The 54,259-nt window shown below is 74.4% G+C and carries 58 protein-coding genes; 31 read left to right on the forward strand and 27 right to left on the reverse strand.

Annotated features, from left to right (window positions below):
• Positions 1–76 precede the first annotated feature (76 nt).
• Positions 77–571, forward strand: a complete 495-nt coding sequence (locus ACZ63H_RS26960; RefSeq protein ID WP_469869259.1) for a universal stress protein — start codon at positions 77–79, stop codon at positions 569–571.
• A gap of 53 nt (positions 572–624) precedes the next feature.
• Here the strand turns inward: ACZ63H_RS26960 and ACZ63H_RS26965 are convergent, their stop codons facing one another.
• The gene (locus tag ACZ63H_RS26965) at positions 625–1,593 is read right to left on the reverse strand and encodes an aldo/keto reductase (RefSeq protein WP_469869261.1); all 969 of its coding nucleotides are present in this window, start codon (positions 1,591–1,593) and stop codon (positions 625–627) included.
• Positions 1,594–1,733: 140 nt separating this feature from the next.
• On the opposite strand from ACZ63H_RS26965, the gene ACZ63H_RS26970 reads away from it, so the two are divergent.
• Positions 1,734–2,585: an endo alpha-1,4 polygalactosaminidase gene (locus ACZ63H_RS26970; protein WP_469869263.1), complete on the forward strand. Its 852-nt coding sequence runs from the start codon at positions 1,734–1,736 to the stop codon at positions 2,583–2,585.
• A 50-nt stretch (positions 2,586–2,635) separates the two neighbouring features.
• Here ACZ63H_RS26970 and ACZ63H_RS26975 read toward each other — a convergent pair whose 3' ends face one another.
• Positions 2,636–2,836, reverse strand: a complete 201-nt coding sequence (locus ACZ63H_RS26975; protein WP_467932412.1) for a ferredoxin — start codon at positions 2,834–2,836, stop codon at positions 2,636–2,638.
• A gap of 18 nt (positions 2,837–2,854) precedes the next feature.
• Positions 2,855–4,084: a cytochrome P450 gene (locus ACZ63H_RS26980; protein ID WP_469869265.1), complete on the reverse strand. Its 1,230-nt coding sequence runs from the start codon at positions 4,082–4,084 to the stop codon at positions 2,855–2,857.
• Positions 4,085–4,344: 260 nt separating this feature from the next.
• On the opposite strand from ACZ63H_RS26980, the gene ACZ63H_RS26985 reads away from it, so the two are divergent.
• Positions 4,345–4,809 (forward strand): nitroreductase family deazaflavin-dependent oxidoreductase, encoded by a 465-nt coding sequence (locus tag ACZ63H_RS26985; protein ID WP_469869267.1) that lies wholly within the window; start codon positions 4,345–4,347, stop codon positions 4,807–4,809.
• Between the two features lie 80 nt (positions 4,810–4,889).
• On the opposite strand, the gene ACZ63H_RS26990 is transcribed toward ACZ63H_RS26985, so the two are convergent.
• Entirely contained in the window at positions 4,890–6,137 is a 1,248-nt protein-coding gene (locus tag ACZ63H_RS26990) for a cation diffusion facilitator family transporter (RefSeq protein ID WP_469869269.1), read from the reverse strand.
• Positions 6,138–6,254: 117 nt separating this feature from the next.
• Here ACZ63H_RS26990 and ACZ63H_RS26995 point away from each other — a divergent pair, with 117 nt between their 5' ends.
• Both ACZ63H_RS26995 and ACZ63H_RS27000 read left to right on the forward strand, forming a co-directional pair.
• Positions 6,255–7,271: a glutathione S-transferase family protein gene (locus ACZ63H_RS26995; RefSeq protein ID WP_469869271.1), complete on the forward strand. Its 1,017-nt coding sequence runs from the start codon at positions 6,255–6,257 to the stop codon at positions 7,269–7,271.
• Positions 7,272–7,299: 28 nt separating this feature from the next.
• A complete protein-coding gene (locus ACZ63H_RS27000) occupies positions 7,300–7,611 on the forward strand; it encodes a DUF4235 domain-containing protein (RefSeq protein ID WP_469869273.1) in 312 nt (103 codons plus the stop codon).
• A 724-nt stretch (positions 7,612–8,335) separates the two neighbouring features.
• Here the strand turns inward: ACZ63H_RS27000 and ACZ63H_RS27005 are convergent.
• Together ACZ63H_RS27005 and ACZ63H_RS27010 are read right to left on the reverse strand one after the other, a co-directional pair.
• Positions 8,336–8,806, reverse strand: a complete 471-nt coding sequence (locus tag ACZ63H_RS27005; RefSeq protein WP_469869275.1) for a pyridoxamine 5'-phosphate oxidase family protein — start codon at positions 8,804–8,806, stop codon at positions 8,336–8,338.
• Positions 8,807–8,898: 92 nt separating this feature from the next.
• A complete protein-coding gene (locus ACZ63H_RS27010; RefSeq protein WP_469869277.1) occupies positions 8,899–9,750 on the reverse strand; it encodes a hypothetical protein in 852 nt (283 codons plus the stop codon).
• Between the two features lie 206 nt (positions 9,751–9,956).
• On the opposite strand from ACZ63H_RS27010, the gene ACZ63H_RS27015 reads away from it, so the two are divergent.
• Positions 9,957–10,343, forward strand: a complete 387-nt coding sequence (locus ACZ63H_RS27015; RefSeq protein WP_469869279.1) for an anti-sigma factor antagonist — start codon at positions 9,957–9,959, stop codon at positions 10,341–10,343.
• A gap of 49 nt (positions 10,344–10,392) precedes the next feature.
• Here ACZ63H_RS27015 and ACZ63H_RS27020 read toward each other — a convergent pair whose 3' ends face one another.
• From ACZ63H_RS27020 to ACZ63H_RS27045, 6 genes are read right to left on the reverse strand one after another with little or no spacing between them, the layout of a single operon-like run.
• Positions 10,393–12,156, reverse strand: a complete 1,764-nt coding sequence (locus ACZ63H_RS27020; protein ID WP_469869281.1) for a complex I subunit 5 family protein — start codon at positions 12,154–12,156, stop codon at positions 10,393–10,395.
• Positions 12,156–12,503, reverse strand: coding sequence for a sodium:proton antiporter (locus ACZ63H_RS27025; RefSeq protein ID WP_469869283.1), 348 nt, complete (start codon positions 12,501–12,503; stop codon positions 12,156–12,158). The genes ACZ63H_RS27020 and ACZ63H_RS27025 overlap by 1 nt, the downstream gene beginning before the upstream one ends.
• A 31-nt stretch (positions 12,504–12,534) precedes the next feature.
• The gene (locus tag ACZ63H_RS27030) at positions 12,535–13,272 is read right to left on the reverse strand and encodes an MnhB domain-containing protein (protein ID WP_469869285.1); all 738 of its coding nucleotides are present in this window, start codon (positions 13,270–13,272) and stop codon (positions 12,535–12,537) included.
• Entirely contained in the window at positions 13,269–13,529 is a 261-nt protein-coding gene (locus tag ACZ63H_RS27035) for a Na(+)/H(+) antiporter subunit B (RefSeq protein ID WP_469869287.1), read from the reverse strand. The genes ACZ63H_RS27030 and ACZ63H_RS27035 overlap by 4 nt, the downstream gene beginning before the upstream one ends.
• Complete coding sequence (locus tag ACZ63H_RS27040; RefSeq protein ID WP_469869289.1) at positions 13,522–13,977, reverse strand: MrpF/PhaF family protein; 456 nt, start codon at positions 13,975–13,977, stop codon at positions 13,522–13,524. The genes ACZ63H_RS27035 and ACZ63H_RS27040 overlap by 8 nt, the downstream gene beginning before the upstream one ends.
• A complete protein-coding gene (locus ACZ63H_RS27045; RefSeq protein WP_469869291.1) occupies positions 13,974–14,168 on the reverse strand; it encodes a hypothetical protein in 195 nt (64 codons plus the stop codon). The genes ACZ63H_RS27040 and ACZ63H_RS27045 overlap by 4 nt, the downstream gene beginning before the upstream one ends.
• A 316-nt stretch (positions 14,169–14,484) precedes the next feature.
• Between ACZ63H_RS27045 and ACZ63H_RS27050 the strand changes: the two genes are divergently transcribed.
• Positions 14,485–15,717, forward strand: a complete 1,233-nt coding sequence (locus ACZ63H_RS27050) for a ricin-type beta-trefoil lectin domain protein (RefSeq protein ID WP_469869293.1) — start codon at positions 14,485–14,487, stop codon at positions 15,715–15,717.
• Positions 15,718–15,726: 9 nt separating this feature from the next.
• Here the strand turns inward: ACZ63H_RS27050 and ACZ63H_RS27055 are convergent, their stop codons facing one another.
• Together ACZ63H_RS27055 and ACZ63H_RS27060 are read right to left on the reverse strand one after the other, a co-directional pair.
• Positions 15,727–15,972 (reverse strand): hypothetical protein, encoded by a 246-nt coding sequence (locus tag ACZ63H_RS27055; protein ID WP_469869295.1) that lies wholly within the window; start codon positions 15,970–15,972, stop codon positions 15,727–15,729.
• A gap of 93 nt (positions 15,973–16,065) precedes the next feature.
• Positions 16,066–16,854, reverse strand: a complete 789-nt coding sequence (locus ACZ63H_RS27060; protein ID WP_469869297.1) for an SDR family oxidoreductase — start codon at positions 16,852–16,854, stop codon at positions 16,066–16,068.
• Positions 16,855–17,011: 157 nt separating this feature from the next.
• On the opposite strand from ACZ63H_RS27060, the gene ACZ63H_RS27065 reads away from it, so the two are divergent.
• Both ACZ63H_RS27065 and ACZ63H_RS27070 read left to right on the forward strand, forming a co-directional pair.
• On the forward strand, positions 17,012–18,049 hold the full coding sequence (locus tag ACZ63H_RS27065; protein WP_469869299.1) for a PHP domain-containing protein: 1,038 nt from the start codon (positions 17,012–17,014) through the stop codon (positions 18,047–18,049).
• A 51-nt stretch (positions 18,050–18,100) separates the two neighbouring features.
• Positions 18,101–18,757, forward strand: a complete 657-nt coding sequence (locus ACZ63H_RS27070; protein WP_469869301.1) for an HAD family hydrolase — start codon at positions 18,101–18,103, stop codon at positions 18,755–18,757.
• A gap of 281 nt (positions 18,758–19,038) precedes the next feature.
• On the opposite strand, the gene ACZ63H_RS27075 is transcribed toward ACZ63H_RS27070, so the two are convergent.
• A complete protein-coding gene (locus ACZ63H_RS27075) occupies positions 19,039–19,623 on the reverse strand; it encodes a helix-turn-helix domain-containing protein (protein WP_469869303.1) in 585 nt (194 codons plus the stop codon).
• A gap of 274 nt (positions 19,624–19,897) precedes the next feature.
• On the opposite strand from ACZ63H_RS27075, the gene ACZ63H_RS27080 reads away from it, so the two are divergent.
• The 5 genes from ACZ63H_RS27080 (at position 19,898) to ACZ63H_RS27100 (ending at position 23,640) form a co-directional block, all read left to right on the forward strand.
• Positions 19,898–20,545, forward strand: a complete 648-nt coding sequence (locus tag ACZ63H_RS27080) for an FMN-binding negative transcriptional regulator (RefSeq protein ID WP_469869305.1) — start codon at positions 19,898–19,900, stop codon at positions 20,543–20,545.
• A gap of 58 nt (positions 20,546–20,603) precedes the next feature.
• Entirely contained in the window at positions 20,604–21,317 is a 714-nt protein-coding gene (locus ACZ63H_RS27085; RefSeq protein ID WP_469869307.1) for a B3/B4 domain-containing protein, read from the forward strand.
• Positions 21,318–21,539: 222 nt separating this feature from the next.
• Entirely contained in the window at positions 21,540–22,550 is a 1,011-nt protein-coding gene (locus ACZ63H_RS27090; RefSeq protein ID WP_469869309.1) for a sporulation protein, read from the forward strand.
• A gap of 249 nt (positions 22,551–22,799) precedes the next feature.
• Entirely contained in the window at positions 22,800–23,375 is a 576-nt protein-coding gene (locus ACZ63H_RS27095) for a TerD family protein (RefSeq protein WP_469869311.1), read from the forward strand.
• Positions 23,376–23,388: 13 nt separating this feature from the next.
• On the forward strand, positions 23,389–23,640 hold the full coding sequence (locus tag ACZ63H_RS27100; RefSeq protein WP_469869409.1) for a twin-arginine translocase TatA/TatE family subunit: 252 nt from the start codon (positions 23,389–23,391) through the stop codon (positions 23,638–23,640).
• Positions 23,641–23,828: 188 nt separating this feature from the next.
• Here ACZ63H_RS27100 and ACZ63H_RS27105 read toward each other — a convergent pair whose 3' ends face one another.
• The gene (locus ACZ63H_RS27105; RefSeq protein WP_469869313.1) at positions 23,829–24,188 is read right to left on the reverse strand and encodes an ArsR/SmtB family transcription factor; all 360 of its coding nucleotides are present in this window, start codon (positions 24,186–24,188) and stop codon (positions 23,829–23,831) included.
• A gap of 137 nt (positions 24,189–24,325) precedes the next feature.
• On the opposite strand from ACZ63H_RS27105, the gene ACZ63H_RS27110 reads away from it, so the two are divergent.
• The 6 genes from ACZ63H_RS27110 (at position 24,326) to ACZ63H_RS27135 (ending at position 29,576) form a co-directional block, all read left to right on the forward strand.
• Positions 24,326–25,660, forward strand: coding sequence for an MFS transporter (locus ACZ63H_RS27110; RefSeq protein WP_469869411.1), 1,335 nt, complete (start codon positions 24,326–24,328; stop codon positions 25,658–25,660).
• A 145-nt stretch (positions 25,661–25,805) separates the two neighbouring features.
• The gene (locus tag ACZ63H_RS27115) at positions 25,806–26,390 is read left to right on the forward strand and encodes a carbonic anhydrase (protein WP_469869315.1); all 585 of its coding nucleotides are present in this window, start codon (positions 25,806–25,808) and stop codon (positions 26,388–26,390) included.
• Between the two features lie 73 nt (positions 26,391–26,463).
• Entirely contained in the window at positions 26,464–26,934 is a 471-nt protein-coding gene (gene cynS, locus ACZ63H_RS27120) for a cyanase (RefSeq protein WP_469869317.1), read from the forward strand.
• Between the two features lie 90 nt (positions 26,935–27,024).
• On the forward strand, positions 27,025–27,525 hold the full coding sequence (locus tag ACZ63H_RS27125; protein WP_469869319.1) for a nucleoside deaminase: 501 nt from the start codon (positions 27,025–27,027) through the stop codon (positions 27,523–27,525).
• 52 nt (positions 27,526–27,577) lie between these two features.
• Complete coding sequence (gene cynR / locus ACZ63H_RS27130; protein WP_469869321.1) at positions 27,578–28,486, forward strand: transcriptional regulator CynR; 909 nt, start codon at positions 27,578–27,580, stop codon at positions 28,484–28,486.
• 262 nt (positions 28,487–28,748) lie between these two features.
• On the forward strand, positions 28,749–29,576 hold the full coding sequence (locus tag ACZ63H_RS27135) for a lysophospholipid acyltransferase family protein (RefSeq protein WP_469869323.1): 828 nt from the start codon (positions 28,749–28,751) through the stop codon (positions 29,574–29,576).
• A gap of 61 nt (positions 29,577–29,637) precedes the next feature.
• Here the strand turns inward: ACZ63H_RS27135 and ACZ63H_RS27140 are convergent, their stop codons facing one another.
• The 3 genes from ACZ63H_RS27140 to lpxA are packed head-to-tail and all read right to left on the reverse strand — an operon-like array spanning position 29,638 to position 32,254.
• Positions 29,638–30,426, reverse strand: a complete 789-nt coding sequence (locus ACZ63H_RS27140) for a UDP-3-O-acyl-N-acetylglucosamine deacetylase (RefSeq protein ID WP_469869325.1) — start codon at positions 30,424–30,426, stop codon at positions 29,638–29,640.
• A complete protein-coding gene (locus ACZ63H_RS27145; protein WP_469869327.1) occupies positions 30,423–31,475 on the reverse strand; it encodes a UDP-3-O-(3-hydroxymyristoyl)glucosamine N-acyltransferase in 1,053 nt (350 codons plus the stop codon). Before ACZ63H_RS27145 ends, ACZ63H_RS27140 begins: the two co-directional genes overlap by 4 nt.
• Positions 31,472–32,254, reverse strand: a complete 783-nt coding sequence (lpxA, locus tag ACZ63H_RS27150; RefSeq protein WP_469869329.1) for an acyl-ACP--UDP-N-acetylglucosamine O-acyltransferase — start codon at positions 32,252–32,254, stop codon at positions 31,472–31,474. Before lpxA ends, ACZ63H_RS27145 begins: the two co-directional genes overlap by 4 nt.
• Positions 32,255–32,443: 189 nt before the next feature.
• Between lpxA and ACZ63H_RS27155 the strand changes: the two genes are divergently transcribed.
• From ACZ63H_RS27155 to ACZ63H_RS27180, 6 genes are all read left to right on the forward strand, one after another.
• On the forward strand, positions 32,444–33,097 hold the full coding sequence (locus tag ACZ63H_RS27155; protein WP_469869331.1) for a YdcF family protein: 654 nt from the start codon (positions 32,444–32,446) through the stop codon (positions 33,095–33,097).
• A gap of 135 nt (positions 33,098–33,232) precedes the next feature.
• Positions 33,233–34,054, forward strand: coding sequence for a VOC family protein (locus ACZ63H_RS27160; RefSeq protein WP_469869413.1), 822 nt, complete (start codon positions 33,233–33,235; stop codon positions 34,052–34,054).
• Between the two features lie 96 nt (positions 34,055–34,150).
• A complete protein-coding gene (gene dnaK, locus ACZ63H_RS27165) occupies positions 34,151–36,043 on the forward strand; it encodes a molecular chaperone DnaK (RefSeq protein ID WP_469869333.1) in 1,893 nt (630 codons plus the stop codon).
• Positions 36,040–36,627, forward strand: coding sequence for a nucleotide exchange factor GrpE (gene grpE, locus ACZ63H_RS27170; RefSeq protein WP_469869335.1), 588 nt, complete (start codon positions 36,040–36,042; stop codon positions 36,625–36,627). The genes dnaK and grpE overlap by 4 nt, the downstream gene beginning before the upstream one ends.
• A 171-nt stretch (positions 36,628–36,798) precedes the next feature.
• Positions 36,799–37,830: an SDR family oxidoreductase gene (locus tag ACZ63H_RS27175; protein ID WP_469869337.1), complete on the forward strand. Its 1,032-nt coding sequence runs from the start codon at positions 36,799–36,801 to the stop codon at positions 37,828–37,830.
• Positions 37,831–37,866: 36 nt separating this feature from the next.
• Positions 37,867–38,124, forward strand: a complete 258-nt coding sequence (locus ACZ63H_RS27180; RefSeq protein WP_469869339.1) for a hypothetical protein — start codon at positions 37,867–37,869, stop codon at positions 38,122–38,124.
• 117 nt (positions 38,125–38,241) lie between these two features.
• On the opposite strand, the gene ACZ63H_RS27185 is transcribed toward ACZ63H_RS27180, so the two are convergent.
• Complete coding sequence (locus ACZ63H_RS27185) at positions 38,242–39,531, reverse strand: ROK family protein (RefSeq protein ID WP_469869341.1); 1,290 nt, start codon at positions 39,529–39,531, stop codon at positions 38,242–38,244.
• A gap of 212 nt (positions 39,532–39,743) precedes the next feature.
• On the reverse strand, positions 39,744–42,959 hold the full coding sequence (locus ACZ63H_RS27190; RefSeq protein ID WP_469869343.1) for a bifunctional cytochrome P450/NADPH--P450 reductase: 3,216 nt from the start codon (positions 42,957–42,959) through the stop codon (positions 39,744–39,746).
• A 263-nt stretch (positions 42,960–43,222) separates the two neighbouring features.
• Here ACZ63H_RS27190 and ACZ63H_RS27195 point away from each other — a divergent pair, with 263 nt between their 5' ends.
• The 4 genes from ACZ63H_RS27195 (at position 43,223) to ACZ63H_RS27210 (ending at position 47,137) form a co-directional block, all read left to right on the forward strand.
• Positions 43,223–43,870 (forward strand): response regulator transcription factor, encoded by a 648-nt coding sequence (locus ACZ63H_RS27195; protein WP_469869345.1) that lies wholly within the window; start codon positions 43,223–43,225, stop codon positions 43,868–43,870.
• A gap of 97 nt (positions 43,871–43,967) precedes the next feature.
• Positions 43,968–44,456: an FBP domain-containing protein gene (locus tag ACZ63H_RS27200; protein WP_469869347.1), complete on the forward strand. Its 489-nt coding sequence runs from the start codon at positions 43,968–43,970 to the stop codon at positions 44,454–44,456.
• 150 nt (positions 44,457–44,606) lie between these two features.
• Positions 44,607–45,818, forward strand: coding sequence for an FUSC family protein (locus ACZ63H_RS27205; protein ID WP_469869415.1), 1,212 nt, complete (start codon positions 44,607–44,609; stop codon positions 45,816–45,818).
• 101 nt (positions 45,819–45,919) lie between these two features.
• Positions 45,920–47,137, forward strand: coding sequence for a lactonase family protein (locus ACZ63H_RS27210; protein ID WP_469869349.1), 1,218 nt, complete (start codon positions 45,920–45,922; stop codon positions 47,135–47,137).
• On the opposite strand, the gene ACZ63H_RS27215 is transcribed toward ACZ63H_RS27210, so the two are convergent.
• Together ACZ63H_RS27215 and ACZ63H_RS27220 are read right to left on the reverse strand one after the other, a co-directional pair.
• Positions 47,105–47,830 (reverse strand): DUF2470 domain-containing protein, encoded by a 726-nt coding sequence (locus tag ACZ63H_RS27215; RefSeq protein WP_469869351.1) that lies wholly within the window; start codon positions 47,828–47,830, stop codon positions 47,105–47,107. The genes ACZ63H_RS27210 and ACZ63H_RS27215 overlap by 33 nt on opposite strands.
• A 91-nt stretch (positions 47,831–47,921) precedes the next feature.
• Entirely contained in the window at positions 47,922–48,530 is a 609-nt protein-coding gene (locus ACZ63H_RS27220) for a TetR/AcrR family transcriptional regulator (RefSeq protein ID WP_469869353.1), read from the reverse strand.
• A gap of 117 nt (positions 48,531–48,647) precedes the next feature.
• Between ACZ63H_RS27220 and ACZ63H_RS27225 the strand changes: the two genes are divergently transcribed.
• Positions 48,648–50,252: a cytochrome P450 gene (locus ACZ63H_RS27225; RefSeq protein ID WP_469869355.1), complete on the forward strand. Its 1,605-nt coding sequence runs from the start codon at positions 48,648–48,650 to the stop codon at positions 50,250–50,252.
• On the opposite strand, the gene ACZ63H_RS27230 is transcribed toward ACZ63H_RS27225, so the two are convergent.
• The 4 genes from ACZ63H_RS27230 to ACZ63H_RS27245 form a co-directional block, all read right to left on the reverse strand.
• A complete protein-coding gene (locus tag ACZ63H_RS27230; protein ID WP_469869357.1) occupies positions 50,214–51,062 on the reverse strand; it encodes a pentapeptide repeat-containing protein in 849 nt (282 codons plus the stop codon). The genes ACZ63H_RS27225 and ACZ63H_RS27230 overlap by 39 nt on opposite strands.
• A 57-nt stretch (positions 51,063–51,119) precedes the next feature.
• Positions 51,120–52,418 carry an alpha/beta fold hydrolase gene (locus ACZ63H_RS27235; RefSeq protein ID WP_469869359.1) on the reverse strand — a complete coding sequence of 433 codons (1,299 nt, stop codon included), beginning with the start codon at positions 52,416–52,418 and terminating at the stop codon, positions 51,120–51,122.
• 100 nt (positions 52,419–52,518) lie between these two features.
• Positions 52,519–53,538, reverse strand: a complete 1,020-nt coding sequence (locus tag ACZ63H_RS27240; RefSeq protein WP_469869361.1) for a LacI family DNA-binding transcriptional regulator — start codon at positions 53,536–53,538, stop codon at positions 52,519–52,521.
• 305 nt (positions 53,539–53,843) lie between these two features.
• A complete protein-coding gene (locus ACZ63H_RS27245; RefSeq protein ID WP_469869363.1) occupies positions 53,844–54,164 on the reverse strand; it encodes an L-rhamnose mutarotase in 321 nt (106 codons plus the stop codon).
• Positions 54,165–54,259: the final 95 nt, after the last annotated feature.

The following is a 54,259-nucleotide window of genomic DNA, read 5'->3' on the forward strand; positions in this document are numbered from 1 at the left end:
CTGGAGGGTCCGCGCCCGCCCCCGCAAAGGCGCGCGGGGGCGGGGGTTGCGGCGGGGGGGGGTCTCCGCCTCGTGGGTGAAGGACCCCTGCCCGCCCTGCGTGGACGCGGTGCGCGTCCACGCGCCGGAGGACGCCGAGGTGGTACTGCTCCACGTGAGCGAACCCGAGGTGCCCGTGGTGGCGCACGGGGCCTTCGACGGGCTGCTCGGCCGCGCCCACCGGGCGGGGCACGGGCCGGCCGAGGGCTGGGCACGGGATCCCGGGGACCGGCTGGAGGCGCTGGGCGGCACGTCGGCGTCGGCGCTGCTGGACGCGGCGGCCCGGCGGCTGGGCCGGCCGTGCGTGCGCGAGGAGCGGTCCGGCCGGGCCGAGCGGGAGGTGGTGGCCGCCGCCGAGGGGGCGGGGCTGCTGGTGCTGGCCCGGGACGGGGACCGGTCCCGGCTCGGCCCGAGGAGCCTCGGCCCCGCGGCCCGGTTCACCGTCGACCACGCCCCCTGCCCGGTCCTGCTGGTATGGCCGCGGCCGGCCCCGCCCCTGACCACGCTCCCGCCGCCGCCCCACCACCCGTGACCCACCACCCGTGACCCGCCGGGCCGCGCCCCGCGACACCGGCCCCGCGGCGATCAGTGGCCGCTGACCGCGCGCGGGGTGTACGGCCGGCGGAGTTCCTCGATCTCCTGGTCGGTCAGCCGCAGTTCGACCGCGGCCACCGCGTCCTCCAGGTGCCGCGGCTTGGCCGCGCCCACGATCGGTGCCGTCACGGTGTCCTGGTGCAGCAGCCAGGCGAGGGCCACCTGGGCGCGCGGCACGCCCCGCCCGGCCGCGATCCGGGTGACCGCCTCGACGATCGCGCGGTCGCTCTCCAGGTACAGCCGGCTGCCGAAGTCGTCGGTGGCGCTGCGTCCGGTGACCGTGCCCCAGTCGCGGGTGAGCCGGCCCCGGGCGAGCGGGCTCCACGGCAGCACGCCGACGCCCTGGTCCGCGCACAGGGGCAGCATCTCCCGCTCCTCCTCGCGGTAGAGCAGGTTGTAGTGGTTCTGCATGGACACGAACTTCGTCCAGCCGTGCCGCTCGGCGGTGTACTGCGCCTTGGCGAACTCCCACGCGTACATCGAACTGGCCCCGATGTAGCGGACCTTGCCCGCCTTGACCAGGTCGTGCAGCGCCTCCATCGTCTCCTCGACGGGGGTGGCGTGGTCGTAGCGGTGGATCTGGTAGAGGTCGACGTAGTCGGTGCCGAGGCGGCGCAGGCTGTGGTCGATCTCGGTCATGACGACCTTGCGGGACAGGCCGGCGCCGTTGGGGCCGGGCCGCATCCGGCCGTGCACCTTCGTGGCCAGCACGATCTCGTCGCGCCGGGCGAAGTCCCGCAGCGCCTTGCCGACGATCTCCTCGCTGGTGCCGTCGGAGTAGACGTTGGCGGTGTCGAAGAAATTGACGCCCGCCTCCAGCGCCTGCCGGATCAGCGGACGCGACGCCTCCTCGTCGAGGGTCCACTCGTGCGTACCGCGGTCCGGCACGCCGTACGTCATGCAGCCCAGACAGATCCGCGACACGTCCAGGCCCGTCGAACCGAGCTTCACGTACTGCATCGTTGCTGCTCCTGCCGTCGAGACGATGATCCTCGGCGAGCCTACGACGTGGTCCGGGAGCCGACTTGACGCCGGGAGCGCACGGGCGATTTGATCCTGGGACGTGCCGCGCCGCCCGGCGTGGGCAGGATGGAGCGGACTTGTCCCCCACGGGTGTTCCCCGCGCCCCGAGGTCGCGTACGGCCCTGGGCGCCTTGGCGGCGGCCCTGGCCGTCACGGTGTCGGCGCTGGCCGGCTGCGCGTCCGGCGAGCGGGACGCGGACGGTTCCGGCAGGCCCGCCGCCGTGCGGCTGCCCCCGAGGGGCGCCGGTTTCGACTACCAGATCGGCGGCGCCTACCCCCCGCCCGAGGGCGTGCGCGTGGTCAGCCGCGACCGGTCCGACTCCCCCGCCCGGGGCCTGTACAACATCTGCTACGTCAACGCCTTCCAGGCCCAGCCCGCCGAGCGCTCCTCCTGGCCGGCCGATCTGCTGCTGCGCGACGCGCGCGGCAAGCCGGTCGTCGACGAGGACTGGGACGAGCCGTTGCTGGACATCCGCACCCCGGCCAAGCGGGACCGGGTGGCGAAACGGGTGAACGGCTGGATCGACGACTGCGCGGACAAGGGCTTCGACGCCGTCGAGCCCGACAACTACGACAGTTACACCCGCTCCGACGGACTGCTCGACACGGCCGACGCGACCGCGTTCATGGCCCTGCTGTCCCGGCACGCGCACGCCCGGAACCTGGCCATCGCACAGAAGAACACCGCGGAACTGGCCGGGCAGCGCCGGCGGGCCGGGCTGGACTTCGCGGTGGCGGAGGAGTGCGGTCAGTACGACGAGTGCGGGGTGTACGCCAAGGCGTTCGACGACCGGGTGGTGGACATCGAGTACACCGATCGCGGCCTGGAGGCGGCCCGGGCCCGCTGGGACGGACGGCTCAGCATCGTCCGGCGGGACCGGGACGTGTCCACCCCGGGCAGCGCGGCCTACGTCCGCGCCGTGCGGTAGCGGCGCCGCCACGGCGGTACGGCGCCCGGGTCGCCGTACCGCCGTGCCCGTCAGGCGGTGCGCTCGCGCACGGTGATCGCGCTGACCGGGCAGGCGCGGGCGGCCTCCCGGACCATCGGGTCGTTGACGCCGTCCTCCTGACCGGGCAGCAGGGTGCTGTAGCCGTCGTCGTCCTGGGTGAAGACGCCCGGCGCCGCCAGCGCGCACTGCCCGGCGCCGATGCAGACGTCCTTGTCGATGTCGATGTCGATGTGCATGAGCGAAGCCTCTTACCAGGTCACGGGGAGTTCCAGCATCCCCTGGATCGTGTCGCCCGGTTTGAAGGGAATCTCCTCCGCCGGGGCGGCGAGACGCAGCCCGGGCAGCCGGGTGAAGAGGCTGCCGAGGGCGATCTCCAGTTCCGCGCGGGCCAGGTTCTGGCCCAGGCACTGGTGGATGCCGAAGCCGAACGCCACGTGGTGGCGGTCGGCGCGGTGGAAGTCCAGGCCGTCGGGGTCGTCGAAGACGGCCGTGTCCCGGTTGATGACCGAGGTCGCGAACAGCACGCCGTCGCCGGCCCGGATGGTGGTGCCGTCGATCTCGATGTCCTCCAGCGCGACCCGCTGCAGCCCCTCGGCGATGGACAGCATCCGCAGCAGCTCCTCCACGACGGCGGGCAGCAGCGTGGGATCGGCGCGCAGCTCGGCCAGCCGGTCGGGGTGCCGGAGCAGGGTGTAGGTGCCCAGGGAGATCATGTTGGCGGTCGTCTCGTGCCCCGCGACCAGCAGGATCACGGCGAGCGACACCACGTCCTCCCGCTCCAATTCGCCCTGGAGCAGCCGGTGGTGGACGAGGTCGTCGAGGATGCCCTCGCCGGGCTCGGCCTGCTTGGCCTTGGCGTCGATCAGCTCGCCGAGGTAGCCCTCCAGCCGGTCCCGGGCGTCCGTGGTGTCGGCGCCGGTCGGGCCGCGCAGCAGCCGGCGGGACTGCTCCTCGAAGAACTCGTGGTCGGCGTAGGGCACGCCGAGCAGTTCGCAGATGACCATGGACGGCACGGGCAGCGCGAAGGCGGAGACCAGGTCGGCGGTCGGACCCCGCTCGATCATCGCGTCCAGCAGTCCGTCCACGATCCGCTGGATCCAGGGGCGCTGCGCGGTGGCGCGCTTGACGGTGAACGACGGGATCAGCATCCGGCGCTGCTGCTGGTGCTCGGGGTCGTCCAGCCCGAGCAGGGCCAGTTTGCGGTAGCGGCCGGCCTCGAAGCGGGGCGTGGGCACGGGGAAGCCGTCGCGGCGGCGGTCGGTGGACAGCCGGGGGTCGGCGAGCAGGGCGCGGGCGGTGGCCTGCGCGGTGACCATCCACACCTCGCGGCCGTCGTAGAGGGTGACGCGGGACAGGGGTCGCCCGTCGCGCAGCGGGTCGTATCCGGTGGGGGGGTGGTAGGGACAGGTGCGGTCCTGGGGGAATGCGACGGGTTCGGCCGGGGCAGCCGGGCCGGTGGTGTCCGTCAGTTCCGTCATGGAAAGACCTCGCAGACGAATGAGTGCGTCGTGCCGATCTTCATTAGATGCCCCAGGCATCTATAGGTCGACGGGAAGTTCGGCCACATCGGTGGCCTTCGCGATCTGGCCGAAGTACCCCGCCCCGACGGATGGGAACCGGCCACCGCCCCGGAGATCATGTGAGGTAATGGCCGTACGCGGTACGGATGTTTCCGGCGGCCACGGCTGTTGTCGACCGCGACGATGTTCGTCGGACGGATGAAGGGAAGCGCGAGATCATGCCTCTTGAGGGCGAGTACGAGCCCAGCCCGGAACAGTGGGTACGCGAGCAGGTCGAGCTGTACGAGAGCTCGGGCGGGACGCAGGGCACGACCCTGCTCGACACCGGGCTGCCGGTGATCGTGCTGACCACCCGGGGTGCCAAGAGCGGCAAGCTCCGCAAGACGCCGTTGATGCGGGTGGAGCACGAGGGCCGGTACGCGGTGGTCGCCTCCGTCGGAGGTGCTCCCAAGCACCCGGTCTGGTACTTCAACGTCAAGGCCGACCCGCACGTCGAGTTGCAGGACGGCCCGGTGAAGCGGGACATGCGGGCCCGTGAGGTCACCGGGGCGGAGAAGGCCGAGTGGTGGGAGCGGGCGGTGGCCGCGTTCCCGCCGTACGCCGAGTACCAGGAGAAGACCTCCCGGGAGATCCCCGTCTTCGTGCTGGAACCGTCCGACGGGGACTCCCCCGGCGAGCACTGATTTCCGGCCGGGAACCGCTGCGTTTCAGAAAAATCTGTTTCCGGAACGTGTGAAGCGGTTCGGCGCCGGGCATTCGTCGGTCAGGCCCCGCCGCGTTCCCCCGTCGCGGCGGGGCTTTCCTGTGCCCCGCCCGCCCGCCGGTCGGTGACGTCGAGAAAGATCTGGCCGGCGTCGGGGAACGTCCGGGCGAGGGACCGCTTGATGCGGTCGGCGACCTCCTCCACGCGTTCGCTGTCCAGCCCCGGCACGAGGTCGACGCGGGCCGCGACGAGCGTGGAGTCAAGACCCAGCTTCATGGTGAACAGCGCCTCCACGCTGTCGATCTCCGGCTGGGCCCGCAGCAGCGCCCGGATCCTGCCGCTCAGCTCCGGTTCGGCGGCCTCCCCGATGAGCTGGTCGCGGGCGTCGCGGCCGAGCCGGTAGGCGACGTAGACCAGCAGGACCCCGATCGCCAGCGAGGCGGACGCCTCCCAGACGACCTGCCCGGTCACCATGTGCAGGGCCATGCCGATCAGGGCGAGGGTCACGCCGAGGACCGCGGTGCCGTCCTCGGCGACCACCGTGCGCAGCGCGGGGTCGCGCAGCCCGCCGAGGCCGCCGCCCTGCCGGCGCACCTGGTGCAGGGCCCGCAGCAGCGAGCCGGCCTCGGCGGCCAGCGCCACGCCCAGCACGATCAGGCCCGCCACATAGCCGCTCAGCTCCTCCTCGGCGCCGCCGCGCAGCGCCTCGAAGCCCTGGAAGAAGGAGAAGCAGCCGCCCATGACGAAGATGCCCACGGCGGCGAGCAGGGACCAGAAGAAGCGCTCCTTGCCGTAGCCGAACGGGTGCCGGCTGTCGGCCGGGCGGCGGCTGCGGCGCAGGGCGGCCAGCAGGAAGACCTCGTTGAGGCTGTCGGCGACCGAGTGCGCGGCCTCGGACAGCAGCGCGGGCGAGCCGGCGAGCACCCCGCCGGCCCCCTTCGCGACGGCGATCACCAGATTGGCCGCGAGCGCGACGAGGACGGTGATCCTGGTGGACCGGTCGGCCTCGGCCGCAGGGCCGGCACCGGGGGCGGTGTCGCCGCCGGGGGCCGGGCCGGCGGGCCGGGCGGCGCCGCGGTCCGTGCGCGCGCCGGTGCCGGCGTCGGCGTGGTGGGGTTCCGGGGGGCCGTCGTGGTGCTCGGGGTGACGGGGTCCCGGGTGGCCGCCCGCCCTGTCGCGGCGATCCGGCGGACCGCCGTGGCCGGAGGGGGCCCGTGGCGCGTCCGGCGGGGCGCCGGGGGTCGGGTGGTGGGCGCTGCTCCCGGCCGTACGGGCGGCCGTCTCCCGGTTCGAGGGTGTTCCGCTCACCCTTCGCCGACTGCCCCCGACCGCGCCGCTCACACCGTGCGGGCCGCACGAAACGGGGAACACGGGGCCGGACGGGGAACGCGGGTGCCGGGAGCAACCGGCCGGTGAGGAGGAGACATGGGCGGCCACGGCAACAGCCCCTACGGACACCGGACGTTCACCAGGTCCCGGAGCCACTTCGCCGACCGGATCACCGCCGACGGCCGGGACGGCTGGCCGGTGGCGGCGGACCGCTACCGGCTGGTGGTCTCCCGCGCCTGTCCGTGGGCGAGCCGGGCGGTCATCTCACGCCGGCTGCTGGGGCTGGAGGACGCGCTCTCGCTGGCGGTGGCCGATCCCGTCCAGGACGACCGCAGCTGGCGGTTCACGCTGGACCCGGACGGCCGCGACCCGGTGCTCGGCATCCGGTTCCTGAGCGAGGCCTACGACCGGCGCGAGCCCGGCCACCCGGGCGGGGTCAGCGTGCCCGCGATCGTGGACGTCCCCAGCGGGCGGCTGGTCACCAACGACTACCAGCGCATCACCCTGGACCTGGCCACCGAGTGGACCGCCCTGCACCGCCCCGGCGCGCCGGACCTGTACCCGGCCGCCCGGCGCGAGGAGATCGACCAGGTGATGGCCGAGGTGTACGAGGACGTGAACAACGGGGTGTACCGGGCCGGGTTCGCCACGCACCAGCGGGAGTACGAGGAGGCGTGCGCGGGGGTGTTCCGCCGGCTGGAAACGCTCGGTGAGCGGCTGTCCCGGCAGCGGTATCTGGTCGGCGACACTCTTACGGAAGCGGACATCCGGTTGTTCACCACCCTCGTCCGGTTCGACGCCGTCTACCACGGCCACTTCAAGTGCAACCGCTGGAAGCTGGCGGAGCATCCGGTGCTGTGGGCGTACGCCCGGGACCTGTTCCAGACGCCCGGCTTCGGGGACACGGTCGACTTCGACCACATCAAGCGGCACTACTACCAGGTCCACACCGGCATCAACCCCACCGGGATCGTGCCGCTCGGGCCGGATCTCGGCGGCTGGCTGACCGGACACGACCGGGAGGAACTGGGCGGGCGGCCGTTCGGTGACGGCACGCCGCCGGGACCGGTGCCCCAGGGCGAACGGGTGGCCCCCCGGGGACGGCCCGCATGAGGGGCGTCCGACGAGGAAGGAGTCACACATGGCCAAGAAAGACAAGCACAAGAAGAACAAGCTCCCGCTCGTCTACCAGCCGTTCGGCTTCGCGCTCAGCTGGGCGGGCGGCGCGCTGGCCGGAATGGCGTTCCGCAAGGCGTGGAAGGTGATCCGGCACGAGGACGACGCGCCCGACGCGCTGGACCCGGACCGCGGCTGGGGCGAGATCCTGCTGGCCGCGGCGGTACAGGGGGCGATCTTCGCGGTGGTCCGCAGCGCGGTGGACCGCACCGGTGCGAAGGCCATCGCCCGCTCGACGGGGGTATGGCCGTCGACGGACAAGAACGGCCGTGACTGACCACCGACCGCCGAGCGGGGTCGACCGACACCCGACGCGACACGAGCGGGACTGACCCACGCCCGACGAGATCCGGCCTGGACCGACCGACGCCCGACGCGACACGAGCGGGACCGGCCCACGGCCGGAAAAGAGCCGACCGGGGTCGCCCCGGACCGACTACGGACGGTCCGGGCCACCGGCGGCGGATGGCGGACGGCGGTCGGGAACGGCCGGGCTCGCCCCGGACCGACGACGGACGGTCCGAATCGCCGGCGGCCCGCAACGGACAGTCCGGATCACCGGCAGTCCACGACGGACGGCCCGGGCCACCGGCGGTGAACGGCGGACGGCGGACGGCGGTCGGGAACGGCCGGGCTCGTCGACCGGGGTCGCCCCGGACCGACGACGGACGGTCCGAGCCGTCGGCGGCCCGCAACGGACAGTCCGGATCACCGGCAGTCCACGACGGACGGCCCGGGCCACCGGCGGCGAGCGGCGGACGGCGGTCGGGAACGGCCGGGCCCGGGTCTGACCGGCGAGCGGGCCCGAGCCAGAGCGGCGCGCGTCGGCGGCCGGGCCGGTCCACCCGGCGAGACGGCGGCCGGGCCCGGACCGGCCCGGCCGCCCGGCCGGCCCCGTGACAGGGCTCGGTGCGGGCCGCCCCGCCGCCTCCCCGACCGCGCCCGCCACACGCCGTCGCCAGCCGAACGCACCCGCCCCCACCCGCGCCCCACCCCACCGCTCAGACCGCGTCCAGCCACCGGCCGTCGCGCATCAGGTCGCGGTCGCGCAGTTCGTTCTCCTCCCGCCAGGCCTGGACCCGCTGCGGGATCACCCTGAAGTACAGGTAGGGGGCGGCCAGCCGGCGGGGGTCGAAGCCCGTCTTGCCGGCGAAGACCTCGGCGTCCTCCTCGGGCAGGTCCTCGGGGGTCACCGCCCGCGCGGTGCCTTCGATCAGCACGACGTCCCGCGTGGGCCCGACGCCGAGCCGGGCCCTCCCGGTGGCCGCGAGGTTGCGGCCGGTGGGGCTGTCGGCCGCCGTGGCGATCAGCAGCGAGGTGCCGTCCCAGACGAATGACAGCGGCACGAGATACGGGGCCGCGCCGTCGGGTCCGGCGGTGGCGACCCAGGCGTCGACGTCGTTGTCCAGCCGGTGGAGGGTGTCCTTCTTGCGCCGCGCGGCGGAGCGGGCGGGCGGCGGGGGCGGGGTCATGGCGTACGGCCTCCTCTTTCCGGTGATCGTCTGGTTCAGTGTGGCCGTGCCCGGCGAGAAGACCGCGTCGCGCCACGGCTTCGGCGGCCGGGTCAGTCGCAGCCGAAGCCGTCCTTCACACGGGGCCACGCCTCCACGCCGCCGGGTGTGTGGACGTAGGCGGTCTGCCGGTCGCCGGTCAGCCACAGCCGGCTGCCCCGGTGGTGGTAGCCGGTGTCGCGGGCGTCGGCGGGCATGCGGACGTGCGCCCGGTACGGGGCGCGGAGCAGGTCGTACCCGGCGAGCACGCCGTCGGGGTCGCGGGCGTACGTGCGGCCGTCCAGGGCCAGCAGGCGGGCGGACTGCCAGCCGCAGTGCTCCGGCCCCGTGGTGCTGTGCAGCCTGGACACCGGGACCCTGCGGCCCGCGCGGTCGGTCCAGATCTCCCAGTCCGTGGTGGCCGTGAAGCTCTCGGGGAGTTCGGCCGGGTCGCAGGAGGCGCTGGTCTCCGGGCCCCAGCCGGGCCGCCCCGCCTGGTCCCTGGCCACGACGACGGCCACCTTCGTCCGGCCCGCCACGTCGTAGGAGTACAGCACCCGGTCGGGTTCCCGGCGCTCCACGCGGTAGCCGTGGTCGGGGAGGTCGGGCCGCACCATGTCGAAGTAGAGGCCCAGTCCCTCCTCGGGGGTGGTGCCGCCGTCCGCCCTGCTCCACCCGTCGGGGCCGAGGCCGTCGAAGATCTCCCCGTCGCACTCCAGTGCCCGGCCGGCCGCTCCGGCGGCCAGGCGCAGCGCACGGGGGCCGCTCTCGTCGAGTTCCCTGGTGGGCACGGAGAGCGGGCCGCCGTAGGGGGTGGCCGGCGGCGTTCCCCGGACCACCAGGTCCGGGCGGGGGCCGTCGTCGCAGCCCGCCGCCGCCAGGGCGGTCACCGCCGCCAGCACCACCGCTGTGAGCCCTCTGCGCATTCCCGCCCCTGTTCTCCCGGCCGTCCGTGTGGTTCCGGGTCCTGTGACGCCGGCGGGGGCGGAAACGTTCAGCGGGCGAGCGGACCGTACCGGCGGTACGCCGCAAAGCCGAAGACATATGTCAATCGAACATGCTCAAATTCCCTGCAACGACGGTAACTTGGCGGTCGGAATCGACCGGCGCACGGGTGGGAGGTGGTGCCGAGGTGCGACACGAACCCGTATCCCTCACCCGGCAGTTGGGCGTGTACGCCTACCGCGGGCACACCGTGCTGGAGTTCCGGGGCGAGATCGACCTCGTCGCCGCGGAGGAGATCGGCCCGATCCTCGACCGGGTCACCGGCCGGGCGGGCGTCCGGGCCGTGCTGGACCTGCGGCCGGTGGAGTTCTTCGACTGCTCGGGGCTGCGGCTGCTGTACCGGGCGCGCTCGCGGGTGCTGGAGCGCGGCGGGCAACTGCACCTGGTGTGCACGCACCCGCTGACGCTGCGGGTCATCCGGGCCACCGGCCTGGCCCGCCTGCTGCCCCCGCAGCCGGGCCTGGACGCGGCCCTGGACCGCCCGCCGGCCGGCGGACCGGACCGGACGGCGTGAGGAGGCCGGGCACGGCGGCGCGGTCCCGCCGGGCCGGGCCCGCGGGGCGTCAGGGGCCCGGCACCCCGGGCAGCGCCAGTGCCCCCAGCACGGTCGCGCCCACCAGCAGCCAGGCCACGTAGTCGCCGACGTGCCCGGACTGCAGGCGCCTGAGGGGCGCGGCCCAGCGGGGGGCGGCCGTCCAGGCCGGGCGGGCGACGGCGAGGCCGGCGAGCGCCACGGCCGCCACGGTGGAGGCCACGCCCAGCAGCACGCCGTGCGCGGTCCAGTGCGCGGTCGCGTGCGCCCCGCCCGAGCGGGCCGCGGCGACGGACCGGGCCATCACGGCACCGGAACCGGGCACGGCGCCGACCGCGAGGGCGGCGGCGAGCAGCACGGCGGGCACGGTCGTCATGGTGTCCGGGATCCGGCGGAGCAGACCGCCGGTCTCGGGTTCCTCGTCCGAGCCGCTGGTCTCGTACTCGGCGTCCCCGGGACGCGGCCCGAGGCCGAGGAACACCCGGGCGGTGACCCGCAGCACCGCGCCCGCGGTGATCGCGGAGGCGGCCACGTACACCACGGTGAGCGGGCCGCCGACCGCCTCCTCGGTGATCGCCTTGCCGAGCGCCGTGCCGAACGGCGGCAGGCCGGCCAGGCCGAGGGCGCCGACGGCGAACATCACCGCGGTGGCGCGCAGCGGCCGGCCCCGGCCGTGCAGGGCGTGTTCGTCGACGCTGCCGAACCGGTCCAGCAGGGCGCCCGCGCAGGCGAACAGCGCGGCCTTCACGCCGGCGTGGCCGAGGAGGTAGAGGGCGACGCCGACGTCCCCCTCGGGGGTGAGCACGCCGAGCCCGGCGAGGAACAGGCCGGTGTGGGAGACGGTGGAGTAGGCGAGGAGCCGTTTGATGTGCCGCTGGTACCAGCACATGACGGCGCCGGTCACGGCGGTGAGGGCACCGAGCGTCACCAGGGCGCGGGTCAGGCCGGCGGCCGGGATGCCGCCGGGCCCGGCGAAGACGGTGCCGTACACGCGCCACACGCCGTACGCGCCGAGTTCGACCATGACGCCGGACAGCAGCATGCACACCGGGGTGGGGGCGACGGCGTGCGCGTCGGGGAGCCAGAAGTGCAGGGGCACGGCGGCCGCCTTGACCAGCAGTCCGGTGAGCACCAGCACGAAGGAGGCCAGGACCAGCGCGTCCGGTCCGCCGGGCGCGGCCGTGTCGAGGCCGTGCCCGATCCTCGCCATGGCCAGTTGGCCGGTACGGGCGTACAGCAGGGCGATGCCCATCAGCAGGGCGTAGGCGCCGAGGGAATTGACGACCCCGAAGGTGAGGGCTCCCTGGACGGCCTTGGCCTCGTCGATGCGGTAGCCGGTCAGGGCGTACGCCACCACGCTCATCAGCTCGAAGAACACGAACGCGTTGAACAGGTCGCCGGCGAGGGCGAATCCGCACATGGCGCCCTGGAAGACCAGCATCAGCGCGGTGAAGGCGCCGGTGTGGCCGTGCGGGGGCGCGTCGAAGTAGCGCCAGGAGTAGGCGAGGGCGGCGAGGGTGAGCAGCGAGGCGAGCGTGGCCATGCCGAGGGCCGGGCCGTCGCCGACGACGAGGATGCCGACGCTGTCCTCGCCGGCGGGCGGCCAGGCGCCGACCCATTCGGTCAGCGGCGGGGCCGAGTTCGTCAGCAGGACGAGGGCGAGGGCGGCGGTGCCGCCGCAGACCGCGAAGCCGGTGATCTCGACGGCGATCCGGGGCAGACGGCGGCCGGTGGCCACGAGCAGGGCGGCGCCGAGCAGCGGCAGGGCGACGAGCAGCGGGAGCAGACGGTGCATCAGCCGCGCAGCTCCCGCAGCTCGTCGGGGTCGACCGTGCCGTGCCGTTTGGCGATCTGCAGCACGAGGGCGAGCAGCAGCGCGGTGACGGTGGCGCCCACGACGACGTCGGTGAGGGTGAGGGCCTGCACCACCGGGTCGACCACCGGTCGGGAGCCGGGCCGGATGTCGGAGAAGACGGGCGCGGTGCCGCCGTCGCGGTAGCCGACCGCGAGCAGCAGGACGTAGGTGGCGGACTGGCACACCGCGAGGCAGCCCACGGCGTGGATCAGGTTGCGGCTGGTGGCGAGGCCGTAGCAGCCGGTCAGGAAGAGGTAGACGGCCACCAGGTAGGGCAGGGTGTTCACGGTGCGCGCCTCCCGGGTCCTTCCGCGGTGTTCACCTGCCGTGCTCCTCCTCGATCTCGACGGCCTGGTCGAGGAAGTGGGCGAGCAGGACGACGGCCGCGCTCGCCACCTCCACGCCGATGGCCGCGTTCAGCAACGGGACGGCGCCACCGGAGGACAGCGTGTTGAACGTGCCGTACGGCAGCAGGGTGTTGGCCAGGAAGGCGGTGCCGGCCAGGACCGGGGCGAGGCCCAGGAGGAGGTAGGCGCAGACGGCGAGCGCGTCGGTGGTCTCGTGGACGCCGAGCGGGCGGACGCGTTCCAGCGCGCCGTAGTCGGCACCGAGGTAGAGCAGGTGCAGGGCGGTGGCGGCGACGACCCCGCCCTGGAAGCCGCCGCCGGGGCTGAGCTGGCCATGGGCGATGACGTAGAGGCCGGTGACCAGGGCGACGGGCAGCACGAGCAGGGCGTAGCGGCGGACCGGGCGGGCCACCTCGGCGGGTTCGGGCGGGGCCCTGCGCTCGTCGCGGGCCTGGCGCAGCAGCACCACGCAGCCGAGGACGGCGGCGAACAGGATGCTCATCTCGCCGAGGGTGTCGTAGGCGCGCTGGTCGAAGTTGACGGAGGCGACGGTGTTGGCGGTGTGCCGCAGGAGGGAGGCGTGCACGGCCCGGTCGCCGTAGGGGTGGCGTTCGCCGCCGAAGCGGGGCAGGTCGAGGCAGGCGGCGACGAGCAGGGCGGCGAGGCCGGCGCCGCCCGCGGCCAGCAGCCACAGCCGCAGCCGGTTCACTCGGTGTCCTCGTCCGCGCGGCCCCGCCGTCTGACCTTGCGCACCGACAGCATGATCAGCAGCGGGGTGAGGGCCGAGCCGACGGCGAGCTGGGACAGGGCGACGTCCGGGGCCTGGAGCACGGTGAACAGCGCCGCCAGCAGCACCCCCATGAAGGACAGCACCAGGGCCTGGCGGGCGGGGTCGCGCTGGGCCACGGCCGCGGTGGCGGAGGCGGCGACGAGCAGCAGGACGACGACGAGCAGCGCGTCAGCCACCCCGCACCCCCCTGAATCCGCCGGCGGCCAGGGCGCGCGAGGCGATGACGTTGCCGCCGGTCAGCAGGGCGCCGGTCACCAGCAGCTTCACCAGGGCGCGGCCCGGTCCGGCGGCCACGCCGAGCGCGATCACGACGGCCGCGCCGACCGCCGCCGCCGTCCAGGTCAGCGCACGGGCGCCCGGGCGCTCTTCGGCCGGGTCGTCGCAGAGCAGCCGGGCGAACACCAGGGTGCCGACCGGTCCCAGCAGGGCGAGCAGCAGGGCGAGGTCGACGTAGGCGGGGCGGCCGTAGCCCTGGGCGAGGAGCAGCAGGGCCGGGCACACGGCGGAGGTGGTCAGGTTCTGCGCGATCACCCGGCGGACCGGCGGGCCGGTGGTCACGCCCCAGAGCGTGGCCGCCCCTCCCCCGCCCAGCAGGGCGGCCGCCGCGAGGTTCCAGCCGTTCACCGCCACCCCACCGCCCGCCGGCCGGCCCGGGCGAGCACCGCGCCCACGGCGGCGCAGCTCGCGCCGACGACGCGTTCCAGGGTGTCGACGGTCGTGATCAGCACCAGCCACAGCAGGGCCAGCGCCGCCCACCAGGCGAGGAGTTCACCGGCGGCCACGAGGACCGCGCGGGGGGCGGTACGGCGGTTCACGCGGCACCTCCTCGGTCCGTCGCGCGGGAAGTCGCGGCGATGTGTCCGCGATGGCCGCTGGGGGCATCCAAGCACCGCCGGGCCCGCGCGGGAGCGACGGCACGCGGGTCGGCACCCGGAGCGCCCCGGAGGTGGGAACGGAAAGCCGGGGCAACCGGTGTGCGGTGCGGGGAAGTTGCCGCCGGGCGGGTGTCGGGGCCCGTACCGGCGGGCGCGGCAACCGGTCCGTACCAGAGTATTGACGCCCTCTTATCTCACTCCTTAAATCAAGGGGCGCATTCTTGCCGCGCGACGACCCCCACGAGAACGGAGAGCCATGGCCTCCCCACGCCTGCTCCGCAGATGTCTGCTCGCCGCCCTGTCCGCCGTGCTGATCGGCTCGGCCGCCGTCGGTCCGGCACGGGCCGACGGCGCCGCCCCGGCGGCCGCGGCCGTCACCACCTTCTCCGACACCTTCGACGGGCCCGCGGGCGCGGCGGTCGACGGGTCGAAGTGGACGCTGGAGACCGGCGACAACGTCAACAACCACGAACGGCAGTACTACACCTCGGGGACGAAGAACGCGGCCCTGGACGGCCAGGGCCACCTGGTGATCACGGCCCGCAAGGAGAACCCGGCCGGCTACCAGTGCTGGTACGGCAGTTGCCAGTACACCTCGGCCCGGCTGAACACCGCCGGGAAGTTCACCGCCCAGTACGGCCACGTCGAGGCGCGCATGAAGATCCCGCGCGGGCAGGGCATGTGGCCGGCGTTCTGGATGCTCGGCACCCCCGTCAACTGGCCGGACTCGGGCGAGATCGACGTGATGGAGAACGTCGGTTTCGAACCGTCGGCCGTGCACGGCACCATCCACGGCCCCGGTTACTCCGGCTCGGGCGGCATAGGCGCGGGCTACACCCTGCCGAACGGGCAGGCCTTCGCGGACGCCTTCCACACCTTCGCCGTCGACTGGGCGCCCGACTCGATCACCTGGTCGGTGGACGGCAACGTCTACCAGCGCCGCACCCCCGCCGATCTGGGCGGCAGGACGTGGGTGTTCAACAAGCCGTTCTTCCTGATCCTGAACCTGGCGGTCGGCGGCTACTGGCCCGGCGACCCGGACGGTTCGACGCAGTTCCCGCAGACGCTGGTGGTGGACTCGGTGTCGGTGACGACCGGCGGCGGCGCCGCCGGGGCGCCGATCCGGGGCCTGGCGGGCAAGTGCGTGGACGTGGCCGGCGCGAACCCCGCGAACGGCACCCCGGTCCAGCTCTACGATTGCAACGGGACGAACGCACAGGCGTGGACCGTCGGCTCGGACGGCACGCTGCGGGCGCTCGGCAAGTGCCTGGACGTCAGCGGCGGCGGCACCGCCGACGGCACCCCCGTCCAGCTGTGGGACTGCAACGGCAGCCCCGCCCAGCAATGGGCCCTCCCGGCGGCCCGCGACATCGTCAACCCCCAGGCGAACAAGTGCCTCGACGTCGCCGGCAACAACTCGGCCAACGGGACGCGGCTGCAGATCTGGACCTGCACGGGCGGCGCCAACCAGAAGTGGACGGTCGGCTGAGCGGTCCGCTCAGCGCGGCCGCCAGGTGTACTTGTCCCCGCCCACGAACCGGATCACGTCCGGATCGTCCAGATCGTGAATGGTGATGCCGTAGGAGGCCGCCGCCTCCAGGACCTCGGTGACGTTCCGGGCCTCACCGACCACCTGACCGTCGATCTCCATGATCCGGAACGGCGGCTCGCCCGGCTTGCCCGGGCACACGCCGAGGACCAGGATCCGCGGGCGGGATATGTGGGGAGCTGCTTGTTCGGTCATGTAATAGAGCCTAGAACGCCCGGCTCGCCGGCGGGCGGTCCAGCGGGGCGGCCGGTCCCGGGCGCACGGGGACCGGCCGCCCCGGCCCGTGGTTCAGGGGCGGCGCCAGTCGTCGCCGGTCAGATGGGACCCGGCCTGCGGGCCCATGCGCAGCATGCCGCCGTCCACGCTCCAGGAGGCGCCGGTGACGTACGAGGCGTCGGGGCCCGCCAGGAACGCGATCACGGCGGCGACCTCGCGTGCGTCGCCGGGGCGGCCGAGCGGCACGCCGGGGCGGCGCACGGTGTGCACGTCGATGTCCTCCTGGCCGGTCATCGGGGTGGCGATCTCACCGGGCGCGACCGCGTTCACCGTGATGCCGTACTCGGCCAGCTCCAGGGCCATCACCTGGGTGAGCAGGCCGAGGCCGCCCTTGGCCGCGCAGTAGGGGGCCGCGCCGACCCGGGGCTGGTGCTCGTGCACCGAGGTGACGTTGACGATCCGGCCGCCCTCGCCCTGCTCGATCATCCGGCGGGCGGCCCGCTGGCCGAGCAGGAAGGGGCCGACGAGGTCGACGTCCAGGACCCGGCGCACGTCCGCCAGGGTGAGATCGAGGTAGGGCGTCATGGTGCCCGTGCCGGCGTTGTTGACCAGGACGTCGAGCCGCCCCAGTTCCCCGGCCAGCTCGTCCACGGTGTCGGCGGCCTCGGGCAGCCGGGTCAGGTCCAGCCGGGTCACGACGGCGCGGCGGCCGTGCGCGCGGACCCGTTCGGCCGTCTCCTCGGCGCCCTTGTCGTCGGTGTGCCAGGTGATCCCGACGTCCAGGCCCGCCTCGGCCAGGCGTACGGCGGTGGCGCGGCCGATGCCGGAGTCCGCGCCGGTGACGATCGCTGCGCTGGGCATGACCAGCCTCCTGCTTCCGTGAGCGTGGGGTTCCCGCACTACCCGGGGGCGGGGCGGGCAAACGGATCGCGCCACCGGGGCGGGGGCGCGTGGTGGTGCGCGGCGGGTCCGGTGGTTCCGCGCGCCCCGGTGGGGCGCCCGGTGTGAACCTGGGGGCATGGAACCCGTCGCCGCTCTCGACCGGATCGCCTTCCTGCTGGAGCGGGCGCTCGCGCCCGCCTACCGGGTACGGGCCTTCCGTACCGCCGCGCGGACGCTGGCCGCACTGCCCGGGGACGAGGTGGCCGGGCGGGCCGCCACCGGGACGCTGGAGTCGCTGAAGGGGATCGGGCCGAAGACCGCGCAGGTGGTGCGGGAGGCGCTGGCCGGGGAGGTGCCCGGGTACCTGCGCCGGCTGGAGGAGGAGGCCGGGGCGCCGCCGGAGGGCCCCGGGGCCGGGCTGCGGGCGCTGGTCCGCGGGGACTGTCACACCCATTCGGACTGGTCCGACGGGGGCAGCCCGATCGAGGAGATGGGGCGGACGGCGGCCGCGCTGGGGCACGCGTGGGTGGCGCTGACCGACCACTCGCCCCGGCTGACCGTGGCCCGGGGCCTGTCGGCCGAACGGCTGCGGGAGCAGCTGGCCGTGGTGGCGGAGCTGAACGCCCGCTGGGCGCCGTTCAGGCTGCTCACCGGCATCGAGTGCGACATCCTGGAGGACGGCTCGCTGGACCAGGAGCCGGAGCTGCTCCGGCTCCTGGACGTGGTCGTGGTGTCGGTGCACTCCAAGCTGCGGATGGACGCCCGGTCCATGACCCGGCGCATGGTGGCCGCCGTGCGCGATCCGCACGCCGATGTCCTCGGGCACTGCACCGGGCGCCTGGTGACCGGCCGGGGCCGGCCGGAGTCGCAGTTCGACGCGGACGAGGTGTTCGCCGCGTGCGCCGAGTCGGGGACGGCCGTGGAGATCAACAGCCGCCCGGAGCGACTGGACCCGCCGCGGCGGCTGCTGCGCCGGGCGGTCGAGGCGGGTGTGCTGTTCGCCGTCGACACCGACGCGCACGCGCCGGGCCAGCTGGACTGGCAGATCCTCGGCTGTGCCCGGGCCGAGGAGTGCGGGGTGCCGCCCGAGCGGGTGGTGACCACCTGGCCGGCCGAGGACCTGCTGGCCTGGACCCGTGAGGGCCGCCTCCCGGACCGGGTGGCGGGTTCCTGATCCGCCCGGCGTGGTACCCGTCCCCCAGCGAGCACCGGAAAGGAACCCCGCATGGAACGAGCCGCCGTCTTCGACGTGGACGGAACCCTCGTCGACACCAATCATCTGCATGTCGTCACCTGGTGGGAGGCGTTCCGCCAGGCGGGACACGAGGTGCCCATGCACGCCGTGCACCGGGCCGTCGGCCTGGGCTCCTCGGACCTGATCGCCCACCTGCTCGGCGACGGCCGCGACCGGGAGCGGGACGACGAGCTGAGCGCCGCGCACACGGCGCTGTACGGCCAGTACTTCGACCGGCTGCCCGCCCTGCCGGGCGCCGGGGACCTGCTGCGGCGGCTGCACCGGGACGGCTGGGCGGTGGTCCTCGCCACCTCGGCGAGCGGCGCGGAGCTGGGCGCGCTGCGCCGGGCGATCGACGCGGACGACGCCATCAAGGCGACGGCCAGCTCCGACGACGTCCAGGAGGGCAAGCCGGCCCCCGAGCCGGTGGAGCACGCCCTGGAGCTGGCCGGGGTCCCGGCCTCGCGGGCGGTGTTCGTCGGGGACACGGTGTGGGACATGCGGGCGGGCAGCAAGGCGGGGGTGCGCTGCGTCGGGGTCCTGTGCGGCGGGATTCCCCGGGCGGACCTGGAGGAGGCCGGGGCGGAGGCGGTGTACGCCGACCCGGCGGACCTGCTGGCGCGGCTGACGGGGAGCGCGCTGGGGTGAGCGGCGGCACCCCCGCGGACCGGTGACGCGGGTCACGCGGGGCGACGGAACACCGTGGGGCTGCCGCCCGTTGAACAGGCCGTGGGTGCGGACGGGACAGTGTCCCCGGGCCTCACCATTCGCCCACAGGGAAGATCGTTCGGCTGAAGCCCTGTGGAGCCCCTCGCCGCGAGGCGACCGCCGTCCGCGCCCACCACCGACCGCCCCGGCCGTGAAACCCCCGTCACGGCCGGGGCTTTCGCGTATCCGCTCCCTCGGCGCGCGTGCCCGGCCGGCGCGGGTCAGCCCGCGGAGCCGGGGCCGGGCGGGAGGTGAACGGTCATGACCAGGTGGCAGGTCCCGGTGCCCGCGCCGCGGTAGGTGTGGGGGGCGTCGCCGTCGAAGGCGGCGGTCTCGCCGGCCGCCACGGGGTGCTCGGCGCCGTCCACGACCAGCGTCATCCGCCCGGAGGTGACACTGACGGTCTCCACGACACCGGCCTGGTGGGGGTGGCTCGGGTACTCCTCGCCCGGTTCCAGCGTCCAGCGCCAGACCTCGACCGGGGCCGGCCCGGGGGTGGTCAGCATGAGCCGGGCCTCGCCGCCCTGCGGCCCGGTCCACAGCGGGGCCAGGTCACCGGCGGCCACGACGCGTACGCGCCCTTCGGTCCGGCCCTCCAGCAGGGCGGAGACGGAGACGCCGAGGGTGTCGGCCAGCCGCACCAGGGTGGCGAAGTTCGGGTTCCCCTGGGCCTTCTCCAGCGCGACCAGGGCCCCCTTGCTCACCTGGGCCCGCCGGCCGAGTTCGTCCAGCGACAGGCCGGCGCGGGTGCGGGCCGCCCGGACGTTGCGCGCGAGGGTCCGTAGTGCCGCCTCGGTCTCTGCCATCCGATCACATCCTCAATGGGCCACTGCACTGCACCGATCGGTCGTTCGATTGACACGCCCCGGTCGGTACGTTGTACGGTTCAGTCGTTCCATTGATAGTAAGGGATCATCTCGTGCTCGCTCCGCCGCCGACCCTGGGCAGCTCCCTCGCCCACGGACGCGCCGGCTTCCCCGGCGGCCCCGGCGCCCGCAGGGCCCATGTCCCGCGCACCGTCCCGGTCGCCGCCCCGGCCTCACCCGACCCGCACCCCCTCACCCCCGCAGGAAGCACCGCATGTTCATCCAGCCCTGGGACGCCTGCCTGGACGACGCCGAATGGCGGACCTGGATCGCCGAGGGCCACGACTTCGGCCAGCTCGCCGTCAACGGCGCACCGGGCGGGCCGCCCGTCGTCGTCCCCACCCACTTCGCCCCCGAAGAGGACCGCCTGCTGATCCACCTGGCCCGCCCCAACCCGGTCTGGCAGGCGATCGAGCGGGACCCGGACGTCGTCTTCACCGTCATCGGCGACTACGCCTTCGTCCCCGGCCCCTGGCGCGCCAAGCCGGGCACCCCGCCCACGGAGGGCGTCCCCACCAGCTACTACGCGGCCGTCCAGTTCACCTGCCGCGCCCACATCGTCGACGATCCCGAGGCCAAGGCCGACCTGCTGCGCCGCCAGCTGGCACACTTCCAGCCCGACGGCGACCACGCCCCCGTCGCCCCCGGGCGGCCCCCCTACGGCCGGATGCTCCCCGGCATCCGGGGCCTGCGCCTGGACGTGCTCGACGTGCGGGCCAAGTTCAAGTACGACGACCACAAGGACGTCGGGCACCGCGCCGCCGTGGCCGACCGCCTCACGCGGCGCGGGCAGGGCCTCGACCTGCCCACCGCCCGCCGGCAACTGCGCCGGCTGGGCCGCGTCGGCCCCTGGACCCCCTGACCCCGCCACTGGCACCGGCACCGGCACCGGCACCCGCCCGCAACGACAGGACCCCGCCATGACCGCCTTCCGCATCAGCCCCGCCGTCGCCGACGCGTTCCCCGACACGCTCATCGCCCTGGTCACCGCGACCGGACTGCGCGGCCGCGAGCCCTGGCCCGCCACCGACACCGCCCTGGCGGACCTGGAGGGGCGACTCGCCGCGGGCACCTGGCAGCCGGCCGACGAGAGCGACCCGCGCATCGAGGCGTGGCACGCCGCCTACCGCTCCTTCGGCACCAATCCCCGCCGCGTCCGCCCCAGCGTGGACGCCCTCGGCCGCCGCATGGCCAAGAAGGGCGGCCTGCCGCGCATCAACCCGGCCGTCGACTCCTACAACGCCGTCTCCGTCCGCCACGGCCTGCCCGCCGGCGCCTTCGACCTCGACCACGTCACCGGCGACGTCGACATCCGGCCCGCCGACGGCAGCGAGGAGTTCACCCCGCTCGGCGAGCCCGGCACGGTGGAGAACCCCAAGCCCGGCGAGATCGTCTACGCCGACGCCACGGGCGTCCTCACCCGCCACTGGAACCACCGCGACGCCCACCGCACCCGCGTCACCGAGGACTCCGCACGCGTCGCCTTCGTCCTGGAGACCCTGCACGCCGCCCGGGACGGCCACCTCCTCAAGACGGCGGCGGAGGAACTGCGGACCCTGCTCCTCCCCCACACCGGACACGTCACGGTCCACTGCCTCGGCGCCGCGCGTCCGCACATCGCCCTCGCCCCGTGAGGCGGTAGCCCGGCCCCGTCGAACGCCCCGGCCGGCCCCGCCGAACGGGCATCCGCGGCAGGCGGCCTTCCCCTTTCGGGTCTTGTCGCGCCGCGGTCCCGCGCACTGCCGCCACGGTGCCCGCGGCGACCCTATGCTTCTACATGCTTGTAGAGAACGACCGGCCCCCGGTGGTTCTCACGGACATCGCAGACATACGCACATGAAGGAGTGGACGCCGCGATGGTGTTCAAACGGCTGCTCGGCTCGCTCGGCATCGGCGGACCCTCGGTGGACACGGTCCTCGACCCCGGCCCCGCCCTGCCGGGCCACGGCCTGACCGGTCAGGTCCATCTCCAGGGCGGGGACGCGGACTTCGACATCGACCACATCACGCTCGAACTCGTGGCGCGCGTCGAGGCCGAGCACGACGGCGGTGAGAGCGAGGGCGTCGTCGCCTTCGACCGGTTCACGGTCGGCGGCGGCTTCCGGCTCGCGGCGGGCGAGCGGCGCAGCGTCCCGTTCGCCGTGACGCTGCCCTGGGAGACGCCGGTCACCGAGCTGTACGGTCAGCCGCTGGGCATCGTGCTCGGCGTGCGTACCGAACTGGGCGTGGCCGGGGCCAAGGACAAGGGGGACCTCGACCAGCTGACCGTCGGGCCGCTGCCCGCCCAGGAGGCGATCCTGGAGGCCCTGGGACAGCTCGGCTTCGGCTTCAGGTCCGCCGACCTGGAGTACGGTCACATCGGCGGTACGGGCCAGCAGTTGCCCTTCTACCAGGAGATCGAGCTGACTCCGGCCCCGCAGTACGCGCACCAGGTCAACGAGATCGAGCTGACCTTCCTCGCCTCCCCCGCCGGCCTTGAGGTCGTCCTGGAGGCCGACAAGCGCGCCGGTCTCTTCTCCTCCGGCCACGACGCGCTGACCCGGTTCACCGTCGATCACCACGACGCGCGGGACTGGAACGCGGAAGTCGACGGCTGGTTGCGCCAGTTGGTCGAGCACCGCGCCGGATACGGCTCGCACGCCGGGTACGGGCACGGTGGCCCGTACGCCGGCGACCACGGGTATCACGAGCACCACCACCACGAGCACCACCACCACGAGCAGCACCGCTCCGGTCCGGGCATCGGCACCGCGGTCGCCGCCGGCGCGGCGGGGCTCGCGGTCGGCGTCGTGGGCGGCATGGTCGCGGCCGAGGCCGTGGACGAGATCGGCGACTTCTTCGAGGACGACGAGGACGGCGAGGACTGATTCCCGGCGGCCGGCCTCGGGCGTCGGGCACCGGCCCGTCCCCGGGGCCGGCCGGCACCCTCGCCGCCGGCCGGCCCCGGTTGCCGCGAACCGTCCGTGAACCGCGGGAAGAGATGACATCGGCCCGGATCCCGGCGGATCCGGGCCTCGCCGCGCGTGGACCGCGCCGGGCCGTCGGGCCACCCCACGCTTCTTCTACAGTCCTGTAGATTCATTCCGGTAGTCATCGTCTCACCGAGGAGGAGAGCAGTGGGAGTTTCCCTGTCCAAGGGTGGCAACGTCTCACTCAGCAAGGAGGCGCCGGGCCTGACCGCCGTCCTGGTAGGACTGGGCTGGGACGTGCGGACCACCACCGGCGCCGACTACGACCTCGACGCCTCCGCGCTGCTGCTCGACGCGTCCGGCAAGGTCCTGTCGGACCGGCACTTCGTCTTCTACAACAACCTCACCAGCCCGGACGGGTCGGTCGAGCACACCGGCGACAACCTCACCGGCGAGGGCGAGGGCGACGACGAGTCGATCAAGGTGAACCTGGCCGCCGTGCCCGCCGAGGTCGACCGGATCGTCTTCCCGGTGTCCATCCACGACGCCGACGGCCGCGGCCAGAGCTTCGGCCAGGTCCGCAACGCCTTCATCCGCATCGTGAACCAGGCCGGCGGCGCGGAGATCGCCCGCTACGACCTCTCGGAGGACGCTTCCACCGAGACGGCCATGGTCTTCGGCGAGCTGTACCGGCACGGCACGGAGTGGAAGTTCCGCGCCGTCGGGCAGGGTTACGCCTCCGGGCTCGCCGGTATCGCGTCCGACTTCGGCGTCAACGTCTGACCGGCGGCCCGTGATGTTCGGGTTGAGCGAACTGGCGGTCCTCCTGATCGTCGTCATCGCCGTCCTGGCCGCGAAGAAGCTGCCTGAACTGGCCCGGTCCGCGGGCAAGTCGGCGCGCATCCTCAAGGCGGAGGCCAAGGCGGCGCGGGAGGAACAGCCGCCGGCGGGGCGGCGGGTGATCCGTGGAGAGACCGTGCCCCCGGCACCCCCCGGCCCGGACGGCCGACCGCCGTCCCGGCCGCCGGCCGACGAGGGGCCGCGCTGACCGGCCTCCCCCGGTAGTCGGCACCGGCCGTGGGCGGTACCGGTACGCGGCGGGGCGAGGCCACCGGCCTTCTCCCGCCGCGGCGCGCGTGGACGCGCCGGCGGCCGGCGCGTACGCGCCGAGGCGCCGCGCCCGCCCGGCCGCCGCTCCCCGCCGGGCCCGTGCGGCGGTCGGGCCCCGCCGTCCCGTCAGGCGTGCGGAGGCCGGCCGCTGACCCGGTGGTCGGCGTGGCTGAGCGCCTCCAGGACCAGCCGCCGCAGGTGCCCGTCCCGCAGGCTGTAGAACACGTGCCGCCCCTCGCGCCGCGTCTCCACCAGGCCCGCGAGCCGCAGCTTGGCCAGGTGCTGGCTCACCGCCGTCCTGGACGCCTCGCACCGCTCGGTCAGCGAGCCGACGTCCGACTCCCCCTGCGCGATCAGCCACAGCAGATGCAGCCGGGTCGTGTCGGACAGCATCGCGAAGACCTCGGTCGCCTCCGCGAGACGCGCGCTGTCCGGGGGACGCAGGTGCGCACCGGGCGCAGTCGGCAAGGTCTCGCGTGCAGGCATGCACACAGCCTAGAGGCCGGATCGCGAGGATCCGCGCCCGGCGGTTCCCTCTCGTCCTCCATATGTGCACGAGTGCGCACCTGTGGATACAGTGAGAGTCGGCCGTGCTCGTCTCCGACCTGCCGAGGGACCGCCGCATGCTCTTCGTCCTGCGCGACCGCACCTACCGGCACCTCTTCACCGCCCAGGTGATCGCCCTGGTCGGCACCGGCCTGGCCACGGTCGCACTCGGCCTGCTCGCCTACGACATCGCGGGCTCCGGTGCCGGCGCGGTCCTCGGCACGGCCCTCGCGATCAAGATGGTGGCCTACGTGGTGATCGCCCCGCTGATCGGCGCGTTCGCCGACCGGCTGCCCCGCAGGGCCCTGATGGCCGGCGCGGACCTGGTCCGGGCCGGGGCCGCGCTGGCGCTGCCCCTGGTCGACCAGGTCTGGCAGGTCTACGCCCTGATCTTCCTGCTCCAGTCCGCCTCGGCCGCGTTCACCCCCGCCTTCCAGGCCGTCATCCCCGAGGTGCTGCCCGCCGAGCGCGACTACACGCGGGCGCTGTCGCTGTCCCGCCTCGCCTACGACCTGGAGAGCCTGTTCAGCCCGGCTCTCGCCGCCGGCCTGCTGACGCTGGTGACCTACGACCGGCTGTTCCTCGGCACCGTCGCCGGCTTCCTCGCCTCGGCGGCGCTGGTGGTCCACGCCGTCCTGCCGAAACCGAGCACGGCGGCCGGGCGCGGCGGCCCGTACGCCGAGGCCACCGCCGGCGCCCGCCTCTTCTTCGCCGTGCCGCGGCTGCGGGCCCTGCTGGCGCTGAACCTGGCGGTGGCGGCGGCGAGCGCGATGGTCACGGTCAACAGCGTGGTGTACGTCCGTGACCACCTGGGCCGGGGCGCGGCCGACGTGTCCTGGGCGCTCGGTGCCTACGGCGGCGGTTCGATGGCCGTCGCGCTGCTGCTGCCCCGCGTCCTGGACCGGGTGGCCGACCGCACGGTGATGCTGCGCGGGGCCCTGCTGATCGGCGTCGTCTTCGTCGCGCTGGGCACGCTCCTGGCGGCGGACGGCGGTGGGTGGCGCTGGCCCGTGCTGCTGTCGGTCTGGGCGGCCTTCGGGGCCGCCTGTTCCATGGTGCTGACACCGGCGGGGCGGCTGGTCCGCCGCTCGGCCCCGCCGGAGAGGCGCACCTCCGCCTTCGCCGCGCAGTTCTCGCTCTCCCACGGCTGCTGGCTGCTGACGTATCCGCTGGCCGGTTGGCTGGGCACGGCGGCGGGTCTGCGGCCCGTGGTGCTCGTCCTGGGGCTGATCACCCTGGCCGCGGGTCTGCTGGCGGTGCGCCTGTGGCCGCCGGAGGAGGCGCCGGCCGTCGAGCACGAGCACAGGGACCTGCGCGACGACCACCCCCATCTCGCGGACGCCGTACGCGTTCCGCACGGCTGGCGGCACAGCCACCCCCGGCCGGCCGACGGACTTCACGCGCGGACCTGACGGCGTGCCAGAGGTGACCGAGCCACCCTATCGGCGGCACCAATAGGTCACATCGACATCGCGTCTTGGACTCTATACACACACGTCACGCATGGTGGTTGAAGTCGGCCGGCGGGCCGGCACCACCCACCGAAGGGAGTGATCCATGCGTGACCTCGCCGAGGGCGTCAGGCGTTTCCAGCGCGACGTCCATCCGCGCAAGGCGGAGCTGTTCGCCCGCCTCGCCGGGAACCACGCGCCGCACACGCTGTTCATCGGCTGTTCGGACGCCCGTGTCGTCCCGGAACTGATCACGCACAGCGAGCCGGGCGAGCTGTTCGTGCTGCGCACGGCCGGGAACCTGGTGCCGGTCCACGGCCCGGGCGCCGAGGCGGTGGCCGCGGGCATCGAGTACGCGGTCGCGGTCCTGGGAGTGTCGGACATCGTCGTGTGCGGGCACTCCGCCTGCGGCGCGATGACCGCGCTGGCCGAGCGCCACGACCTGGGTCCGGTTCCCGCGGTCGCCCGGTGGCTGCGGCACGCCGGTGCCCGGGTTCCCGCGCCGACGGACGTCTCCCGCCTGGTGCGGGCGAACGTGCGGACCCAGCTCGACAACCTGACCACCCATCCCTCGGTGGCCCGGGCGCTGGCCGACGGCTCCGTCACCGTGCACGGCTGGGTCTTCGACATCGCCACCGGAGCCGTCGACGTCCTCGACGCGGACGCCCGCGACAGCGCGGCCGCGGCCTGACCCCTACCCGCCCCTTCCCCCTCGGGACGGCACACGAGTCCGCCTCCCGTTTCCCTGCCGAAGGAGACATCCCATGACGCACGCCCAGTTCGACCCGGCCGCACGTCAGGCCGTGGCCATCGCCGCGGTCGAGGCCAAGACCCGCAAGGACCTCACCTGGCAGCAGATCGCCGACGCCGCCGGCCTGTCGGTCGCGTTCACCACCGCCGCCGTCCTCGGGCAGCATGCCCTGCCGGAGGCGGCCGCCCGCGCGGTCGGCGAGCTGCTCGGCCTGGACGAGGATGCGGTGCTGCTGCTGCAGACGATCCCCACGCGCGGTTCCCTGGCCGGCGCCGTTCCCACCGACCCGACCATCTACCGCTTCTACGAGATGCTCCAGGTCTACGGCACCACGCTGAAGGCCCTCGTGCACGAGCAGTTCGGGGACGGCATCATCTCGGCCATCAACTTCAAGCTGGACGTCAAGAAGGTCGCCGACCCCGAGGGCGGCGAACGCGCCGTGATCACGCTGGACGGCAAGTACCTGCCGCTCAAGCCCTTCTGATCCCGTCCGTCCGCCCCGAACGGTCTCCCCGGACGACCACCCGGTGGCATCCGGCACGCACCACCGCCCCCCACACAGAGGAGAGCCGACATGGACTTCACGCAACGCACCATCGACCTCGCCCGCCGCAACGTCACCGAGGGCGGCCGGCCGTTCGCGACCGTCATCGTCAAGGACGGCGAGATCCTCGCCGAAAGCCCCAACAGGGTGGCCCAGACCGGCGACCCCACCGCCCACGCCGAGATCCTCGCCATCCGCGAGGCCTGCGTGAAGCTCGGCACCGAACACCTCGTCGGCGCCACGATCTACGTGCTGGCCCACCCCTGCCCGATGTGCCTGGGCGCGCTGTACTACTGCTCGCCCGACGAGGTCGTCTTCCTCACCACCCGGGACGCCTACGAACCGCACTACGTGGACGACCGCAAGTACTTCGAACTGGCCACGTTCTACGACGAGTTCGCCAAGGACTGGACCGAGCGGCGACTGCCGATGCGACACGAGCCGCGCGAGGCCGCGGTGGACGTCTACCGGCTCTGGCAGGAACGCAACGGCGGTGACCGACACGTCGCGGACGCCCCCACCTCCTCCTGAACCGGTGGCGCCGCCGCGCGAGGGTCCGGTGCACCGCTCGTATATTGACGGGGTGTCCGTGGAACTGCGTCACCTGCGCTACCTGCTCGCCGTCGCCGACCAGGGCAGCTTCACCCGGGCGGCGGAGGAGCTGTACATCTCCCAGCCGACCCTGTCCCAGCAGGTCAGGCAGCTGGAACGGACGCTCGGGGTGCAGTTGCTGGACCGGACCGGGCGCAGCGTACGGCTCACCGACGCGGGCGAGACCTATGTCCGGCACGCGCGGCGGGCACTGCGCGACCTGGCCGCCGGGGAACGGGCCCTGCACGACCTGCGGGACCTCTCGCGCGGCCGGCTGCGGCTCGCCGTCACGCCGTCCTTCACGGCCTACCTCGTCGGGCCGCTCGCGGCGGAACTCCACGACCGGCACCCGGGGATCACCCTGACCCTCCGGGAAACCACACAGGACAGCATGGAATCGGCGCTGCTCGCCGACGACATCGACCTCGGGATCGCCTTCGCCGGCCCGCACCAGCAGGGCATCGAGGCCACCGACCTGTACACCGAGACCCTCGGCCTCGTGGTCCGCGCCGATCCCGACGGCGCCCCCGGCCCCTCGGCGCCCATGGACCTGCGGGAGCTGACGGACACGGAACTGGTGCTGCTCAGCGGGGACTTCGCGACACGCGGGCACATCGACGACCACCTCGCCCGGCACGCGGTCACCCCCCGCATCGCCATGGAGGCCAATTCCGTCCAAGCCCTCATCGAGATCGTCCAGCGCACCGCGCTCGCCACCGTCCTGCCCGACGCCGTCACCCACGACCACCCCCGGCTGCGGCCCGTTCCGCTCCGGCCCGCGCTGCCCGCCCGCAAGGTCGCCCTCCTCGCACGGGCCCACGCCTACCGGAGCGCCGCCGTGCGCGCCTTCACCAGGATCGTCGACGACGTGGTCGGGCTCCGCGGGTACCGCCCGGACTGAACGGACGGAAGGTCACCCGTTCCGGTGACTCTTGCGCCGGGCCGGACGGTGGTACGCCCCGGCCCGGCGGTCAACCCGGCGGACACGGCACCGCCTTGGCTGCGTCACCGGAGCGGGGCGGGGCCGTACCGTTGGGGCGTTGGTGCCGTCGGCGGGCGGACCGGTGTCGTGCGGAGAGTGAACACAGCGTGAATGTGGGCGAGTCAGCCAGTGGACGGCCGGTGCGCCGGCGGGTGGGACCGGCCGCGGAGGCGTGCCGCCCATGACCGCCACCGCATGCGGCCCGCGGTGCGTCGGCCGGGACGACGTCGTACGCCACGTCGGCCGGATCCGTTACGTGGGGCGGTTGACCGCGCTGACCGCCGTCCTCCTGCTGACGCCGCTGCTCGGCCGGATCGCGGTGCTGTGCGGACAGCGCGGCGCGCACCGGCTGCTGCGGCTGTGGGCGCGCTCGCTGGTGGCCGCCGCGGGCATCTCCGTCCGGGTCCGGGGGAGCCTGCCCCGGTCGGGACCGGCGCTGCTGGTGTCGAACCACGTCAGCTTCTTCGACGGGCCGGCCATCACGGCCCGGTTCCCCGGTCTGCTCGTCGTCACCGATCAGAGCGCGGCCCGCAGTCCGCTCACCGGCCGGCTCTTCCGCAGGGCCGGCATGATCTTCGTGGACCAAGGTGCGCTGCGGGCCACGCCGAGGATGGTCGAGGAGGTGACCGGCGCCCTGCGCGGAGGGCGGGTGGTGCTCGTCTACCCGCAGGGAACGTTCAGTTGCCGGCCGCCCGGCGGCGCGTTCCCGCCGGCGGTACTGCAGGCCGCGCTCGACGCGCGGGCCCCCGTACGGCCGTTGCTGACGCGCTGTGTCGCCCGCGGGAGCGGGCCGACGGCGCGGGGCAGTTACTTTCCCGACGACGAGAGCCTCGTGGCCATGTTCCGCCGCGTGCTGCGGATCAGGGACCTGGAGATCGAGATCAGCGCGCTGGAGGCGGTGGATCCGTCGGTGTGCGCCGACCGGCGCGCACTCGCGCACCTCACCAGGGCGCGGATCGACGAGGCGGCCGGCACCGGACCGGCGTCGTGCGGAAGGGCCGCCGGCTGAACGGCTCCCGTTCCGGCGGGGCCGCCCCGCCGACGCCTGGTGGGCGAGGGCAGGAGCGGGGTCAGGCGATGGCGTCCGACAGGGCCTGAGCGAGGCGCACGTTGGCCCGGTGTCCGCTGCGGTGGGCCGTGACGTCCAGGTGCGCCGGGGGAATCCCGGTCAGGTACAGGTCGCCGATGAGGTCGAGCATCTTGTGCCGGACCGGTTCGTCGGGAAAGCGCACCGGCCCCTCGTAGGTCCGTGCGCCGATGACCACCACGCTGCCGGGGCCGAGACCGCGGCCGAGCCGGTGGGCGCGGGCGGCGGGGATCTCCTCGGCGAGCACGAGGGTGCGGGCGGGCGCGATGTGATCGGGGTGGTCGTCGGGGAGTCGTACCGTGAGGGACTGGGCGCCGAGCGGGTGGCCCTCCAGGTGGTAGACGCACGTCCACCGGCCGGTGCCGGCGCGCGCCTCGACGTACGTGGCCCCGTGCGTGTAGCTGACGGGGTGCGGCAGCCGCGGGGCGGGCGCGGCGGCGAGGGGGCGCAGCCCGGTGGCCCGCAGGGCCCGGACGTAGGGCAGGGCGCTGCCGTCCAGGCCGGGCAGTTCGGGTGCGCTGACGCTGATCTCCAGGTCGGTGATCTGTGCGCAGGCGAGAGCGCTCATGAGGTGCTCGACGGTGGAGACCGGCCCGAGTTGCGTGCAGCGGCTGGTGCCGGTCACGTTGGCCGGGACGGCGGGGACGCGCTCGCCCCGGTAGTGGAAGGCGATGCCGTCGCCGCCGGGGCGCATGGTCACGGTGACGGGCTCTCCGCTGTGCAGGCCGAGGCCGCGCAGGCTCAGGGGTGCGCGCAGGGTGTTCCGGTTCACCGCGGCGGGCCGGGTTCGCCGGACGGCCCCTGGGGCCCGGCGTCGCGCGCCGCGGCCAGGTGTTCCAGGCGTTCCAGTCGGCGCAGGAGGTCGGGCAGCCGGGGCTGGACCGCCTCGACGCGCAGCTGCTGGGCCAGCGGGCGCGCGGGGTAGCCCCGGTAGACCCCGGCGTCGCGGACGTCACGGGTGACGCACGCCCGGGCGCCCAGGCTCACGTCGTCGGCGATGTCCACGTGGTCGCCCGCCAGGCTTCCTCCGCCCATGACCGAGCGGCGGCCCAGTACCGAGCTGCCGCCGATGCCGGACATGGGCACCATCATCGCGTGCTCGTGGACGCGGGCGTTGTGTCCCACCTGGGCCAGGTTGCCGATCTTGGCGCCGCGTCCGATGTCGGTGACGCCGCTGGTGGCACGCTCGACCGAGGCCAGGGCGCGGATCTCGGCGTCGTCGCCGATGTGCACCTCGCCGACGTGGGGCACGCGGCGCCAGCCCTCCTCGCCGCGGCGGAAGCCGAACCCCTCCACGCCGACGACGGCGCCCGGGTGCACCGAGCAGCGTTCTCCGAGCCGTACGTCACGGCACAGCACGGCGTGTGGGTGCAGCACGCTGTCGGCGCCGATCCGGCAGTTCTCGCCGACGTAGCAGAAGGGCAGCACGCGTACGCGCGGGCCGAGGACGGCGCCGGCTTCCACCACGGTGTAGGCGCCGATGTCCGCGGAGGGGTCCACGACGGCCCGGGGGTCGACCACGGCGGTGGGGTGCACACCGCCGGCCAGGGGCATCGGGCGGTCCAGCTCCGCCAGCAGCACGCCGAAGGCCGCCCGTGGATCGTCGACGTGGATGGCGGGCTTGCCGGGGCTCGTCAGGCCGGGCGGCAGCAGCAGCGCCCCCACCCTGGTGGCCCGTTTCAGATAGGACTTCGCCTCGCAGAAGGCGATGCCGTGGGGGTCGTCGGCCTCGGCGGGCACCGGCCGGACGCGCAGGCCGGGGTCGCCGGTGAGCCGGCCGTCGAAGCGGCGCGCCAGCTCGGCGAGCGTCCAGGTCGTCACGGCTTCCTCCCGGTGAGCCTCGCACGGCGCGCGAAGTCAGCGATGCCGCGCTGCGAGGCCGTGGCGTGGAAGGCGAGCAGGTGCCGCACCAGCTCGCTGGCGCCTTCCTCGGGCTCCGTCTCGCCGCGCTGCAGGGCGAGGAACACCCGGCGCAGGGCCATCTGCTCGCCGGCGGGGATGCCGCGGCGCCGCAGGCCCACCATGTTGACCTGCCAGTGCACCCCGGGCGATCCGTCGAGCACGGTGAACGGCAGGACGTCCCGGGTGACCTTGGTGAGCGCGCCGATCATCGCGAGCCGTCCGATGCGGCAGAACTGGTGGACGGCCACGGCGCCGCCGATGACGGCCTCGTCCTCCACGGTGACGTGTCCGCCGAGCGCCGCGCCCTGGCTGACGGTCACCCGGTCCCCGAGGCGGCAGTCGTGGGCAATGTGCGCGCCGCCCATGACGAGGCAGTCGCGCCCCACCCGGGTGGGGGTCGAGCTGGTCGAGCGGTGGATGGTCGCGCCCTCGCGGATCGCGGTGCCCGCCCCGATCTCGACACCGGTGGTCATCCAGGGGTTGAACTTCAGGTCCTGCGGGTCGCCCCCCACCACCGCGTGCACACCGATCGTGGCTCCCGGGCCCACGGACGCCGAACCGTGGACGACCGCGTGGGACTGGAGGCGGACGCCGTCCCCGAGCCGGGCTCCGGCTTCGACGACCGCGTACGGGCCGACCGAGACCGACGCGCCCAATATGGCTTCGGAGGAGACGATCGCCGTAGGGTGAATATCCATCGCTCAGGTTCTCCCCTCGCCGGCGGGAGCAGGGCGGCATTCATGACGGCCGCCCGCCCCTCCCGTGCTCGGCATTCCCATCGAGGCAAAAGACCGATTCCGTCAGGCCATGTAGCGTAACCGAAGTTATCCGCGGCATTCGCCGCCCGCTGGACCGAAGGAGTGAACATGGGGCCGTGCGTGCGACCGGTGACGGAAGCCGACCGGAACCGGGCGCTGCTGCTCGCCCGTTTCCTCCGGACGCGGCACGAGCCCCGGCCGGCGGGTGTCGTCGTCGGCCTCGGAAGCGTCGGCCTGCGGACCGCGGCCACCTGCGCCGGGCTGTACCACGCCGGGCTCGCTCCCCTCCTGGTGTTCAGCGGCGCGAACAACCCGTACACCGCACGCCTGTTCCCCCGTGGAGAAGCGGTTCACTACCGTGACCACGCGGTCTCCCTCGGCGTTCCCGCGCGCGACATCCTGGTCGAGCCGCGGGCCACCAACACGGCGGAGAACATCCGGCTGACCCGGAAACTCCTGCACGCTGCGGGGATCGAGCCGACCACCGTACTTCTGGTGTCCTGGTTCCCGCTACGCCCTTATGCCACGGCCCGCGCGCTGTGGCCGGATGTGGAATTCCTGTGCGTACCCAATCCGTTCACTCTTTCGGAATTCGCCCACGCAGGCATTCATGAGGATATTATGATTGACGTACTCGTGGGTGAGCTGCGAAGAATTCAGGACTACGCGGAACTCGGCCGCATCGAACCGCAGCGGATTCCGCCCGGCGTCCGGGCGGCGTTCTCGGAACTGATCGAATCCGGGTACGACGGCCGAGCGCGGATTCCCTCCCCCACGGGGTGACACCACGGACCGGGCGGGTGATGGCCGTTTCCGTGCGGGTGGTGGGGGTACGCTGACGCTTCAGGTTTCGCATTCCCGCCGGTACATCGCTCGCGGAGCGAGGGCGGCGGGGGCAGGAGGCCAGGCACGATGGCCATGCATCACGGCAAGACACAGCCCCCCGGGGCCACGGACGTCGTCTCCACGTCCTCCGTGGCCGGCGCGCCGTGCTGGGTCAGTCTGACCAGCCACGATCTCGAGGCGGCCCAGCGCTTCTACGGCGCCGTCCTCGGCTGGCACTGGCGCCCGGCCGGGGCGGGCGACCACTTCCGCATCGCACTGGTGGACTCGGTGCCCGTCGCCGGGATCGCCGTGCTGCCCGCGCTGCGGCAGACGGGGGTGGCCTGGACGCCGTACTTCGCCGTCCCCGACGCCGACCAGGCCGCGGCGCGGGCCCGGGAGCGCGGCGGCACGGCGGGCGTCGGCCCGCTGCGGCTGCCGCCGGGACGGGTGGCGCTCCTGTCCGACCGGCACGGGGCCACCTTCGCCATCTGGGAGGGGGAGCTGTTCAGCCACTGGGACGCCTGGCGGCAGGCGGCCCCGACCTGCCTCACCCTGCACACCCGCGACGCCTTCGACGCCGCCCTGTTCTACGGCGGTGTCCTCGACTGGGCCTCGGACCGCCCCGGCGCCTGCGAGGTCGAGTACGAGGCCGACGAGGTGCTGCTGCGCAGCCGGGGCCTCGTCGTCGCGCGCATCGAGTCGGGCGAGTCGGACACGGCTCCCGACCCCTCGGTACGGCCGCACTGGCAGGTCTCCTTCCTGGTGGCCGACGTGCCGGCGTGCGCGCGGGCCGCGGAGCGGCACGGCGGCGGCGTCCTGGAGGAGAGCGAGCACGAGGCCGTACTGCGCGACCCCGACGGCGCCCGGTTCACCGTGACGTCGAGGCCGGCCGATCACTCCGGAGAACACCCTTAAAACCGGTATTTCTTGACAAGTCGGGCCGGGGACCTTATCCAGGCTCTGACGAGAGGTGTCTGCTCCGGGTCTGGGACTCAGATGGAGGAGAGGGCCATGGCACGTGCAGTGGGAATCGACCTGGGCACGACGAACTCGGTGGTCTCGGTCCTGGAGGGCGGCGAGCCCACGGTCGTCACCAACACGGAGGGGGCGCGGACCACGCCGTCGGTGGTGGCCTTCGCCAAGAACGGCGAGGTGCTGGTCGGCGAGGTCGCCAAGCGCCAGGCCGTCACCAACGTGGAGCGCACCGTGCGCTCGGTCAAGCGGCACATGGGCGACGCGCAGTGGCGGTTCCCCGAGCAGGGGGACATCGACGGCAAGCGGTACACCGCGCAGGAGATCTCCGCGCGGGTGCTGCAGAAGCTGAAGCGGGACGCGGAGGCGTACCTCGGCGAGGACGTCACGGACGCGGTGATCACCGTACCGGCGTACTTCAACGACTCCCAGCGCACCGCGACCAAGGAGGCCGGGGAGATCGCCGGGCTGAAGGTGCTGCGGATCATCAACGAACCCACGTCCGCCGCCCTGGCCTACGGCCTGGACAAGGAGAACGAGCAGACGGTCCTGGTCTTCGACCTGGGCGGCGGCACGTTCGACGTGTCGCTGCTGGAGATCGGCGACGGCGTGGTCGAGGTCAAGGCCACCAACGGCGACACGCATCTCGGCGGTGACGACTGGGACCAGCGGATCGTGGACCACCTGGTCCAGCGGTTCAAGAACCACCACGGCGTCGATCTGGCCAAGGACAAGATGGCCGTGCAGCGGCTGCGGGAGGCGTCGGAGCGGGCGAAGATCGAGCTGTCGTCGTCCTCGGAGACGACGATCAACCTGCCGTACATCACGGCGTCCGCGGAGGGTCCGCTGCACCTGGACGAGAAGCTCACCCGCGCCCAGTTCGAGCAGCTGACCGGTGATCTGCTGGAGCGGTGCAAGGGCCCGTTCCACAACGCGGTCAAGGACGCCGGGATCAAGGTGTCGGACATCGACCACGTCATCCTGGTCGGCGGCTCCACGCGGATGCCGGCGGTGACCGGGCTGGTGCGGGAGCTGACCGGGAAGGACCCGCACAAGGGCGTCAACCCGGACGAGGTCGTGGCCGTCGGCGCGGCCCTGCAGGGCGGTGTGCTCAAGGGCGAGGTCAAGGACGTCCTGCTGCTCGACGTCACCCCGCTGTCCCTCGGCATCGAGACCAAGGGCGGCATCATGACCAAGCTGATCGAGCGCAACACCACGATTCCGACCAAGCGCTCGGAGATCTTCACCACGGCCGAGGACAACCAGCCGTCGGTGCAGATCCAGGTCTTCCAGGGCGAGCGGGAGATCGCGGCGTACAACAAGAAGCTCGGCATGTTCGAGCTGACCGGTCTGCCGCCGGCGCCGCGCGGCGTCCCGCAGATCGAGGTCTCCTTCGACATCGACGCCAACGGCATCATGCACGTCACGGCGAAGGACCTCGGCACCGGCAGGGAGCAGAAGATGACCGTCACCGGCGGCTCCTCGCTGGCCAAGGACGAGATCGACCGCATGATGCGGGACGCGGAGCAGTACGCCGAGGAGGACCGGCGGCGGCGTGAGACCGCCGAGACCCGCAACCGCGCCGAGCAGGTGGCGTACCAGACCGAGAGGCTGCTGGCCGACACCGCCGGCGACACCGACAAGATCGCCGCCGACGTCAGGGGCGAGGTCGAGGCCGCTCTGGCCGAGCTGAAGCAGACGCTGAAGACGGAGTCGGCGGATTCCGCGACCCTGCGGCAGGCCACGGACAAGGTCACCGCGGCGGCCCAGAAGGTGGGCACCGCCATGTACGCCCAGGCGCGGCAGGACGAGGGCGCGCAGGCGGCCGGGGGTGACGCGGGCGGCGGCGCGTCCGGCGCGGGCGGGCCGGACGAGGACGTGGTCGACGCGGAGATCGTCGACGAGGACAAGCGGCAGGACGGTGCCGGATGACCCGGCCGGGCGGCACCGGCCGCCGCGACGGCCCGGCGCTGTCGGTCGTCGGCGGCACCCGGCGGCCGGCCACCGGGACCAGCCTGGAGCCCCGCCGCCGCGGCGATGTCGAGCCCGCCCGGCAGGCGGCGGCACCGGCCGCGGAGGAGGCCGACCTCCTGCGCGAGCGGCTGCGGGAGTGCGCGGCGGACCTGCGGCGGGTGCGGGCGGAGTACGACCACTACCGCGCGCGGGTCGGCCGCGACCGGCTGGCGGTGCGCGAGATAGCCGTGGCCAACGTGCTCACCGGTCTGCTGCCCGTCCTCGACGCCATCGACCGGGCCCGCGGGCAGGGCGAGGTCACCGGCGGCTTCCGGCGGGTGGCCGAGGTCCTGGAGAAGGAGCTGGCGGCGCTCGGGCTGCGGTCGTTCGGTACGGCGGGTGAGCCGTTCGACCCCGTCCGGCACGAGGCGGTCTCCTGCACCCGCTCCGCGCACGTCGACCGGCCCACCTGTGCCGTCGTCCTGCGCCCCGGCTACCGGGTCGGGGACCAGCTCCTGCGGCCGGCTCAGGTCGAGGTCGCCGAACCGGTGACCGGGCGGTAGCCGCGCAGGGCCGCACGTGGTGGGGCGTGGCGGCGTGGTTCGGCGTCGATGCCACCGACCGCGACCGGGGCCCGAGGACGACGGCCGGGCGGGGTGGCGCGTGTGCGCGCCCGGCGCCCGGGTACCCGGGCGCTCGTCGCAGCTCCGCCGCGCCGACGAGAGGAGCCGAAGGTGAGCAGCTCAGCGGGCAGCAGGGTGGTCGTGACCGGTGCCACGGGCAATGTCGGGACCAGTGTGGTGCGCCTGCTCTCGGAGGACCCCGGGGTCGAGTCGGTGCGCGGGCTGGCCCGGCGGACACCCGAGTGGTCGCCGCCCAAGACCGAGTGGGCGGCCGTCGACCTGGGATCCGACGAGGAGAACCTCGCCGAACGGTTCGAGGGCGCCGACGCCGTGATCCATCTGGCCTGGGCGTTCCAGCCGACGCACGACCCGGTGAAGACCTGGCGGACCAATGTGCTGGGGAGCATCCGGGTGTTCGAGGCGGTCGCCGCGGCCCGGGTGCCGGTGCTGGTGCACGCCTCGTCCGTCGGCGCGTACTCGCCGGGGCCGAAGGACCGCGCGGTGGACGAGTCCTGGCCGACGCACGGCTGGCCGGACGCCGCGTACTGCCGGGAGAAGGCCTATCTGGAGCGCACGCTGGACGTGTTCGAGCGCGACCACCCCGAGGTGCGGGTGGTGCGCATGCGCCCGGCGTTCCTGTTCAAGTGGCAGTCGGCGAGCGAGCAGCGGCGGATCTTCGGCGGGCGGTTCCTGCCCGGCCCGCTGGCCCGGCCGGACCTGCTGCCGTTCCTCCCGGACGTCCCCGGCCTGCGGGTGCAGGCGCTGCACACCGACGACGCGGCCGAGGCCTACCGGCTCGCCGTGCGCTCGGACAACGCCCGGGGCCCGTTCAATCTGGCCGCCGATCCCCCGCTGGACGCCGCCGTCCTCGCCGGGCTGCTGGGCTCCCGGCCGGTCCGGCTGCCGCGCACGGCGGCCCGCTCGGCGATCGCCGCGGCCTGGGGGCTGCACCTGCTGCCCGCCTCCCCGCACCTGTTCGACGCCGTGCTGCGGCTGCCGCTGATGGACTGCGCGCGGGCGCGTGACGAACTGGGCTGGCAGCCCCGGCGTACGGCGACCGAGGTGATCCGGGAGTTCCTTGAGGGCCTGCGGCAGGGCGGCGGGATGGAGACCGAACCGATGCGGGGGCGGAAGGTCGGCTGACACCGGCCCCCGAGCCGACGGAGGAGTGGGAACACGATGGCAGCTGTACGGGAATCAGGATCCGGCGACGGGGAGCGGCCGGTGCCCCGGGACATGCCGGACCAGCAGGCCGGTGCCCGGGAGGACCGCTGGGACGCCGACCCGGGCCGGCCGGCCCGCGACGAGCGGGACGAGCACGCCGGCGACCAGGCCACCGCGCCGGACACGGACGAGGCCGGCACCGGTCCCCGGGGCGCGCCCCGGTCGGGCACGGTGCACCCGGAACACCCCGGCCCGGACGAGCCGCCGGCGTGAGACGCCTGCCGCTCCGGGCCGTGGGGAGGTGCGGATGGCGTGCGGGGCGGGGTCCGTCGTGACGACGGGCCCCGCCCGCGTCCTGACGTGCCGCGCGGCCCCGGTCGGCACGTCCCCTCAGTGCGGGGCCCGTTCCTGGAGGGCCGTGTGCCACGGGGGGAGGGGGCTCTGGATGATCGGTTCGGGGCGGCGGCCGCCGCTGGCGAAGAAGTCGGCCAGGGGCAGGATCGCCGCGCCGACGGTGACCGCGTCCGGGCCGAGCCGGCCGAGGTCGATGGTCACCTGGTCGGCCGGGTGGCGCAGGGCGTACGTCGCCGCGTGCCGGCGGACGGCGGGCAGGAAGCGCGTGCCGAGCTGGAGACCGGCCCAGCCGCCGATGAGGATCCGCTCGGGCTGGAAGAGGTTGATCAGGTCGGACAGGCCGGCTCCGAGGTACTCGGCGGTCTCCTCCAGGACGGCCAGCGCGACCGGGTCGGGCGCGGTGTCCCCGGGCGGGTACGCGGCGGCGAGCATCGCCGTGAGCGCGGTCTCCTCGTCCGTGCCCTCGGGCGGTCGGCCGCCCTCCTCGCGCCAGCGGGCGAGCAGCGACTCGGCGCCGGCGTACGCCTCCAGGCAGCCGGGGGCGCCGCAGCGGCAGCGCCGGCCGCGCACCCGCACCGTGAGGTGGCCCCACTCCACCGCCCGCCCGTGTTCCACCTCGGGGGTGACCAGGCAGGCGCCGACACCGGAGCCGAAGAGGACGACGACGGCGTTGCGGGCGCCGCGCCCCGCGCCGAACCACATCTCGGCCTGGCCGAGGGTCTTGGCGCCGTTGTCGATGAGGTACGGCACCCCGTCGGGGAGCGGGGAGGCGGAGCGCAGCAGCCGCTCCAGCGGGACCGCGTCCCAGCCGATGGTCTGGCCGTGGACGACGGCGCCCTGGTCGGGGGTGTGCTCGACGATGCCCGGGACGCCGACGCCGACGCCGAGCAGCCGCTCGGGGGCGGCCTGTCGGGCGGTGAGGACCTCGGCGACGCCGTCGCGGATGTGGCCGGCGATGACCTCCACGTCGTAGCCCTGCGGGGTCAGTGGCCGTTCCACCCGGGCCAGTTCGGTCAGGGCGAGGTCGAACAGCTCGACGCGTACGCGGGTCTCGCCGACGTCGACGCCGATCATCTGCCCGCTGTGCGGGGCGACGCGCAGCAGGGTGCGGGGCCGGCCGCCGTCGGAGTCGACGCTGCCGGCCTCCTCGACCAGGCCGTCCGCGATCAGGTCGGCGACCACGTTGCTGACCGAGCCGGAGCTGAGTCCGGTGGCCGGTCCCAGCTCGAAGCGGCTGAGGGGGCCGTCGAAGTACAGTCGCTGGAGCACCGCCGTACGGTTGCCTCGTCTCAGGTCGCGTACCGTGCGCCCGTTGCGCCCCGCCATATGGCTCCCTTCACGAACCGTGCCCGACCTGCAACATACCCCTTCAAGCAGCGGGGCGCGACATTAACCCACGCCTTAGTTCATGCTGTGAGCTAAGCGGAGGGCCGGATGCCGTCCGGCGCGGCGGCGACTTCCGGCCGGCGGAGGCGAGCGGGAGGGCCCGGGCGGGGCCCGGAGCCGGCGCCGCCCCGGGCCCCCGCCCCGGCCCCGGCTCACCCGGCCGCGTACACGTCCTCCACGTAACGTCCCTGCGCCACCAGGGAGTCGAGCCAGCGTTCGGCCGCCGCCGGGCCGGCCCCGGGGGTGTGCGCGCGGTACAGGGCACGGAAGGCGTCGCGGACGCCGGGTGCCATGCGGGCGCCGTCGCCGCACACGTACACCCGCGCGCCGGCGCTCAGCAGCCGCCAGACCTCGTCGGCCTCGGCGGCGATGCGGTGCTGGACGAAGGCGGCGCCGTCGACGGGGGCGGCGCTGAAGGCCGGGCGCAGCGAGAGGGCGCCGGCCCGTTCGGCGGCCCGCAGCTCGTCGGCGTGCAGGTAGTCGGCGTCGGGGGCGTCGCAGCCGAAATACAGCAGCGCGGGCGGGAGTTGGGCGCCCGCGCGGAGTGCGGCCAGGCGGTCGGCGACGGCACCCCGGAACGGCGCGAGACCGGTTCCGGCGGCGACCATCACCACGGGTGCCGAGCCGTCGATCCGGAACGCCTCGCGGCAGGGCTGGACGCGGGCGTACACGGTGTCGCCGGGCCGCAGGGCGGCGAGGTGACCGGAGCCGGTGCCCCGGTAGCGGCCCTTGCCGGAGCGCGCCGGGGCGTCGAGCACGGACACCATGAGGTCGGCGTGGCGGGCGTCGGCCGTGGGCGCGGAGGAGATGGAGTAATGGCGGGGGCGCAGCGGGGTCAGCAGGTCGAGCAGGTGCGGCCAGTCGAGGGCGCCGCGCAGCGCGGGGTGGTCCTCGGCCAGCTCGACCAGGGTGCGCGGGTCGTCGCCGGTCAGGGCGGCGAGGGCGGCGCGCTCGGGCGGGCAGGGGTTGGCCGCGGCGAGCAGCGCCCGCTGCCGGTCCGTGGGCCGTTCCTGCAACTCCACGTGGTGCGTGAGGAGTTCGCGCACCGTCACCGGACGGTCCACGGCGATGCCTCCCCCACGCCCGGCTTCGTTCGCGCGGGGGGACCCCCATCGGCGCGGCCGGGCGCTTTGGATGTCCAGGACCGTGTCGGCGTCGAGGCCGAACGCGGCGACCGCCCGGTCCACCAGTTCCGGGGCGTTGGCGGGCAGTACGGTCAGGTGGTCGGCGGTGCGGTAGGTGACGCCCTCGGGCAGGGCGATGCGCAGGAACCGCTTGACGCGGGGGTGGCCGGGCGCGGTGAGGTCGCGGGCCTCGGTGACCGTCATCGGGACCAGGCCGTGCCGTTCGGCGAGGGCGTCCAGCGGGCCGCCGGTCAGGGTGCGCACCGTGTAGGCGTGGGCGGGCTCGTCCGGGGTGCCGGGCTCGGCGTCCGGGTCGCCGTACTCGGTGAGCAGCGCGGTGCGCAGGCGGTCCGTGAACTCCCGTACGGCGCCGGTGAGGTCGCCGGAGGCGTCGGCGGCGGCGCGCCCGGTGAGCCGGGTGGCGCCGAGTTCGGCGAGGCGGGCGTCGATGCGGGTGGGGACCTGCTGGTAGGTGGCGGCCCAGTTGCGGTCGCCGACACCGAGGACGGCGTAGGTCACGCCGGTCAGGTCGGGGGCGCCGTCGAGCCAGGCGGCGAAGGCGGTGGCGTCGTCGGTGGGGCGGCCGTTGTAGGAGGCGGCGGCCACGATCACGGGGCGGTCGGTGGGCAGGCCGTCCGCGTAGGCGTCCAGCGCGGCGACCTCGGTGGCGCAGCCGACGGCGGCGGCCTCGTCGGCGAGCCGGGCGGCGAAGTCGCGGCAGGTGCCGTAGTTGCTGCCGTGCAGGAACAGGGCGCGGGTGCCGGGGCGGACCCGGGCCGGGAGGGCGTCCGGGGCCGGGGTGCCCTGGGCCGGCGCGGGCGCGGTGCCGGGCAGCGGGGCGTGCGCGCGGTCGGCGGCGGTGCGCGGGGTGAGCGTGAGGGTGAAGCCCTCGGGCTTGAGGGTGAGGGTCTCTTTCACGGCGAGCCGGTAGCCGGCGTGGTCGTGCAGCCGGTAGCGGTGGACCAGCAGGGCGAGCAGCATGGTCGCCTCGTGCAGTGCGAACTGCCGCCCGATGCAGGCGCGTTCACCGGTGCCGAACGGCTTGAAGGCGTGCACCGGGCGGGCCGCCTCGGCGTCCGGGGTGAACCGTTCGGGATCGAACAGCTCGGGGTTGTCACCCCATACGGGCCGGCGGTGCAGCATCGGCGACAGGACGGTGACGGCCTGGCCGGCGCGCAGCGGGATCCGGCCGCCGAGCAGGGTGTCCTCGCGGGCGTGCCGGCTGAACGCGGCGGCCGTCGGCCACAGCCGCAGCGCCTCGTTGAGCACCTGGCGGGTGTAGGTGAGCCGGCCGATGTCGTCGTACGCCGGCTCGGGGTCGGGGGCGCTGCCCCACAGCGCGTCGGCCTCGCGCTGGACGAGCCGGAGCACGGCGGGGTGCTTGGCGAGGTAGTACAGGGCGAAGGACATCGCGCCGGAGGTGGTCTCGTGGCCGGCGATCAGGAAGGTGATGACCTGGTTGCGGATGTTGGCCGCATCCAGGGTGGTGCCGTCGGCGGGGTGCGGGGCCGAGAGCATCAGCCCGAGCAGGTCCTCGGCGCCGCTCTGGTCGGTGCCGGTGCGGGCGGCGATGACGTCGTCCACGACCCGGGCGAGGTAGTCGGCGTCCGCCCGGAAGGCGGCGTCAGCGGCCGAGTGGTCCCCGTCCGGAGTGCGGGCCAGGCGGGTCATGCTCCACTCCAGGCAGCGGACCATCGACTCGACGAAGGGGTGCGGCTCGGCGCGTTCGAAGGAGCCGAAGTCGTAGCCGAAGCCGGCCAGTCCGATGGTGTCGAGCGTCATGCGGGTCATGTCGTCGGGCACGTCGACGGGCCGGCCGTCCCGGGCCGCCCGGTCCCAGGAGTCGATGAGGCGCCGGGCCACCTTCAGCATCACCGGGTGGTAGGTGCGCATCGAGCCGAGCGCGAAGGCGGGCATCAGGATGTCGTGCGCCTTGGCCCAGTTGGGCTCGTCGTTGTACGCGGTGAACAGGCCGTCGGCGGCGAACTCGCGCACGTTCTCCAGGGCGGGTCCGACGTGCTTGGCGAACCGCGCCTCGTCGGCCAGGTCGGCGACCAGGTCCGTGTCGGCGACGAACAGGGCCTCCCAGCCGTGCAGCCGGCGCACCAGCACCGGGCCGTGCTCCCGCATCAGCTCCATCAGCTGCTGGATGGGGGTCCGGCCGGGGCCGGTGGCGGAGATGTCGACGACGGGCACGCCGGGCAGGGCTGCGGCGGGCCGGGGGTGCGGTGCGGTGGGGGGCATGACGCGACAACTGCCTTTCGCGGTAGCGGACTCCTGCGCTCCAGGGTGCTCGACGCGCGGCGCCGGGCCGCGCCACGGCCCTACACGATCGTGTAGGGGAAAGTCGGCGGCGGCCCTTGCGCCCCCGCGCGCGTCCGCCGCCCGGAACGGGGTGCGGCCGCGCGCCGAGCGGCCGCAACGGCCACGCCCGCCGCGGCCCCGGGTTGCCGCTGACCTGCCTCTTCCTCTTTGATGGGCGGGCGGCCGGCGGACCGGGAGGTGCGATGGAGGCGGGACGGGCCGACGCGGTGACGTGGCGCAACCGCGCGCTGCTGGTGTTCGACCGCGTGTCGGTGCCGGTGGCGGTGTGCGACGTGTACGGCCGGGTGGTGCTGGCGAACCCGGCGATGGCCACGGAGTGCGGTACGACCCCGGGCCGGCTGCGCGGCCGGCAGGTGCTGGAGCTGTTCCGGCCGCAGGAGGCCGGCCAGGTGGAGCGGATCGCCGAGGCGCTGCGGCTGCGGCACCGGTCCCGCTATCAGGTGTCGGTGTGCTGGCGGGCGCCCGGCGGGGCGGAGCGGCACGGGGAGCTGACCGCGGATCCGGTGAGCGACAGCGCGGAGGAGACACCGGCGCTGCTGGTGATGCTGCGCGTGCTGGGCGAGCACCCGGCGCCCGGTCCGGAGCCGGTGCACACCACCGAGGTGGAACGGCGGGTGCTGGCGCTGCTGGCCGACGGCGCGACCACCGCCCGTGCCGCCCGTGAGCTGGGTCTCAGCAGGGACGGCGTCACCTATCACCTGCGGCGGCTGTCGGCCCGCTGGGGCGCCGCCAACCGCACCGAACTGGTCGCCCGCGCCTACGCCTTGGGCGTGCTCCTGCCGGGGGTGTGGCCCCCGCGGGCGCGGTCCGACCACCCCGGTCAGCCCTGACGGAAAACCATTGGCCCTCCCCTGTGGGGCTACATACGATAGCCACCTGCCTAGGATCTCTAGGCAATGTCGTCGTTCCCGGAAGGACCCTCCCCCGATGAGACCGCTCACCGAGCAGGACATCCGCACCTGCTTCGTCAACTGCTCCAAGGGCGAGGCGAAGCGCCTGACCGTGCCGCGGGACCTCGGCGACCGCCGGTGGGACGACCTGGACTTCCTCGGCTGGCGCGATCCCGGCGCGCCGGACCGTAGCTATCTGGTCACCGAACGCGACGGCCGGCTCGTCGGTGTGGCCCTGCGGTACCCGGCCGCGCAGCGCGGCTTCCTGCACCGCAGCCTGTGCTCCGTGTGCCTGACCACGCATTCCGGCGGCGGGGTGTCGCTGATGACCGCGCGGAAGACGGGCGCGGCCGGCCGTGAGGGGAACTCGGTCGGGCTGTACATGTGTACCGACCTGGCCTGTTCGCTGTACCTGCGGGGCAGGAAGGTGCCGGAGTCCGGGATGCGGTTCGAGGAGAGCCTCACCCTGGAGGAGCGGATCGAGCGGGCCCGGGCCAACCTCTCCGCCTTCCTCGACAAGCTGTAGGCCCGGGGGCCGCCCGGTCCACGGCGTGGCGGACATGGCCGGAAACAGTCCGCGAACGGCCACGTTCGACCTGCCCGAGGAACGGGAACAGGCCAAAGGATGATCAACGTACGGAAGTGGACCCCGGGCTGGACCTCGCAACTGCGGCGGATGCTGAGGCGTCGCCGGGAACCGGTGGTCGTCCAGACGCTGCGGTCGGCCGCGGCGGCGTCGGTCGCCTACGTCATCGCGCTCCGGCTGAGTCCGGAGCCGGCCCCGCTGACGGCGCCGCTGACCGCGCTGCTGGTCGTCCAGGTGACGTTCTACGCCACGCTGACCAACGGCATCCGCCGGGTGAACGCGGTGGTGGCCGGCGTGCTGGTCGCCATCGCGTTCAGTGTGCTGGTGGGGCTGACCTGGTGGAGCCTGGCACTGCTCATCATCGCCTCGCTGGCCGTGGGGCGCGTGGTGCGGGTGGACGAGTACGTGGCCGAGGTGGCGATCAGCGCCATGCTGGTGCTCGGTGCCACGGTCGGCTACACCGCGTGGGCGCGGATCGTGGAGACGCTGATCGGCGCGGCCGTCGGCACCGCCTGCAACCTGCTGCTGCCGCCGCCCGTGTGGGTGGACGAGGCCGGCCGGTCCATCGAGGGCCTGGCCCGGCGGGTGCGCCAGCTGATGCTGCGGATGGGCGAGGAGGCCGCGGGCCGCGTGCCCTGGCAGCAGGCGGCCGAGCGGCTGCACGAGGCGCGCCGGCTGGACCACGACATCACGGGCGTGGACTCGGCGCTGCGGCAGGCGGAGGACAGCCTGCGGCTCAATCCGCGCGTCAAGGAGGGGCTGCTGCACCGGGTGGTGCTGCGCACCGGTCTGGACACCCTGGAGATCTGCACGGTGGTGCTGCGGGTGCTGGCCCGCTCGTTCACGGACCTGGCGAAGGCCCGTGGCTCGAAGGACCTGTTCCCGCCCCGGGTGGGGGCGACCGTGGAACGGCTGCTGTCGGAGATCGCCGACGCGGTGGTCAGCTTCGCGGTGCTGGTGACCACGCACCTGAGCGAGGACGCCGAGTCGGCGGAAGCCCGGCTGTCGGCCGAGCTGCACACGGCGGCCGGCACCCGGGACCGGCTGGCGGAGCTGCTCCGGGAGGAGATCGCCGAGGACTGGACCGACTGGCAGCTGCTGGGCGCCGTGCTGACCGAGACGACCAGGATCATCGACGAGCTGAACACCGAGCACCGCACCCGGCGGCTGCTGGAGGAGCTGGACCGGGTCTCCCGCGAGCACCGGGCCAAGCTGCCCCGGCCGGCCCGGCTGCGCGACTGGCTCGGCGTCCAGGAGGAGCTGTGGCGCAACCGCGCGGGCCTCGGCAACCGGTCCCGGTGAGGCGCGCGGGGACCGTCCGGACCGGGCACGCTTGCCCCCGGTGACGGATGCGGGCCAAGGTGGCTGTCACGAGCGGGCCGACCGACGACCTGAGGTGGGGCATGGAGACGGAGTCACGGACACCCCCGCGAAGCCGGGAGCGCGGGGACGGCTGGACCAGGCGCCGGTTCGTCGGGGCGGTGGCGGGCACGGCGGCGGTTGCCGGGTGCACGACCCGGGTGGCCCCGCGGGCCGGCGCTCCGGCCACCCGGGGCACGCCGGAACCCGCCGCGCCGTCGCGCGCGCCGTCCGGGCCGCGCCCGCTGTACGTGGGCACCTACACCTCCGTCGAGGGGGGCGGCACCGGCATCGGCCTCGCGTCGTACGACCCCCTCTCGGGCCGGATCACCGGGGCGGGCACGCTCACCGGGGTGCCCGACCCGTCGTACCTCGCCGTGCACCCGGACGGCCGCACGCTGTACGCGGTGGCCGAGCGCCGGGAGGGCGGGGTGACGGCCGTGCGCCTCGCGGACCGGCGGGTGCTCGGCACCCGGAGCACCGGCGGCGCGGGCCCCTGCCATCTGTCGGTGCACCCCGGCGGGCGCTGGCTGCTGAGCGCGGACTACGGCTCGGGCAGCGTCTGCGTGCACCCGATCGACGCCTCGGGCGCCCTGGGCGAGCGCACCGACCGGGTCACCCACACCTCTCCGCCGCCCGGACCCGGCCAGCAGGGCCCGCACGCCCACCAGTTCACGGCGAGCCCGGACGGGCGGCACGTCCTCGCCGTGGACCTGGGCACCGACACCGTCTACACCTACCGCCTCGACCCGGTGCGCGGCACGCTCACGGAGGCCGCCCGGGCAGGGACCCGGCCCGGCGCGGGGCCGCGCCACCTGACCTTCCATCCGGGCGGCCGGTACGCCTACCTGGCCAACGAGGTGGACGACACCGTGGCCGTCTGCGCCTACGATCCGCGCTCCGGCCGACTGCGCGTGGGTCCGCCGCAGCCGACGGGCTCGGAGGGCGGCACCAACTATCCGGCGCAGATCCTGGTGACGGCGAACGGACGGTTCGCGTTCCTGGCCAACCGGGGCCACAACAGCATCGCCCGGTACGCCGTGGAGTCCGCCGGGGCCCGGCTGCGGCTGCTCGGCACGGTGCCGGTGGGCGGGGACTTCCCGCGGCAGATCGCGTTCTCCCCGGACGGCCGGCTGCTGTTCGCGGCGAACCAGCGCTCGGGCACGGTCACCGTCTTCCACGTGGACCCCGACGGCGGCGGACTGAGCCCGGCGGGCGAGCCGTTCGCGTCACCCGTCGCCGTCTGCGCGCTGCCGCTGTAGCGCCCGGGGGCAGGCCGCGGCGGCGGCCTGGGCCAGCAGGGCGTGCATCCGCTCGGTGAGCTGGGGGACGTCGTCGGCGGGCGTGTGGAAGGGCAGTCGTACGTCGCCGTGGGCGCGGGTGCGCTCGATGCGCAGCGTCAGCCCGTGCCGGTCGACGGCGAGCGGCGCCACCCGGGTCGCGGCGTGCAGGCTCTCCGGCCGCACCAGGCGGGTGAGCCGCTCGACGGCGTCCGGGTGGGCGTCGGCGAGGTGGGTGAGCAGCCGGGCCTCGGCGCCGGCGAGGGGGTCGGGGCGGGCGGCGGCGAACTCGTCGAGGCCGACGACCACGGGTCCGGAGGCGTCCCGGAGCACCACCCGGGCGGGGCGGAAGAGCAGGTCGCCCTCGGACAGGGCGAGCCGGCCGGAGAGCCGGAGCCGGGCGCGGACGCGGTCGCGCACCGGTACGGGGGCCACGTCGGCGAACTCCAGCAGGGCGGAGGGTTCCTGGCGCGGGGCGCACAGGGCCGCGGCGAGCAGGCCGCTGTCGTCGGGCACCGTCAGCCGCACCCGGCCGTCCCCGGTCACGGTGTGCGCGCCGGCGTACTCCTCGCGCACACCGTTCGCGGTCACCGCGCACGACCACGCGACGGACAGCAGCGAGCGCGCCCGTTCCGCCGCGCCGGGGGCGGCCGTCCAGTCCTGGGTGTCATCCATCCCGAGATCTCCTTAGGTAAGCCTTCCCTAACTTATCGGAGTTCGGGGCGCGCGCCAACCACGCCGCACCGGCGGACGGAAGCGTTCCGGGTTACGCGAGGACGCTCAGCAGCGCGCGGGCGCACAGGTCGCGCACCTGCGCGCGGCTCAACTCCCCCTCGCCGCGCAGCCACTCCAGGCAGACGGCGGTGGTGAAGGCGAGCCAGCCGCGCACCGCCAGGTGCACCCCGGGGGCCGCCTCGACGACCGGCCCGAACTCCGGGTCGGCGGCGAACGCGGCCAGGATCTGCCGCTCCTGCGCGGCCAGCGCCCGCTGGTAGACACGGCGCACGGCCTGGTCGCCGGCCGCGTCGGCGCGGTGGAAGGCGCGGAAGCCCTGGGCGTGGGTCTCGACATAGCCGAGGTAGGCGTCGAGGCCGGCGGTCAGCTGCTCGCGCACCGGCACCCCGGGCACGGCCGCCGTCATCCGCAGCATCCGCTCGCTCTCGCGCTCCACGACCGCGGCGAAGAAGTCCCGCTTGGTGGGGAAGTAGTGATACAGCAGCCCCCGCGAAACCCCCGCGATCTCGGCGACCCGCTCGATCCACACATCGTCGTAGGCGCTCTCCGAGAACAGCCTCGCGCCGACCGACAGCAACTGCTCACGGCGCTCTTCGGTACTGAGCCGGCGCCGGGCGCGCTCCTCCTCGTTCGCGGGCATGGCGTCACTTTACTTGACGCCGGTTCAACAACGGCACCACACTGAAACGCGTTATTGAACCCACGTCCAGCACGCGGGGCGGCGTCAACCATCCGCTGGATCAAGGGGGATCACGCCATGGCGGACACGACGAAGACCACGGGGAACCGGCCGCCGAAGGGCTTCCGGAGCGCCGAGCGGGGCTGGCCCGAACTGCATCGCATACCGCACCCGCCGCGCCGGCTGCCGCTGCTCGGCGATGTGCTCGGCGCCGACCGGCACCGCCCGCTCCAGGACTCCCTGCGCCACGCCCGCGCCCTGGGCCCGATCTACCGGCACCGGGCCTTCGGCAACGAGTTCGTGCTGGTGTGGGGGGCGCGGCTGGTCGCCGACCTCGCCGACGAGTCACGGTTCGCCAAGCACGTCGGCCTCGGCGTCGCCAACCTGCGCCCGGTGGCCGGGGACGGCCTGTTCACCGCCTACAACCACGAACCCAACTGGCAGCTGGCGCACGACGTCCTGGCACCCGGGTTCAGCCGGGAGGCCATGGAGGGCTACCACGGGATGATGCTGTCCGTGGCCGGCCGGCTCACCGACCACTGGGACCGGCGGCTGGCGGCCGGGCACCCGGTGGACGTGCCCGGCGACATGACCCGGCTGACCCTGGAGACGATCGCGCGGACCGGCTTCGGGCACGACTTCGGCTCCTTCGAGCGCGACCGCCCGCACCCCTTCGTCACCGCGATGGTCGGCACGCTCGCCTACGCCCAGCGGCTGAACACCGTCCCCGGACCGCTGGCCCCGCTGCTGCTGCGCTCCGCGGCCCGGCGCAACGCCGCCGACATGGCCTGCCTCGACCGCACCGTGGACGAACTGGTCGCGGCCCGGCGCCGGTCCGGGGACGGCGAGGGGGACCTGCTGGACCGCATGCTGGCCACCACGCACCCGGTGACCGGGGAGCGGCTGTCCTCCGAGAACGTCCGCAAGCAGGTGATCACGTTCCTGGTGGCGGGCCACGAGACCACCTCGGGTGCGCTCTCCTTCGCCCTGTACTACCTCGCCCGGCACCCGGAGATCGCCGCCCGGGCCCGCGCCGAGGTGGACCGCGTCTGGGGCGACGCCCCGCACCCCCGCTACGACCAGGTGGCCCGGCTGCGCTATGTGCGCCGGGTGCTGGACGAGTCGCTGCGGCTGTGGCCGACCGCGCCCGCCTTCGCCCGCGAGGCCCGGCACGACACGGTCCTCGCCGGGGAGCACCCGATGCGCCGGGGCGCGTGGGCCCTGGTGCTGACGCCGATGCTGCACCGCGCGCCGGAGGTGTGGGGCGCGGACCCCGAGCGCTTCGACCCGGACCGCTTCACCCCGGCGGCCGTGCGCGCCCGGCCGCCGCACACCTTCAAGCCGTTCGGCACCGGGGCGCGGGCCTGCATCGGCCGGCAGTTCGCCCTGCACGAGGCGACGCTGGTCCTCGGCCTGCTGCTGCGCCGCTACGACCTGCACCTCGACCCCGGCTACCGCCTGACCGTGGCCGAACGCCTGACGCTGATGCCGGAAGGGCTGCGGCTGCGGCTGGAACGACGGCGGCAGCGCCCCGGGGAAACGCGGGACGCCGCCGGCGGCGGCTCGGCCGCGCAGGCCCACCCGGACCGCGAGGCAGTCACGGACGACCGGCGGCAGGACCCGCACGGACCGGCCGGATCCCGGTCAGCCGGCCGCTGCCCAGTGCACCGGCCGGGTGACTGACGCGGGCAGCCGCGTGCCGGCGCTGCCCCGCGCGGCGTTCACCTGAGGCTGGGTGAGGAAGAACGCCCCGGTCAGGTCGGCGTCGGTGAGGTCGGCGTCCCGCAGGTCGGCGCCGATCAGATCCGCGCCGCGCAGATCGGCCCCGGTGAGGTCGGCCGCGATGAGGTACGCGCCGCGCAGGCTCGCCCCGCGCAGATCGGCGCCCCTGAGCCGGGCGCCGATCAGGTCCGCGCCCCGCCGGTCCTTGCCCTTGCCCTTCCGCTTGCCCTTTTCGGGGGCGCCGGCCCGGACCAGTTCGCTGGTGCGCAGCAGGAGCACGTTGACCTCCTGCCGGTGCGCGGCCACGTCCAGCGCGGCCAGCTCCCCGGGGCTCTGCCGGGTGAGCGCCTCGGTCCGCTCCAGCGCCCGCCGCAGCTCGGGGTGGACGGGCGCGGCGGCGGGCAGGCCCAGCGCCTCGGTGAGGTACCACAGCAGTTCGTGCAGCTGCCGGACGACCGGGAACACGTCGGACATCCGGCGCACGTCGTCCTTCGGTCCGGTACGCCAGTCCCGGCCGCCGAAGGTGACCTGGGACACCTTCTGCCCGGCGCCGAAGCAGTCGTAGACCGTGCAGCCGGAGAAGCCCCGCTCCCGCAGGCGGGCGTGGATGCCGCAGCGGTGGTCGTCCCGGAGGTTCGAGCAGGCGGTGCCCGCGGGCTTGTCCACCGCGAAGTCGGCGGAGCGGGCGAAGGGCAGGGCGACACAGCACAGTCCGAAGCACTGGGCGCAGTCGCCGCGCAGGTCGGCGAGGTCGGTTGTCTGGTCCGGCATGGGGACCAGCCTACTGACCTGCGAAAGCGCCCGGTGCGCCGCGGGCCGGGCCGCCCGTCACACCTCGTCGCGGACCAGGTCCAGCAGCCGGTCCAGGACCCGGGGTGCCGTGCGCAGGCCGTCGTGCTCGTACTCGTTGGTGACCCAGGGGCGCAGGCCGCGGATCGCGGCCGCGGTCTGCAGGGAGTGGCCGGCGTCGACGAACATGTCGTCGTGGTAGACGGCCGCGGCGACGGGCACCTCGTTGGCGGCGAGGCGGGCCGGGTCGTACAGCGGGCCCCAGTCGGTGCGGGCGGCGAGCAGGCCGGCGGTCTCGCGCAGGGGCCGCAGGGCCGGGTCGGTCTCGAACATCCAGGGGTGGACGGTCTCCCCGGTGAAGAGCACCGGGCCGTCCCCGGCGAGCGCCTTGGCCGCGTCGAACTGCGGGAACTCGGCACGGACGCGTTCGGCGGCCCAGGCGGTGGGGCGGGCGTCCTGGCCGTAGATCGTCTCGTGGACCAGGGCGTAGAGGGGGTTGGCGGCGTACGACAGCAGGGTCTGCGCCTGTTCCCGGAAGGCGTCCGACAGCTCCGTGCCGGACGGGGTGCGCGCGAAGGCGTCCTCCAGCAGGTGGTGCAGGCGGTGGCTGCCGTCGCCCGTGCCGAGCATCAGGCCGAGGGACTGGAAGGCCTCGACGGTGAGGCGGTAGCCGTTCGGCAGGACCACGTCGTGGGTGAGGAGGTGGTCGGCGATCCGGCGGGCCGCCGCCACGTCCTGCGGGTAACGGTCGTAGTGGGCGGCGACCTTGCGCTCGATGCGCGGGTAGGCGGCCCGGTAGACGTCGTCGGCGTGGGCGTGCAGGGAGGGCAGTCCGCCGGTGACGAGCGCGGTGCGCACGCCCTCGGGGGCCAGCGAGAGGTACGTCACCGTGCAGAAGCCGCCGTAGCTCTGGCCGAGCACGGTCCACGGGGCGCCGCCGGTGAGCCGGGGGCGGATGGCCTCGCAGTCGCGGACGATGGAGTCGGCGCGGAAGCGGGTGAGGTAGTCGGCCTGGGCGGCGGGGCCGCCGCGCAGCGGGAGCGTCTGCCGGGTGGCGGGGGTGGAGCGGCCGGTGCCGCGCTGGTCGAGCAGCAGGACGCGGTACTCCTTCAGGGCCCGGTCCAGCCAGGACTGGCGCCCGACGAAGCGGTGCGCCCCGAAACCGGGGCCGCCCGTGAGGTACAGCAGCCAGGGCAGGTCCTGCCCGGCCTTGTCGCTCGCCACCGCCTCGCGGGCGTACAGCTCGATGGTCTCGCCCCCGGGGTCGGCGTGGTCGAGGGGCACGGTGAAGTGGTGGTCGGTGAGGACGACACCGGGCTGGCGGTAGCTGAGGCTCAACGGGTCTCCCGGGACGGGCGGATGCGGACGCGTCCCAGTTCAGCACACGGGCGCGCGCGGGCCGGCGCCCGGGATCACCGCCGGCCGGCTAACGCGGCGGTCAGCGGGCGACGAGGCTGGAGCGGCGCACCACCAGCTCCGGCTGGAGCACCACCCGGCGGTGCTCGTGGGCCCGTTCGCCCCGTTCGGTCTCCTCCAGCAGCAGTTCGGCGGCGAGGGCGCCGAGGGTGACGGCGGGCTGGCGCACGGAGGTGAGGGGGACGGCCGCCGCGGCGGCGAACTCGATGTCGTCGTAGCCCACGATCGCCAGGTCGTCGGGGACGGTGACGCCCGCCGCGTACATGGCCTGGAGCAGGCCGAGGGCGAGCAGGTCGTTGGCGCAGAAGACGGCGGTGGGGCGGTCGGCGAGGCCGAGCAGGCGGGCGCCCGCGTCCCGGCCCGCGGCCACGTCGAGGCGGTCGGTGGGCAGTTCGCGCAGCGCCCCGGGGCCGAGCCCGGCCTCGGCGAGGGCGGACAGCGCGCCGGTGCGCCGGTCCCGGACCTGGTTGAGCCCGGGCGGGCCGCTGACGTAGGCGATCGAGCGGTGCCCGGCGTCCACCAGGTGGCGCACCGCGAGCGCGCCGCCCGCGACGTCGTCCACCGACACCGAGCACTCGGTGGTGCCCTCGGCGACCCGGTCGACCAGCACGAACGGGATGCCGTGCCGGCGGAAGGCGGCGATGTTGCGGCCGGTGGCGTCGGCCGGGGTGAGCAGCACGCCCCGGACCCGCTGTTCGGCGAAGAGCGAGAGGTACTCGGCCTCCTCGGCCGCGTCCTGGGCGCTGTTGCACACCATCACGCCGAGCCCGGCCTCCCGGGCCGCCCGTTCGGCGCCGCGGGCCACGTCCACGAAGAACGGGTTGCCCATGTCGAGCACGAGCAGGCCCATGATCCGGCTGCGGCCCGCGCGCAGCTGGCGCGCCGACTCGCTGCGGACGTAGCCGAGCCGGTCGATCGCGGACAGCACCCGCGCCCGGGTCTCGCCCGCGACGGTGTCCGGGCGGTTGATGACGTTGGAGACCGTGCCCACCGACACTCCGGCGGCGCGGGCGACGTCCTTGATACCCACCGGCTGGGCCATCGGGCTTCGGACCTCCAGGGACGGGATGCGGCGGGACGAGCCTCAGATTACCGCCGGGCCGGCGGGGCGGAGCCGGCCACGTGCGGCGGCGAGGGCTTCCGGCCGGCGCACTTCTCCCGGTACGGGAACGGCAGGACGTGGCCCGCCGCGATCCGGGTCCCGTCGGCCATCACCTCGCCGAACGCGTCGGGCCCCGCGCCGTCGGACAGCGGGGTCCGGCCCGGGTACCCGCAGGCCGCCGGGTCGGCGATCCGGCCGCGGGGGGACCGGCCCGGTCGGCGGGGGTCTCGCCGGCGCGGCTGCGGTCAGGCCAGGTGGAACACTTCGGTGAGCGGTCGCACGGCCTCGTCGGGCCGTGCGCCGTCCAGGGACTCGAAGAAGGGCGCCATCTCCTTCTGCCAGCGGGCGTTGACCCCGGTGGCGGCCATGCCGGCCCGGGCGGCGGCGAAGTCCTCGGTCTCCAGGTAGCCGACCAGCAGGCCGTCCTCGCGCAGGAACAGCGAGTAGTTGTGCCAGCCGGTCTCCGACAGGGCGTCGAGCATCTCCGGCCAGACGGCCGCGTGCCGCGCCCGGTACTCGTCGAGCCGGTCCGCCCGGACCTTCGGCAGGAAGCACACGCGCTGCATGGACTCGCTCCCGTCCTCTCGGAAGTCGTGCCGAGGGTGCATCCGCCCCGGTGAAAGGTTTCAAGTAAATCGCCGGGACGCCGGGCACCGCAACC

Source organism: Streptomyces sp. NPDC104831 (assembly GCF_055583025.1).

Excerpts from the sequence above, each read along its gene's own strand:
- ACZ63H_RS27230 (WP_469869357.1), bottom strand. The coding sequence starts at position 51,062 with ATGCCGGACCAGACAACCGACCTCGCCGACCTGCGCGGCGACTGCGCC.
- ACZ63H_RS27180 (WP_469869339.1), top strand. The coding sequence starts at position 37,867 with ATGGCAGCTGTACGGGAATCAGGATCCGGCGACGGGGAGCGGCCGGTG.
- ACZ63H_RS27115 (WP_469869315.1), top strand. The coding sequence starts at position 25,806 with ATGCGTGACCTCGCCGAGGGCGTCAGGCGTTTCCAGCGCGACGTCCAT.
- ACZ63H_RS27070 (WP_469869301.1), top strand. The coding sequence starts at position 18,101 with ATGGAACGAGCCGCCGTCTTCGACGTGGACGGAACCCTCGTCGACACC.
- ACZ63H_RS27065 (WP_469869299.1), top strand. The coding sequence starts at position 17,012 with ATGGAACCCGTCGCCGCTCTCGACCGGATCGCCTTCCTGCTGGAGCGG.
- ACZ63H_RS27020 (WP_469869281.1), bottom strand. The coding sequence starts at position 12,156 with ATGCACCGTCTGCTCCCGCTGCTCGTCGCCCTGCCGCTGCTCGGCGCC.
- ACZ63H_RS27110 (WP_469869411.1), top strand. The coding sequence starts at position 24,326 with ATGCTCTTCGTCCTGCGCGACCGCACCTACCGGCACCTCTTCACCGCC.
- ACZ63H_RS27215 (WP_469869351.1), bottom strand. The coding sequence starts at position 47,830 with ATGGATGACACCCAGGACTGGACGGCCGCCCCCGGCGCGGCGGAACGG.
- dnaK (WP_469869333.1), top strand. The coding sequence starts at position 34,151 with ATGGCACGTGCAGTGGGAATCGACCTGGGCACGACGAACTCGGTGGTC.
- ACZ63H_RS26995 (WP_469869271.1), top strand. The coding sequence starts at position 6,255 with ATGGGCGGCCACGGCAACAGCCCCTACGGACACCGGACGTTCACCAGG.
- ACZ63H_RS27225 (WP_469869355.1), top strand. The coding sequence starts at position 48,648 with ATGGCGGACACGACGAAGACCACGGGGAACCGGCCGCCGAAGGGCTTC.
- cynS (WP_469869317.1), top strand. The coding sequence starts at position 26,464 with ATGACGCACGCCCAGTTCGACCCGGCCGCACGTCAGGCCGTGGCCATC.
- ACZ63H_RS27205 (WP_469869415.1), top strand. The coding sequence starts at position 44,607 with ATGCTGAGGCGTCGCCGGGAACCGGTGGTCGTCCAGACGCTGCGGTCG.
- ACZ63H_RS27135 (WP_469869323.1), top strand. The coding sequence starts at position 28,749 with ATGACCGCCACCGCATGCGGCCCGCGGTGCGTCGGCCGGGACGACGTC.
- ACZ63H_RS27005 (WP_469869275.1), bottom strand. The coding sequence starts at position 8,806 with ATGACCCCGCCCCCGCCGCCCGCCCGCTCCGCCGCGCGGCGCAAGAAG.
- ACZ63H_RS27085 (WP_469869307.1), top strand. The coding sequence starts at position 20,604 with ATGACCGCCTTCCGCATCAGCCCCGCCGTCGCCGACGCGTTCCCCGAC.
- ACZ63H_RS27200 (WP_469869347.1), top strand. The coding sequence starts at position 43,968 with ATGAGACCGCTCACCGAGCAGGACATCCGCACCTGCTTCGTCAACTGC.
- ACZ63H_RS27075 (WP_469869303.1), bottom strand. The coding sequence starts at position 19,623 with ATGGCAGAGACCGAGGCGGCACTACGGACCCTCGCGCGCAACGTCCGG.
- ACZ63H_RS27210 (WP_469869349.1), top strand. The coding sequence starts at position 45,920 with ATGGAGACGGAGTCACGGACACCCCCGCGAAGCCGGGAGCGCGGGGAC.
- ACZ63H_RS27190 (WP_469869343.1), bottom strand. The coding sequence starts at position 42,959 with ATGCCCCCCACCGCACCGCACCCCCGGCCCGCCGCAGCCCTGCCCGGC.
- ACZ63H_RS27060 (WP_469869297.1), bottom strand. The coding sequence starts at position 16,854 with ATGCCCAGCGCAGCGATCGTCACCGGCGCGGACTCCGGCATCGGCCGC.
- ACZ63H_RS27220 (WP_469869353.1), bottom strand. The coding sequence starts at position 48,530 with ATGCCCGCGAACGAGGAGGAGCGCGCCCGGCGCCGGCTCAGTACCGAA.
- ACZ63H_RS27125 (WP_469869319.1), top strand. The coding sequence starts at position 27,025 with ATGGACTTCACGCAACGCACCATCGACCTCGCCCGCCGCAACGTCACC.
- ACZ63H_RS27055 (WP_469869295.1), bottom strand. The coding sequence starts at position 15,972 with ATGACCGAACAAGCAGCTCCCCACATATCCCGCCCGCGGATCCTGGTC.
- lpxA (WP_469869329.1), bottom strand. The coding sequence starts at position 32,254 with ATGGATATTCACCCTACGGCGATCGTCTCCTCCGAAGCCATATTGGGC.
- ACZ63H_RS27050 (WP_469869293.1), top strand. The coding sequence starts at position 14,485 with ATGGCCTCCCCACGCCTGCTCCGCAGATGTCTGCTCGCCGCCCTGTCC.
- ACZ63H_RS26985 (WP_469869267.1), top strand. The coding sequence starts at position 4,345 with ATGCCTCTTGAGGGCGAGTACGAGCCCAGCCCGGAACAGTGGGTACGC.
- ACZ63H_RS27195 (WP_469869345.1), top strand. The coding sequence starts at position 43,223 with ATGGAGGCGGGACGGGCCGACGCGGTGACGTGGCGCAACCGCGCGCTG.
- ACZ63H_RS27000 (WP_469869273.1), top strand. The coding sequence starts at position 7,300 with ATGGCCAAGAAAGACAAGCACAAGAAGAACAAGCTCCCGCTCGTCTAC.
- ACZ63H_RS27090 (WP_469869309.1), top strand. The coding sequence starts at position 21,540 with ATGGTGTTCAAACGGCTGCTCGGCTCGCTCGGCATCGGCGGACCCTCG.
- ACZ63H_RS27185 (WP_469869341.1), bottom strand. The coding sequence starts at position 39,531 with ATGGCGGGGCGCAACGGGCGCACGGTACGCGACCTGAGACGAGGCAAC.
- ACZ63H_RS26980 (WP_469869265.1), bottom strand. The coding sequence starts at position 4,084 with ATGACGGAACTGACGGACACCACCGGCCCGGCTGCCCCGGCCGAACCC.
- ACZ63H_RS27080 (WP_469869305.1), top strand. The coding sequence starts at position 19,898 with ATGTTCATCCAGCCCTGGGACGCCTGCCTGGACGACGCCGAATGGCGG.
- ACZ63H_RS27100 (WP_469869409.1), top strand. The coding sequence starts at position 23,389 with ATGTTCGGGTTGAGCGAACTGGCGGTCCTCCTGATCGTCGTCATCGCC.
- ACZ63H_RS27010 (WP_469869277.1), bottom strand. The coding sequence starts at position 9,750 with ATGCGCAGAGGGCTCACAGCGGTGGTGCTGGCGGCGGTGACCGCCCTG.
- grpE (WP_469869335.1), top strand. The coding sequence starts at position 36,040 with ATGACCCGGCCGGGCGGCACCGGCCGCCGCGACGGCCCGGCGCTGTCG.
- ACZ63H_RS26965 (WP_469869261.1), bottom strand. The coding sequence starts at position 1,593 with ATGCAGTACGTGAAGCTCGGTTCGACGGGCCTGGACGTGTCGCGGATC.
- ACZ63H_RS27160 (WP_469869413.1), top strand. The coding sequence starts at position 33,233 with ATGCATCACGGCAAGACACAGCCCCCCGGGGCCACGGACGTCGTCTCC.
- ACZ63H_RS27105 (WP_469869313.1), bottom strand. The coding sequence starts at position 24,188 with ATGCCTGCACGCGAGACCTTGCCGACTGCGCCCGGTGCGCACCTGCGT.
- ACZ63H_RS27245 (WP_469869363.1), bottom strand. The coding sequence starts at position 54,164 with ATGCAGCGCGTGTGCTTCCTGCCGAAGGTCCGGGCGGACCGGCTCGAC.
- ACZ63H_RS27240 (WP_469869361.1), bottom strand. The coding sequence starts at position 53,538 with ATGGCCCAGCCGGTGGGTATCAAGGACGTCGCCCGCGCCGCCGGAGTG.